Source organism: Pseudomonas sp. PS02290 (assembly GCF_029960075.1).
Lineage (GTDB): Bacteria > Pseudomonadota > Gammaproteobacteria > Pseudomonadales > Pseudomonadaceae > Aquipseudomonas.
This window is the reverse complement of the sequence record NZ_JASCOY010000031.1, coordinates 1-57,671: the sequence shown is the minus strand read 5'-3', so window position 1 is coordinate 57,671 and position 57,671 is coordinate 1. Positions and strand designations below refer to the sequence as shown.

General features: G+C 62.0%; 46 protein-coding genes and 1 pseudogene (1 of these 47 running past the window's edge). 16 read left to right on the top strand and 31 right to left on the bottom strand.

From position 1 onward, the window contains the following. The 9 genes from QMX88_RS15550 to cbiE form a co-directional block, all read right to left on the bottom strand. A protein-coding gene (locus QMX88_RS15550; RefSeq protein WP_282370811.1) for a dermonecrotic toxin domain-containing protein crosses the window boundary here: on the bottom strand, positions 1-2,496 show its 5' portion. The gene continues 981 nt to the left of window position 1, outside the view; the window shows 2,496 of its 3,477 coding nt (coding positions 1-2,496); its start codon is at positions 2,494-2,496; its stop codon lies off the left edge, out of view. Positions 2,497-2,760: 264 nt separating this feature from the next. Continuing rightward, positions 2,761-4,134: a PepSY-associated TM helix domain-containing protein gene (locus tag QMX88_RS15545; RefSeq protein ID WP_282370809.1), complete on the bottom strand. Its 1,374-nt coding sequence runs from the start codon at positions 4,132-4,134 to the stop codon at positions 2,761-2,763. An 85-nt stretch (positions 4,135-4,219) separates the two neighbouring features. Further along, the gene (locus tag QMX88_RS15540; protein ID WP_192173476.1) at positions 4,220-4,687 is read right to left on the bottom strand and encodes a DUF2946 domain-containing protein; all 468 of its coding nucleotides are present in this window, start codon (positions 4,685-4,687) and stop codon (positions 4,220-4,222) included. A gap of 35 nt (positions 4,688-4,722) precedes the next feature. Continuing rightward, the gene (locus tag QMX88_RS15535; protein WP_282370807.1) at positions 4,723-5,199 is read right to left on the bottom strand and encodes a copper chaperone PCu(A)C; all 477 of its coding nucleotides are present in this window, start codon (positions 5,197-5,199) and stop codon (positions 4,723-4,725) included. Between the two features lie 49 nt (positions 5,200-5,248). Next, positions 5,249-5,665, bottom strand: a complete 417-nt coding sequence (locus tag QMX88_RS15530; RefSeq protein WP_282370805.1) for a DUF2946 domain-containing protein — start codon at positions 5,663-5,665, stop codon at positions 5,249-5,251. 97 nt (positions 5,666-5,762) lie between these two features. Then, positions 5,763-6,053 carry an addiction module antidote protein gene (locus QMX88_RS15525; RefSeq protein ID WP_192173449.1) on the bottom strand — a complete coding sequence of 97 codons (291 nt, stop codon included), beginning with the start codon at positions 6,051-6,053 and terminating at the stop codon, positions 5,763-5,765. Positions 6,054-6,198: 145 nt separating this feature from the next. Continuing rightward, on the bottom strand, positions 6,199-6,921 hold the full coding sequence (locus QMX88_RS15520) for a cobalt-precorrin-6A reductase (protein WP_192173475.1): 723 nt from the start codon (positions 6,919-6,921) through the stop codon (positions 6,199-6,201). A gap of 11 nt (positions 6,922-6,932) precedes the next feature. Then, entirely contained in the window at positions 6,933-8,030 is a 1,098-nt protein-coding gene (locus tag QMX88_RS15515; protein ID WP_282370803.1) for a cobalt-precorrin-5B (C(1))-methyltransferase, read from the bottom strand. After that, positions 8,030-9,232 (bottom strand): precorrin-6y C5,15-methyltransferase (decarboxylating) subunit CbiE, encoded by a 1,203-nt coding sequence (cbiE, locus tag QMX88_RS15510; RefSeq protein ID WP_282370801.1) that lies wholly within the window; start codon positions 9,230-9,232, stop codon positions 8,030-8,032. The genes QMX88_RS15515 and cbiE overlap by 1 nt, the downstream gene beginning before the upstream one ends. 208 nt (positions 9,233-9,440) lie before the next feature. Here cbiE and cobG point away from each other — a divergent pair, with 208 nt between their 5' ends. The 7 genes from cobG (at position 9,441) to QMX88_RS15475 (ending at position 16,367) form a co-directional block, all read left to right on the top strand. Then, the gene (gene cobG, locus QMX88_RS15505; protein ID WP_282370799.1) at positions 9,441-10,793 is read left to right on the top strand and encodes a precorrin-3B synthase; all 1,353 of its coding nucleotides are present in this window, start codon (positions 9,441-9,443) and stop codon (positions 10,791-10,793) included. Further along, positions 10,786-11,412, top strand: a complete 627-nt coding sequence (locus tag QMX88_RS15500) for a precorrin-8X methylmutase (RefSeq protein ID WP_108119017.1) — start codon at positions 10,786-10,788, stop codon at positions 11,410-11,412. The genes cobG and QMX88_RS15500 overlap by 8 nt, the downstream gene beginning before the upstream one ends. Continuing rightward, positions 11,409-12,143, top strand: coding sequence for a precorrin-2 C(20)-methyltransferase (locus tag QMX88_RS15495; protein ID WP_282370792.1), 735 nt, complete (start codon positions 11,409-11,411; stop codon positions 12,141-12,143). The genes QMX88_RS15500 and QMX88_RS15495 overlap by 4 nt, the downstream gene beginning before the upstream one ends. Beyond that, a complete protein-coding gene (gene cobJ, locus QMX88_RS15490) occupies positions 12,143-13,852 on the top strand; it encodes a precorrin-3B C(17)-methyltransferase (protein WP_282370790.1) in 1,710 nt (569 codons plus the stop codon). Before QMX88_RS15495 ends, cobJ begins: the two co-directional genes overlap by 1 nt. Positions 13,853-14,190: 338 nt before the next feature. Beyond that, the gene (locus QMX88_RS15485; RefSeq protein ID WP_282370788.1) at positions 14,191-14,982 is read left to right on the top strand and encodes a hypothetical protein; all 792 of its coding nucleotides are present in this window, start codon (positions 14,191-14,193) and stop codon (positions 14,980-14,982) included. A gap of 45 nt (positions 14,983-15,027) precedes the next feature. Then, positions 15,028-15,732 (top strand): hypothetical protein, encoded by a 705-nt coding sequence (locus QMX88_RS15480; protein WP_282370786.1) that lies wholly within the window; start codon positions 15,028-15,030, stop codon positions 15,730-15,732. Continuing rightward, positions 15,729-16,367 carry a hypothetical protein gene (locus QMX88_RS15475; RefSeq protein WP_282370784.1) on the top strand — a complete coding sequence of 213 codons (639 nt, stop codon included), beginning with the start codon at positions 15,729-15,731 and terminating at the stop codon, positions 16,365-16,367. The genes QMX88_RS15480 and QMX88_RS15475 overlap by 4 nt, the downstream gene beginning before the upstream one ends. A 7-nt stretch (positions 16,368-16,374) precedes the next feature. Here the strand turns inward: QMX88_RS15475 and QMX88_RS15470 are convergent, their stop codons facing one another. The 13 genes from QMX88_RS15470 to QMX88_RS15410 form a co-directional block, all read right to left on the bottom strand. Continuing rightward, positions 16,375-16,971 (bottom strand): MarC family protein, encoded by a 597-nt coding sequence (locus QMX88_RS15470; RefSeq protein ID WP_192173441.1) that lies wholly within the window; start codon positions 16,969-16,971, stop codon positions 16,375-16,377. 67 nt (positions 16,972-17,038) lie between these two features. Next, the gene (locus tag QMX88_RS15465) at positions 17,039-19,834 is read right to left on the bottom strand and encodes a hybrid sensor histidine kinase/response regulator (RefSeq protein WP_282370782.1); all 2,796 of its coding nucleotides are present in this window, start codon (positions 19,832-19,834) and stop codon (positions 17,039-17,041) included. 93 nt (positions 19,835-19,927) lie between these two features. After that, positions 19,928-21,223: a phosphoribosylamine--glycine ligase gene (gene purD, locus QMX88_RS15460; RefSeq protein ID WP_282370780.1), complete on the bottom strand. Its 1,296-nt coding sequence runs from the start codon at positions 21,221-21,223 to the stop codon at positions 19,928-19,930. 183 nt (positions 21,224-21,406) lie between these two features. After that, a complete protein-coding gene (purH, locus tag QMX88_RS15455; RefSeq protein ID WP_282370778.1) occupies positions 21,407-23,014 on the bottom strand; it encodes a bifunctional phosphoribosylaminoimidazolecarboxamide formyltransferase/IMP cyclohydrolase in 1,608 nt (535 codons plus the stop codon). 78 nt (positions 23,015-23,092) lie between these two features. Then, on the bottom strand, positions 23,093-23,413 hold the full coding sequence (gene fis, locus QMX88_RS15450) for a DNA-binding transcriptional regulator Fis (RefSeq protein ID WP_007907419.1): 321 nt from the start codon (positions 23,411-23,413) through the stop codon (positions 23,093-23,095). Continuing rightward, on the bottom strand, positions 23,410-24,423 hold the full coding sequence (gene dusB / locus QMX88_RS15445) for a tRNA dihydrouridine synthase DusB (protein WP_122533752.1): 1,014 nt from the start codon (positions 24,421-24,423) through the stop codon (positions 23,410-23,412). Before dusB ends, fis begins: the two co-directional genes overlap by 4 nt. Before the next feature lie 277 nt (positions 24,424-24,700). Next, positions 24,701-26,077: a DUF3426 domain-containing protein gene (locus tag QMX88_RS15440; protein ID WP_282370761.1), complete on the bottom strand. Its 1,377-nt coding sequence runs from the start codon at positions 26,075-26,077 to the stop codon at positions 24,701-24,703. Between the two features lie 55 nt (positions 26,078-26,132). Continuing rightward, positions 26,133-27,011 carry a 50S ribosomal protein L11 methyltransferase gene (prmA, locus tag QMX88_RS15435; RefSeq protein ID WP_192173436.1) on the bottom strand — a complete coding sequence of 293 codons (879 nt, stop codon included), beginning with the start codon at positions 27,009-27,011 and terminating at the stop codon, positions 26,133-26,135. A 175-nt stretch (positions 27,012-27,186) separates the two neighbouring features. Continuing rightward, positions 27,187-28,536, bottom strand: a complete 1,350-nt coding sequence (gene accC, locus QMX88_RS15430; protein WP_192173435.1) for an acetyl-CoA carboxylase biotin carboxylase subunit — start codon at positions 28,534-28,536, stop codon at positions 27,187-27,189. Positions 28,537-28,553: 17 nt separating this feature from the next. Then, positions 28,554-29,006, bottom strand: a complete 453-nt coding sequence (gene accB / locus QMX88_RS15425) for an acetyl-CoA carboxylase biotin carboxyl carrier protein (RefSeq protein ID WP_282370757.1) — start codon at positions 29,004-29,006, stop codon at positions 28,554-28,556. A gap of 80 nt (positions 29,007-29,086) precedes the next feature. After that, positions 29,087-29,539 (bottom strand): type II 3-dehydroquinate dehydratase, encoded by a 453-nt coding sequence (gene aroQ, locus QMX88_RS15420; RefSeq protein WP_282370755.1) that lies wholly within the window; start codon positions 29,537-29,539, stop codon positions 29,087-29,089. A gap of 152 nt (positions 29,540-29,691) precedes the next feature. Further along, entirely contained in the window at positions 29,692-31,488 is a 1,797-nt protein-coding gene (locus tag QMX88_RS15415; RefSeq protein ID WP_282370754.1) for a protein-disulfide reductase DsbD, read from the bottom strand. A 113-nt stretch (positions 31,489-31,601) separates the two neighbouring features. Further along, complete coding sequence (locus tag QMX88_RS15410; protein WP_282370752.1) at positions 31,602-33,266, bottom strand: GGDEF domain-containing response regulator; 1,665 nt, start codon at positions 33,264-33,266, stop codon at positions 31,602-31,604. Positions 33,267-33,614: 348 nt separating this feature from the next. On the opposite strand from QMX88_RS15410, the gene QMX88_RS15405 reads away from it, so the two are divergent. The 5 genes from QMX88_RS15405 (at position 33,615) to QMX88_RS15385 (ending at position 38,879) form a co-directional block, all read left to right on the top strand. Beyond that, positions 33,615-34,715 (top strand): DUF2333 family protein, encoded by a 1,101-nt coding sequence (locus QMX88_RS15405; RefSeq protein WP_192173430.1) that lies wholly within the window; start codon positions 33,615-33,617, stop codon positions 34,713-34,715. Between the two features lie 3 nt (positions 34,716-34,718). After that, on the top strand, positions 34,719-35,264 hold the full coding sequence (locus QMX88_RS15400) for an NUDIX hydrolase (RefSeq protein WP_192173429.1): 546 nt from the start codon (positions 34,719-34,721) through the stop codon (positions 35,262-35,264). A 163-nt stretch (positions 35,265-35,427) separates the two neighbouring features. Then, positions 35,428-35,799 (top strand): translation initiation factor Sui1, encoded by a 372-nt coding sequence (locus tag QMX88_RS15395; RefSeq protein WP_282370749.1) that lies wholly within the window; start codon positions 35,428-35,430, stop codon positions 35,797-35,799. A 182-nt stretch (positions 35,800-35,981) separates the two neighbouring features. Continuing rightward, complete coding sequence (gene speA / locus QMX88_RS15390; protein ID WP_074890462.1) at positions 35,982-37,895, top strand: arginine decarboxylase; 1,914 nt, start codon at positions 35,982-35,984, stop codon at positions 37,893-37,895. Between the two features lie 90 nt (positions 37,896-37,985). Then, positions 37,986-38,879, top strand: a complete 894-nt coding sequence (locus QMX88_RS15385) for an alpha/beta hydrolase (protein ID WP_282370745.1) — start codon at positions 37,986-37,988, stop codon at positions 38,877-38,879. Here QMX88_RS15385 and QMX88_RS15380 read toward each other — a convergent pair. Then, positions 38,869-40,209: an MATE family efflux transporter gene (locus tag QMX88_RS15380; protein ID WP_282370743.1), complete on the bottom strand. Its 1,341-nt coding sequence runs from the start codon at positions 40,207-40,209 to the stop codon at positions 38,869-38,871. The genes QMX88_RS15385 and QMX88_RS15380 overlap by 11 nt on opposite strands. Before the next feature lie 663 nt (positions 40,210-40,872). Between QMX88_RS15380 and QMX88_RS15375 the strand changes: the two genes are divergently transcribed. Continuing rightward, entirely contained in the window at positions 40,873-45,801 is a 4,929-nt protein-coding gene (locus QMX88_RS15375; RefSeq protein WP_282370741.1) for an alpha-2-macroglobulin family protein, read from the top strand. A gap of 162 nt (positions 45,802-45,963) precedes the next feature. Here the strand turns inward: QMX88_RS15375 and QMX88_RS15370 are convergent, their stop codons facing one another. Then, positions 45,964-46,257 carry a hypothetical protein gene (locus QMX88_RS15370; RefSeq protein WP_122535324.1) on the bottom strand — a complete coding sequence of 98 codons (294 nt, stop codon included), beginning with the start codon at positions 46,255-46,257 and terminating at the stop codon, positions 45,964-45,966. A gap of 185 nt (positions 46,258-46,442) precedes the next feature. Between QMX88_RS15370 and pbpC the strand changes: the two genes are divergently transcribed. Further along, complete coding sequence (gene pbpC / locus QMX88_RS15365) at positions 46,443-48,755, top strand: peptidoglycan glycosyltransferase PbpC (RefSeq protein WP_282370736.1); 2,313 nt, start codon at positions 46,443-46,445, stop codon at positions 48,753-48,755. A 490-nt stretch (positions 48,756-49,245) separates the two neighbouring features. Here pbpC and QMX88_RS15360 read toward each other — a convergent pair whose 3' ends face one another. The 6 genes from QMX88_RS15360 to QMX88_RS15335 form a co-directional block, all read right to left on the bottom strand. Beyond that, on the bottom strand, positions 49,246-49,815 hold the full coding sequence (locus QMX88_RS15360; RefSeq protein WP_282370734.1) for a DUF4136 domain-containing protein: 570 nt from the start codon (positions 49,813-49,815) through the stop codon (positions 49,246-49,248). A 42-nt stretch (positions 49,816-49,857) separates the two neighbouring features. Beyond that, positions 49,858-50,487, bottom strand: a complete 630-nt coding sequence (locus tag QMX88_RS15355) for a DUF4136 domain-containing protein (RefSeq protein WP_282370732.1) — start codon at positions 50,485-50,487, stop codon at positions 49,858-49,860. Between the two features lie 48 nt (positions 50,488-50,535). After that, positions 50,536-51,285 carry a methyltransferase domain-containing protein gene (locus tag QMX88_RS15350; protein ID WP_282370730.1) on the bottom strand — a complete coding sequence of 250 codons (750 nt, stop codon included), beginning with the start codon at positions 51,283-51,285 and terminating at the stop codon, positions 50,536-50,538. Beyond that, the gene (locus tag QMX88_RS15345) at positions 51,282-51,587 is read right to left on the bottom strand and encodes a MazG-like family protein (protein WP_282370728.1); all 306 of its coding nucleotides are present in this window, start codon (positions 51,585-51,587) and stop codon (positions 51,282-51,284) included. Before QMX88_RS15345 ends, QMX88_RS15350 begins: the two co-directional genes overlap by 4 nt. Before the next feature lie 215 nt (positions 51,588-51,802). After that, positions 51,803-52,660, bottom strand: coding sequence for a MaoC/PaaZ C-terminal domain-containing protein (locus tag QMX88_RS15340; protein ID WP_282370726.1), 858 nt, complete (start codon positions 52,658-52,660; stop codon positions 51,803-51,805). Between the two features lie 86 nt (positions 52,661-52,746). Further along, on the bottom strand, positions 52,747-54,102 hold the full coding sequence (locus QMX88_RS15335; RefSeq protein WP_282370724.1) for a 3-oxoacyl-ACP reductase: 1,356 nt from the start codon (positions 54,100-54,102) through the stop codon (positions 52,747-52,749). Positions 54,103-54,304: 202 nt separating this feature from the next. Here QMX88_RS15335 and QMX88_RS15330 point away from each other — a divergent pair, with 202 nt between their 5' ends. Next, entirely contained in the window at positions 54,305-55,582 is a 1,278-nt protein-coding gene (locus QMX88_RS15330) for an acetyl-CoA C-acetyltransferase (protein ID WP_282370723.1), read from the top strand. A 108-nt stretch (positions 55,583-55,690) separates the two neighbouring features. Beyond that, positions 55,691-56,497 carry an AraC family transcriptional regulator gene (locus QMX88_RS15325; RefSeq protein ID WP_282370721.1) on the top strand — a complete coding sequence of 269 codons (807 nt, stop codon included), beginning with the start codon at positions 55,691-55,693 and terminating at the stop codon, positions 56,495-56,497. A 179-nt stretch (positions 56,498-56,676) separates the two neighbouring features. Here the strand turns inward: QMX88_RS15325 and QMX88_RS15320 are convergent. Next, positions 56,677-57,671, bottom strand: a pseudogene (locus QMX88_RS15320) (hypothetical protein); the annotation flags it as partial.

Below are 57,671 nucleotides of genomic sequence, written 5' to 3'. Positions count from 1 at the left end.
CAGTTGAGGCCCCTTCAGCGCCGCGGCACTTGCCTGACCGATCCCGGCAGTCAGCAAATAACCGGCCGCGTCCATAAACTCTTGGGCTGCACCCTCCCAGTCGTCTTCATCCACTTTTTGAAAACCGCTCCAGGCGTTGTAAAGGCCCAGCCCCAGTGCGAGCGGAACCATGACCGGCGGGGGCAACAGCAGCAGTGCGATGCTCACGACCATGTCGAATACCTGCTTTCGGGAATTGCCACCACCAGGCTGGACCAACAGGGATTTCGCTTCTTCTTTCAGTTGGCGGATCCTGATCCTGAAATGCTCGTCAAACAGGTCGCCGGTCTGCGTCACGAAGACCACTGGCTTTATCAAATGGGACGGGGCGGGAAATGGACCTGGCAGCGACGTCAACGCGTCTGGAAAGCGCCAGTGCTTGAGCCACTCCTCATAATCGAGCATCACCCGGGCCAGGCGCCTGTCGGCCAATGGCATCAACCTCGCCACGTAGGATTTGTACACGTCTTGTTCCAGAAACGCCTGGGTGAGATGGAACATGCTGTCAAAGGTGCGGAACACCACGTTATCCGGCGCGTTAAGCGTGCAAAGGGTCAGAGGCCCCCTGTCGAATTTGCCGACCGGGGCAATCAGCATGATGTCCGGGATTTTTACCCCGCTGATCTGCAGTAATCGCACCTCGATCCTGACCCCGCCCACCCCCTGACGCCGCTGCGAATCGGGACCGTCCAGTACCGCTTTGATCCACGCCAGCCGGTTTTCAGGAAAGCCGTTCAGCTCACTCTCGATATACGCCATGCCCAGGCGCGCCAACAGCAACTCGCGGTGCTGGTGCTTCAACTGGTCAGCGAAATCAGAGTGGTCAAAGTGTTCGGCAAGGTAGTCATCCAGTCGCTTTGGCATGTCGATTCGCGCCAGCAGCTCGCGCGTGAATTCTGCGGAGAGACCCGGTACTTCTGCACCGTGCCCGTCTGCAGCCCGCAACTCGCTGGCATCCTGAGCGGTCACCCGCAGTGCGTTGTCGTGGGCCAGGGCGTGCAGTGAGAAGGTCTGCGAGTGAGTCTCGGTTTCCATCACGGTGATAGGGTAAAAGCGCACCGGGATGGGCTGGTGGAACATCGCCGTTACCAGAATCTGTCGGGGCGACAGTTGAATGTTTTTCTCCGCCAGTGCGGCGCTGACCGTCGCATCGGCGTAAGCCCTCAGGACGTGCAGGCTGTCAGCTTGTGGTGTGTTGAAGTGATCAAGGCTGATGCGCCGGATTGCGCGGATCGCCTGCGCGTACACCTTCGCGTGTCGCGCCCATTCGACGTGCTGATCTTCATTCATCCGTTGCCACCACTCAGGCATCTGCTCGCGCACCACATCGCAATCCAGCAGGCGCTCGATGCGGTGGTTATCGAACAGCTGTTCCGAGGCCATCAGCTCGAAAATCAGCCGCTGGAATGAGGGTTGATCCAGCCTGAGGGACTGGGCGATTTTCACCGCGTGATCAAAGTCGGCCTTCTGTTTGATGATCTGCAATGTCAGCAGCAGGCTCATGAAATTGTTGCCCAGCCTCTGCAAGCTCCAGCGCAGAGCGGGCTGCGCGTTTTCAACGCCGGGAAGCGCCAGTGCCACTACGTCATCGAGCGTGAGATGGCTCAGCAGCCGACCGCGTTGAGTGTCCTCGGCAAGGCGTCGGGTGAGAGTCTCGGTGAGCTGATGCAGTGAATCGAATCGCTCCAGGCTGTCGGCGGGGGTGTACAGAATGACCTCGCCCAGTGACGCGTCGTCGGTTGCCGGAACCTGATCGCTGCGTTGTTCGGTGATCACAAACGTGCCGGTCAGAGGAAACAGCGGACCGTCGCTCCTACCCAGCGACAAGCTGAACACATCGTATTTCTGCAACGGCTCGGGCGAGGTGTCGACGCCGTAATCCAGCGTGTCGTTAAGCATGCTGTGAAGATGCGGCTGAAACTGGCCGCGCTCGACACGCATCTGGCCTTCCAGCCTGAGCAGTTGAACCCGGTCGGCGAGAAAGTCATCGCGCCGGGTTTTGCCGGAAGGCTGAATCTCTGCCCAGTGATCCGAGAGCCGTTGCTTGTACCGCTCGGCCAGCGTTTGTGCGACGGAGGCGTACAAAGTGGCCAGCGCGTCGCGGTCCAGTCCGCCAAGGGAGGGCGTGTCAGCCGAAGGAAACTCTGTGGCGTAGAGCCCGGCAGACTCGACGTCCTGCCATTCAAAGAGCCCGGTGAAATGGGCTACCAGGCTGGCAAGCAGCGCGTAACTGCTGATGGTCGCCGTTGCGGCAGGTTGCGGGTTTCGCTCTCGGCAGACGAGCCGCGCACTGGCGCAATCAACCACAAGACCGGGATGGGACAGGCGAAGGCATTCGGCAAACGTCTGTTCAAGGGCCTGGGTGAAATCGGGCAGCTCGTAGCGTGTCAGCGCGGGGCTGTCAGCGATGGGTGTGGAGGTGGACGTAGTTGAGGGAGTGACGGTTGTGGGATTCATGGTGCCTGTTCATTGCATGGGGGATGATTCGCAGAACCGTTGGGTTCGGCAACTCATTGCATGGAGTCAGGGCTTGGGGCGTGCGTCTGTAGGCACTCTCTGGCCTGAGCGCGAAGGGAAAGCGACCAGGCAAGTAGGATTTTTCGGGGAAGAAAGGCAGCGCTCAGTGAGCAGATAAAACAGGTGCGGAGCCTGAAACCCGAAATGAGGAGGAATTCATCACTAAACCACCCAAAAGAGGTTCCAGGCCCCGCGAGACGCAATCTAAGCTGTTGTCGCCATTTTGGCAAAGCGCGAACGCACTATTCGATCGAGCAGCCACACCGCCAGCATCGAAACGCCCACCAGTGGGAAGGCCACGCCCAGCACGATCATCACTGCCGTCGCAGTTTTCCAGCGCGGCAAGTCATGGCGCAAAGGCGGAACGCCAAAGCCGTTCTGCGGGCGACGCTTCCACCAGATCACGATTCCGCTCACCGAACTCAGCAGCACCATCAGGCAGATGAACAGAATCAGCAGCTGGTTCACCCAGCCGTACATCTTGCCTTCGTGCAGCATCACGCCCAGTTCAGTGGCCTTGGACACCGTGCTGTAATCGCTGTAACGCACATCCGCCAGCACCTTGCCGCTGTACTGATCGACGTGCAGCGTGGCGTCATTTCGCGGGTCGTCGGCGAATACGGAAACGGTGAATACGCCGTCAGCCGTTTTCGGTTGGGTGATGCTGTAGCCCGGCTCGATATGGTGCGCCTTGGCAATGTCCACCACTTGCTGAAGGGAGATGCCCGGCGCTGCGGGAGCGCTGGACATGTGCATGTGATTCATGTGCTCGGCGTGATCCCCGGACGACACCGGCATCGGCGTGTTTTCCATGGCCCACGGCACGGTCTGTATGCTCGCGCTGTTCAAGGCGCCCGCTTGCTTATCCGACTTGGGTACGTCATTCCACATGGCCGCCGGAAAAGTGTTCCACACGTCGGCGTAGACCTTTCCCCACATGCCGGTCCAAGTCATGCCGCTCAGCAGCATGAACAGCAGCGCCACCGAACCCCAGAATCCGGTCACCGCGTGCAGGTCGCGCCAGAGAATGCGACCACGCGCGGTGAGGCGAGGCCAGAGCACGCCGGCCGGTGATCGCCCTCGTGGCCACCACAGATACACACCTGAAACCACCAGCACGATGCCCCAGCCAGCGGCCAGTTCCACCAGCCGGTCACCGACGGTGCCAATCATCAGTTCGCCGTGCAGTTCGCGCGCGATGGCTTGCAGGTTTTGCTTTGCGTCCTGGGTACCGAGCACCGTGCCGCTGTACGGATCGATGAACACGTTCACGTCGCGGCCGTCGTTTTTGACCACGAACTGCGCGCTGCCCTCGGCGTTCAGCGGCGGCAGGTACTTGCTCACTTGCGCCTGTGGATAAGCCGTCAGCACGCGGCTTTGCAGGTCATCGGCACTGAGTGAGTGGTGCGCGGGTTTGACTGTCAGCAGGTCGCTGTACATCAGCGTGTCGAGCTGAGGCTTGAACAGGTAAATGATCCCGGTGACCGCCAGCAGGATCATGAACGGCGCGACGAACAGGCCGGCATAGAAATGCCATCGCCATGCCAGGTTGTAGAAAGACACATTCGGTTTGGACATGGTGCAACGCTCCCGTCAGGGAAAACACGGCGCAACCCGCTGGCGGCCGGGAAGCCGTCAGCGGGTACGAATCAATTTGTGGTGTTCAGGCGACTGACGAGAGGGGTGGCGCGCGACTGCGAGCGTTGGGGAAGACGTTGCGCTGGGCGTGGCCGTGTTGCGGGGCCTCGTTGTAGAAGTCCGCGGGCTTAGGCGGGATCGGCGCCAATACGGCCACGGTTTTGGTCAGCGCCGGGCAACTGAACAGCAGCGTGCAATAGCCGCACTTGGCCCAGATGACGTGATCGACGCCGGCGCTTTGCTCGGCCTTGGCGTGACTACTGTGTTCGCCTGCGCCCATGTCCATGGACATGTCCATCGACGCCGACATGTCCATCTCGCCATGCATCGACATGGAAGTCGGCGCGGGCATCGCCATGCCGCTGTGATGCTCCATCGGCATGGATTGCGAGATCAGCGGACCGATGAAGATCATCAGCATGGCGAACAGGCTCAGCCAGGCGCCCTGCGGATGACGAGGGGCGGTGGCGGATCTGGCGCGGGTCGCGGGCAGGCGGTTCAAGTGGAGTGGTGTCGGTATTCAGCGGGTCAGTGGGCGTGGGCCGGAGCGGCAGCAACCGGTGGTTGTTTCAGTACCACGACGTCAACGGTCAGGTCGCCCGCTTTTTGAAAGTGCAGGGTCAGCGGGAAGGTCTGGCCGTCGATGAGTCGGGTGCGGTCTTTCAGATCCAGCAGCATGACGTGATAGGCCATGGGGGCGAATGTCACGGTGCCACCGGCAGGGATATTCACCGTCTCGACGTGCTGCATCTTCATCAGGCCGTCCTGGCTCACGTGTTGATGCAACTGGGCGGCACCGGCGATGGGGCTGTCGACCGCTTCCAGTCTGTCGGCGTCAGGTCCCTTGTTGGTGATCACAAAATACGCAGCGACGGTGGGCGCGTTGGTCGGCAGCGCCATGGACCATGGCTGCGCGACGGTCAGTTGCCCCTTGGTGTAATCCTGGGCTTCAACGAAACCGGCTGGCAGCGCGAGGGCGATCAGCAGGAGGATTTTGTTCAGCATCTACGCAGGTCTCCGGTTCATTCAGGTACGCGACGGCACGATCGGGACATCAGACCTTGGGCGATGCGTGAGGATTACGGTCAGGCCAGTGCTGACGTGGTGCCGCGCGCAGCACCAGCACCGCGACAGGGAAACGCACCGGCTCGACCAGGGCGAACAGTCCGAAACCGATGCGGGTCGGCACTGCAACCAGTGGCGTGGCGTGTGTGCAGCAGGCGCAGTGCTGCATGAAGGCGATGTCGGGGTGATAGGGTGATTGTCTGTCGATGACTTCAACGGGCGTCATGGCCAGTCGTGACGCGGCGCCAGTGCAGGCGCTCCCCCAGACCAGCCGCTCACCCTCGGGGCGCGGCATGGTCGGTGTCATCGGCATTGCCAGTACGCCGAACAGCAACGCGAAACAGGCCACCCAGGCAAAGGCCCGGCGCCGCTTCTGCGTGATGATTTGATCTTGTTGTTTTTTCATGTCGGCCATTTAGCCTGATCGGCCGCCAGATGTAAAAAGCCCGCCCGCGACGTTATGTCGCGCGGCGGGTTTGGTTCAGTCAGGGTTCAGCAGGGGTTCAGGCGGTGGAGGCGTGGAGTTTCAGGCCAAGGGCTTTGATGACTTTCATGATGGTGGCGAATTCGGGGTTGCCGTTTGTGCTCAGCGCTTTGTACAGGCTCTCTCTACCCAGCCCAGTATCACGTGCGATCTGAGACATGCCATAAGCCCGCGCGATGTTGCCCAGAGCTTTGCGTATGAGCACACCATCGCCATGGTCTTCTTCAAGGCACGCGTCCAGATAGCCTGCCATGTCTTCGGGTGTTTCCAGATATTCCGCTGCGTCGAACGGTTTGAATTCTTCTTTCATCATTGTTCCCTCGCCGTGAAGCGTTCCGCACAAAACACAAGGGAAGGTATCCCGGAGGATACATTTCCGATGTCAGGCGAGTCAGACGGTGGAAGTCAGACCGATCCGCAAACCCGGACGATTTTCACGGCATCTTTGGCATGCGTCAGCCAACGTCCCGCAACGCATCCAGCACCTCACCCACACTCCAGAACGCCTGGTCCGCCTCCGGCAACACCGGCCGCTTCAACACCAACACCGGCATCCCGCGTTCTCTCGCCACTTCCAGCTTCGGCTCGGTCGCGGTGCTGCCGCTGTTCTTGCTGATGAGGACGTCGATGTTGCGAGTCTCGAACAGCTCGCGCTCGTCCTCCAGGCGGAAAGGCCCGCGGGCGCCGATCACTTCACAGCGTTCGTTGCCGGGGTAGATGTCCAGGGCGCGCAGCGTCCAGAACTGATGGGCTGGAATCTCGTGCAGATGCTGCAAAGGCTCGCGGCCCAGGGTGAACAGGGGGCGTTGAAAGGGGGCGAGGGCGGCAATCAGTTCTGCCCAGTCCGCGACTTCGCGCCAGTCATCGTCTGGCCCCGGCTGCCACGCGGGTCGACGCAATGCCCAGCAGGGGACACCGGTCAGCTTTGCCGCCATGACAGCGTTCTGGCTCATCTGCGCAGCGTAAGGGTGCGTCGCATCCAGGATCAGATCGATGCCAGTTTGCTGTACGAAATTTGCCAAACCGTCAACACCGCCGAACCCGCCTACACGGACTTCACAGCGCAAGTCGGTGGGCACGCGACCCACGCCCGCCAGGCTGTAAATATGTTGAGGCCCCAGCGTGCGGGCGATCGCGAGCGCGTCGGTCACGCCGCCGAGCAACAGCACGCGTTTAATGGCTACCTTTTTCAAACGAAGCCCCCCGCATGCCCGACAATCCCGCCTTGCCGGTCGATGGCAAAAACCTCGACCTGAACCTGCGCCGGCACCACGCTGCGGGCGAAATTCAGCGCGTGCTGACACACCGCATCACCCAGCGCGATGCCGAAGGCGGAGGCCATGGCCAGCGCTTGCTGACTGGTGTTGGCCTCGCGAATGTTCTGTTGCAGCTCGGCATCGGCGCCCACATCGGCCGCCCATCGCGCAAGTTGATGCAGATCGATGCTGGAGTGCCGGCTGTGAAGGTCCATGTGGCCGGCCGCCAGTTTGCTGATCTTGCCGAAGCCGCCGCAGACACTGAGCCGCTCCACCGGAGTTTTGCGCAGGTGCTTGAGGACGGCGCCAACAAAGTCGCCCATCTCGATCAGCGCGATGTCGGGGATCTGATACATCCGACGCATCGTGTCTTCGCTGGCGTTGCCGGTGCAGGCGGCGATGTGCTGGTAACCGTTGGTGCGCGCGACGTCGATGCCTTGGTGGATCGACGCGATGTACGCCGCGCAGGAGAAGGGCCGAACGATGCCGCTGGTGCCCAGAATCGACAGCCCGCCAAGAATCCCCAGTCGCGGGTTCATGGTTTTCAACGCCAGTTCGCTGCCGTTTTCGACGCAGACCGTCACTTCAAACCCGCCGCCATAGCCGACCTCATGGGCCAGTTGCGTGAGGTGTTCGGCCATCATCCTGCGCGGCACCGGATTAATCGCCGGCTCGCCGACCCCCAGCACCAGGCCCGGGCGTGTAACGGTGCCGACCCCTTCGCCCGCGACAAAACGCACGCCCGGCTCAGGGATCAGCCTGACCTGAGCAGACACCAGCGCGCCATGGGTAACGTCCGGATCGTCCCCGGCATCCTTGAGCGTGCCGGCCTCGGCGCCGCCCGCAATCAGGCGGCAGAATTCCAGGCGCATCTGCACGCACTTGCCTTTGGGCAGCGTGATTTCGATCGCATCGTTGGTTTCGCCGGCCAGCAACAGGCGCGCAGCAGCGAGGGACGTCGCCGTGGCGCAACTGCCGGTGGTCAAGCCGCAGCGCAATGGCGCGGGTTGTTCGGCGGTTTCGTCGCGCATCAGGGTTTGATCGCTTCGAGCAGGGTGATCGGCAGCGCCTGACGCCAGGTGTCGAACTCGCCCAGCGGTTTGGCGTGGGCCAGATGAATGCGGGTCAGTTCACCGCCGTATTGCTCGCGCCAGTTCACCAGCACCGCCTCGCTTTGCAGCGTGACGGCATTGGCGACCAGCCGACCGCCCGAGCGCAGGTTTTGCCAGCACGCGTGCAGCACACCTTCACGCGTCACGCCGCCGCCGATAAAGATGGCGTCCGGTTGCTCAAGGCCTTCAAGGGCATCGGGCGCACGTCCGCGAGTCAGTTGCAGGCCGGGCACGCCCAGCGCATCCCGGTTGAATTCGATCAAGTGTTGCCGTCCCTCATCAGCCTCGACAGCGATGGCGCGGCAGGTCGGGTGCGCGCGCATCCACTCGATGCCGATGGAGCCGCAGCCCGCGCCCACGTCCCACAGCAATTCACCAGGAACGGGCGCGAGACGGGCCAGAGTAATCGCGCGCACGTCTCGCTTGGTCAGCTGGCCGTCGTGTCGAAACGCTTCGTCCGGCAGACCGCCCAGCGGCGAGAGGCGCAATGTATCAGGCTGTGCGCGGCACTCGATGGCGACCAGATTCAGCGCCGCGATGTCGGTGGCGTTCCACCCACCCGCAGTGCCCTCGATCTGTCGCTCGGCGCTGCCGCCCAGGTGTTCGAGGACGATCATGGGACTTGGACCAAAACCGCGTTCCTTGAGCTGCGCCGCGATGGCCGCCGGGCTCGAACCGTCGTTGCTCAGCACCAGCAGGCGCAGCCCATGCTGCAAGTGGGCGTTCAGCGCGGCGATCGGGCGGGCGACCACCGACAGCGTCACCACGTCCTGCAACGCCCAACCCAGGCGCGCCGCTGCCAGGGAATAAGACGACGGCGCGGGAATCACCCGCATCTCATCGAAGGGGACGAGTTTGGACAGGCTTGCGCCGACGCCGAACAACATGGGATCGCCGCTGGCCAGCACGCAGACCGGGGCGCCGTGTTGTTCCAGCACCGGGCTCAGGGAAAACGGGCTCGGCCACTGGCGCTGCTCCGCCTGTATGCACGGCGGCAACAAGGCAAGCTGCCGCGCGCCGCCGAACACCTGCCGCGCCTGCAACAGCGCGTGCCGAGCGTTTCGGCCCAGGCCTTTATAGCCGTCCTCACCGATTCCCACGACTGTCAGCCACGGCGACATGAATTGCCCTCAACCCGATTGCGTGCAACAGGCCCGCCTGCTCGGCCTGTAAAAGTGGCCGGCATGATACCGCGCCGACGGGCCCGGTTCGTACGGGTTTGTGAATCCGACAGAGCGTCTTTTCATGGCAACGGCCAAAGCAGGCATAATACGGCCCCTGTAACTTTTCGTTTCTCTACGCGTCCGCCCGTTCGCACCAGGTGATCCTTTGACCGAGCCGTTGTCTGCTCGCCCATCCGCTACGCCCATTCGCCCCTCGGCCTGTCCGGGGTTGCTGCGTATCGTCCCGGCGCTGGATGGCGGCATCTGCCGGATCAAGCTGCCGGGCGGGGTGCTTTCAGCGGAACAGGCGTTGGCCGTGGCAGACGCCGCCGAGGGGTTCGCAGGTGGCGTGATCGAGGCGACCAATCGCGGCAATCTGCAGATTCGCGGCATCGGCGCCGACCACGACGGCCTGATTGCCAGCCTGCTCGATGCCGGTCTGGGGCCGAGCAATCCCGCCAGTGACGACGTGCGCAACCTGATGCTCAGCCCAACCGCAGGCATTGATCCGCAGCAGCTGCTAGACGTGCGTCCGTTGGCCGGGCAGATTCTGCATTCCCTTGAGCACCACCCGCGTTTCTATGAGCTGTCGCCCAAGTTCGCGCTGTCGCTGGACGGCGGCGAGGGGTTGGCGATGCTCGAGCATCCCCATGACCTCTGGCTGTCCCCGTTGCAGGTCGATGGCCAGACGCTGCTGGGATTTGGATTCGCGGGTTGCCCGGCCACCGATTCGCCGGTGGCCGCAGTGGCGCCGGACGCAGCGCACGCATTGGTGGTCGCGGTGCTGGAAACCTTTCTGAATCTCGCTCGCCCCGAACATGCCCGCATGCGTGATCTGCTGAAAGAAGTGCCCGTTGCGCGACTCATCGAACACGTCGCCGCGCGTTTGCCGCAGCGACTGGTGATTGATCAAAAAGTAACCGATTGGCGGCGTTCGCCTACCCGGTCTTTCGCGCACATCGGCACGTATTCCCAGGCAACAGTCGGCATCATGGCCGTGGGCGCAGGCGTGCCGTTGGGTCGTTTGCGACCGTCCATGTTGCGCGAAGCCGCCCGACTGGCGATCGCGTTCGGCGACGGTCAGTTGTGCATGACCCCTTGGCAAAGCCTCATGCTGCGCAATGTCCCGGCAGGCCATTCGGTGACCGTGATGGAAGGCTTGAGCCAAGCGGGTTTGCTCGTCGATGCCGCTCAGTCGCTGTCGAAAATCGTCGCCTGCACCGGCTCCGCTGCCTGCGCGAAAGGGCTGGCGGACACCAAGGCCGATGCCCTGCATCTCGCCGCACTGCTGCAAGAAAACGCCATCAGCCGCGCAGTGCATCTGTCCGGCTGCGCGCGTTCATGCGCCGCTGCGCACGTGATGCCGGTGACCTTGCTGGCAGCGTCGCCCGGTCGGTACGACCTTTATTTTCGTCATGCAGAAATGTCCGGATTCGGCGATCTGCATGCACGTGACCTCACTATTGAAGCAGTCGGCGCGTTGTTGACCGCCGACTCACGGAGCAACACCGATGATTGATTACATCCGCGACGGCCAGGAGATCTACCGTAACTCCTTCGCGATCATTCGTGCCGAAGCCCGGCTCGATTCCATCCCGGCCGACCTGGAAAAACTCGCCGTTCGGGTGATTCACGCCTGCGGCATGGTCGATGCGGTCGAGGGCCTGCGCTTCTCCCCCGGTGCGGGCACAGCCGGCCGCCGCGCACTGGCGGCCGGGGCGCCGATTCTGTGTGACGCGCACATGGTCGCCGAAGGGGTCACGCGCACGCGCCTGCCCGCCAACAATCAAGTGATCTGCACCCTGAAAAACGAACGCGTGCCCGAGATGGCCCGTGAGCTGGGGAACACCCGCTCGGCGGCGGCGCTGGAGCTGTGGCGGCCGCACCTGGAAGGGGCGGTCGTGGTGATCGGCAACGCGCCGACTGCGCTCTTCTATCTGCTGGAAATGCTTGATGCCGGCGCGCCCAAGCCTGCGCTGATCCTGGGTTTCCCGGTAGGTTTCGTCGGCGCCGCTGAATCCAAGGACATGCTCGCCGCCGACAGTCGCGGCGTGCCCTACGTGATCATGCAGGGTCGTCGTGGTGGCAGCGCCATGGCCGCCGCGGCAGTCAACTCACTCGCCACGGAGATCGAATGATGGCACCACGGGGTCGTCTGATTGGCCTGGGCGTGGGGCCGGGTGATCCGGAACTCATCACCGTCAAGGCGCTGCGCCTGCTGCGCGAATCGCCCGTGGTCGCGTACTTCGTCGCCAAGGGCAAGAAGGGCAATGCGTTCGGCATCATCGAAGGCCATTTGCAGCAGGCCCAGACGCTGATGCCGCTGGTGTACCCGGTGACCACCGAGGCGTTGCCCGTTCACATGTCTTACGAGCAAGTGATCAGCGATTTCTACGACCGCTGCAGCGCTGATCTGGCGGCGCATCTGGACGCTGGACGCGACGTGGCGGTGATCTGCGAAGGCGACCCGATGTTCTACGGGTCCTACATGTACCTGCACGATCGTCTGGCCGATCACTACGACGCCGAAGTCATCCCGGGCGTCTGTTCGATGCTCGGTGGCGCGTCGGTGCTGGGTGCGCCGCTGGTGTACCGCAATCAGAGCCTGTCGGTGCTGTCCGGCGTGTTGTCCGCCGAGGACCTCAAACGCAAGCTTGAGGACGCCGACGCTGCGGTGATCATGAAACTGGGGCGCAATCTGCCGAAAGTGCGCCAGGTGCTGGTTGAAACCGGGCTGGCCGAGCGCGCGCTGTACGTCGAGCGCGCGACCATGGCCAATCAGAAGATCGTGCCGCTGGCCGAGGTCGACCCGATGTCATCGCCGTATTTCTCGCTGATCATTGTCCCCGGTGAACGGTGGCAGGGCTGATGAGCACAACCCCTCTCAACGCCCCGGCCATCGTCATTCTGGGCAAAGGCGCGCTGGCCACGGCGCGACGCATTCAGCAGCTGTACCCCCAAGCGCTGATTTATGGGCTGGCCGGACGTGTCGAAGACGTCGACCGCCGCTATTCGGAATTTGGCGCGACGCTGCGCCAGCTGTATCAGCAAGACACGCCGATTATCGCGCTGTGCGCGGCGGGTATCGTCATCCGCACGCTGGCGCCGGTGTTACTGGAGAAGGGCGTCGAGCCGCCGGTGCTGGCCGGCGCCGAAGATGGCAGCGCAGTGGTGCCGCTGCTTGGCGGACTGGGCGGCGTCAATGTCATGGCCCGGGAAATCGCCGCCTCGCTGAACACCGCCGCCGCCATCACCACCAGCGGCGAACTGCGCTTCGGCACCTGTCTGCTCAACCCGCCGGCGGGTTACGCGTTGGGCGATCTTGAGCTGGGCAAGCGCTTCGTCAGCGATTTGCTGTCGGGCGAAAGCGTGCGCGTCGAGGGCGCGGCGCCGTGGCTGGCTCAGGCACAGTTGCCTGAAGATGACCAGGCGCAGTTGGCTATTCACGTCGGTTACGCCGAGCGCGAGCCCAGCGACCACGAACTGTTGATCTACCCGCGCAACGTGCTGGTGGCGGTGAGCGGTGATCTGGCAGATCCCGCCGATACCGTGAAGGCCGCGCTGCATGATTCGCGCATCGCCGTGCAGGCGCTGGGCTGTTTACTGGCCAGCAAAGCCGAGATGGCCAATCCGGCGCTGCACGCGGCTGCCGACGCACTGGGCGTACCGTTGCGTTTTACCACCGCCGGTACGCCCGCCGACATGACCCGGCAGGTCCTGCCGCAATTGTTGCCACCGTTGACCCCGGCGGCGGGCATCGCCATTGCCGTCGCGCCGCAGCCGTTGGAGGTTGAACAGATCGGCTGTGCACGAGGACGACTGGCGGTTATCGGGCTTGGCCCGGGCGCCACTGACTTCATGATTCCTGCTGTTAAAGCCGAGCTCGCACGCGCCAATGACGTGCTCGGCTACGAGACTTATGTACGCATGGCCGGGCCGTTCCGCGCCGACCAGGTGCTGCACTGCACCGACAACCGCGAAGAAATGCTGCGCGCTCGGCATGCATTCGAGCTGGCCGCTGAAGGCCGTTCGGTGGTGGTGGTTTCATCGGGTGACCCCGGCGTGTTCGCCATGGCCGCGGCGGTGCTGGAAGCGCTGCACGAATCGGATAATCCCGACTGGCACCGGGTTGATCTGCACATCCTTCCGGGGGTGTCTGCCTCGCTGGCGACGGCGGCGCTGGCGGGTGCGCCGTTAGGTCACGACTTCTGCGTCATGTCCCTGTCGGACAACCTCAAGCCATGGGAGATCATCGAGAAGCGCCTGGATCTGGCCTGTCAGGCCGATCTGGCGCTGGCGTTCTACAACCCGATCTCGCGCTCTCGCCCTTGGCAGCTGGGGCGGGCGCTTGAAATCGTGCGCCAGCATCGCAGCCCTGAGACGCCGGTGACGCTGGGGCGTGATGTGGGTCGGCCGGCGCAGACGTTGCGGGTCATTACGCTTGGCGAGCTGAGGCCGGAGCACGTCGACATGCGCACGATGGTGCTGGTGGGGTCGTCGTTGACCTGCGTGTTCCCGCGCACCAATGGTGAGTCGTGGGTCTACACGCCGCGCTGGTACGGTGCCAAGCCGACGTGAGCGACGGTTCGGTTTGCTCTGTGGGATTGGTCCGATAACTCGCGCAGGCCTGACGGCAACGCCATGACGAAACCGCTGCAGACGCCTGCGGAAATCCCGTTGGGCCGGCTCCGGGTTACGTCGTCTGGTTCCGCGCTGACTGAGCCCCAACCTCGAGAGCATCCGTATTTCTTGAGGTTCAGGGGCTTCATGTTTCCCTGAATTCAACGCTTTGCTGTAGGACATGCAGCGCACACACAGCGCGAGAGCTCTTTGCCACTGCGTTGCGACCCCAGAAAATTCCGTTAACCTCGGTTGTGTCCACGACGGACATTCCCACCAGTTAAAGGAATAACGAAATGACACATGAAGCAAGCCTGACCGACTCTGAACGCCGCGCCTATATCGCCGGTTGCCAACTGGCCGACTGTTCTCACTCGCTGATTGACCACGTTTCAAAGATGGATGTGCCGGCCCTGGACAATCCACCTCAGGGCGCTGTTGTCGGCAGCAATCTCCTCGCCTTTGCAGAAGGTGTTTCGCGACAGAACAAGCAAGACGTTATGGATTCCTTCTTGTTCGCGACGATGGTGGCTAACAAAGCGTTCAATCCAGAAACTCAGAGTCAGGAGTGGTACGGACGTTTTAACCGAGTGTTGTCAACCCAGGGCTGGTTTTCAACCAACTGGAATTACGCCCGTTATCGCTCCACCCACCAGCGTTTCAGCATGGAACAAGCGGGGCTTGAAATCCTGGGCTCCGCCATTGCTGCTGCGGCTCTGCCCGGACCCGCCAGTGCCGCAATGCTTAAAGTGGCTGGCGATGCCATCGCGGCACTTAGGGCTCAGGAAAAACCGCTGCGTTTGTTCGAACGTCAGACCAAGACTCATCGGGGTGCAAACTTCCGGGTCGGCGCATGTGCGGAGTCTGCTGAAGGAACCGTCACGATGGCGCTGGGCGCGGTCAACTTCTCCGCCAACTCGACCGTCACCGACGTGCTCTTCTGGACATGGAACAGCGCAGACGTTTCGACTTTCCGCGGCGAGGATATGCTGGTGTTCAACACCCGCGCCTATGCGCGGGTCCGCAACCAGGTTCAGGACCAATTGAGCAAGAGCGCTTCTTTGGCCATCTCGGAATTCGAGATCTGAACAAAAGGGAGGCGCCATGCGCCTCCTTTTCTCTGGAGATGTGCCATGCATCAGGGAATGATTGAAACCCGGATCAGCGCAGGGTGCTTATTGTTCATGCACCGTGACTGCACTGAAACCCAAAAGAGCGATATCGCTGACTGCGTGTTGTACACGCAACTGGCGGCCACAAAAAAACACGAACGGTTTGCCGCAACGCCTGCGTGGAACGAGACCTGGCTCGCGGCCTTCACGCGCTTTGGCGGGGTGCTGAAAGCCCATGAGGCAATCAGCTGCCCAGCTCTGGAGCTTGGTCCCGGCTCTGTGTGGGCATGGATGAAAATCAGACTACCGCTCTTCATGCCCAGCGATATGGTATTCGAGGGTGAATCCGCCGCCTGGCGCGCTCTATCCAGCCATCCCGCTCAGCCAGCCTTCGACCTGCTGGCCGCGCAGGTGCTTGAACCGATGACGACGGCGATTCCGGGGGAGATCCGCATCGAGCAGAAAGTGGCGATGCAAATCGCTTTCCTGGATGAAAACGCAGCGCTCTCGGTTGTCCTTGTCACCTTTACTCACCGCTTGCCGCTGAAAAATGACTTTCTTTTCGAGCCTCTGCTGCCCGCCGATATCATCGGCAATGTTGAGTTACGGTTCTACTCTCTTCGCCTGATGGATTTGGTCTACTCGCCGTTTCGGCAAAAGATCAGCCAGGCGCTGGAGGATCGTCGACCCCATCTGGTGTCTGCGCTGGAAGGAGCTGAAGCATGAGCGCCACAGGTGCGGTGGTCGGTAACGGTCTGGTGTCGCTGTCCACCGGCATCAATAAGCAGGACCGCGAGGATCTGTTTGACTGCTTGCTGCGAGCCGAGCGCGTGGCCGGTCAGGTCAGTCGGGATGAGCATTTCACCTACTGGGCGTACCGGTATGGCAAGGCACTGGAGCAACGAAGTTTCGTCAAGTTGAGTCCGATCATGCATGAACCCATGGTGATCCGGAGCGCGTCGGAGCTAGAGGAAATCAGCTTCCGTGTTATCGAATCACGCGGGTCCGCTCGGTTGGCGCGACAGGCGCAGGCGTCGCTTCAGGCCATGCAGATTCACCACTACGCGGAGCACTTTTTTGAAAGCATCAACGGGAACAGCGTCATCGCGGGTTTTCAGGTCATTCCGTGCGCAGTGGATACGACAGGCGCTGTGATGGTGCTGCTGTGCGGCATCCAGATGACAGGTCACGTCGAGACGCGGGATTTCGACTTCTGGTCTGACTCACGCAGTGAGCTGATGTTGCGCATCACGGGAGGGGCCTACCGTTTTGATCGTCGAGATTATGCGACGCATCGCGATGCCGTCGCCAGGGAGCTGGACGCCCATGGGTCGAGGGCCATTCAGACATTTGCGCTCTGAGCGCGCCTCAGGTCAGCAGGTAGCCCTTGATGCCCGTGAAGATGATCTGGGCCGCGAGTGCGCACACAAACAAGCCCATGAGGCGGCTGACAATCTGTAGCCCCTGATCCCCCAGAATTCGCTCGATGCTGTTGGACAGATAAAGGATCACGCCCACCGTCAGGCTGGCCAGCGCGATGCTGACGATGGCAGTGAGTTTGTCATCCCAATGGGGCTGGCTGATCCCCATGACCAGCAGTGCGCCAATGGTGCCGGGGCCGACGGTGATGGGGATGGTCAGCGGCACGATGGCGACGTCCTGCTGAACGTTGTCGGTCTGCACGCCGGATTTACCCTGGGCCATGGCCAGGGCTGAGATGAACAGCACGCTGCCGGCGCCGATTCTGAAGGCGTCGGCGGTGATGCCGAAGACCCCGAAAATCACCCGCCCGAACAGGTACAGCAAGACGCTGGACACCAGGGTCGCCAAGGCGATCTTCCAGGCCAGCTGCCGGCGTTCCTTGCGCGAATAACCGCGGCTCAGGGAAATGAAACAGGACAGGACGAAGAACGGGCTATAGAGCACCAGCATCTTCAGGTAAACGCTGAACAGCACGTGAAGCATGGTTTGAGCTCATGGCAGCAGACTGGGACGGCGCCAAGTCTATCAGCCCGTCACGGACACTTGGCGGTCAGTTTTGCTCGTAGCGGTCTTCGCCACGGGTGGCGCGCGTCGCCTCATCCCGGGCACGCTGTTCCACCCAGTATTCGACCAGCTCGCGTAACTGCGACAGCTCCACCGGTTTGGACATGTGGCCGTCCATCCCGGACTGGCGCGCGCGATCCTTGTGCTCCGCAAGGATGTGCGCGGTCAACGCCACCACAGGGGTGCGAATGCGCTGGTTGCCGGTTTCCCAGGCGCGGAACTGCTGTGTGGCCGAGAACCCGTCAAGGATCGGCATTTCGCAATCCATCAGCACCAGGTCATAGCGCTGGGTCTTCATCGCCAGCAGCGCCTCTTCGCCATTGCTGGCGGTGTCCGGCTGCAGGTTGAGCTTGCCGAGCATGCCGCGAATGACCTTGGTGGAAATGCTGTTGTCTTCGGCGACCAGAATGCGGAAATCGCTGGGCACATCGATGTCGCTGATCAGCCCCGGCACCGCAGGGAAGGGCGCGTTACCTTTGTTGCGCTGATTGAGCTCGTCCGCCAGCGTGGTCTTCAGCGTGTACCCGGCGACCGGTTTGGCGAGGATGCGTTTGACCCCGGCATTGCGCGCGATGACCTTGCTCGGCGCGTTGCTGATACCCGTGAGCATGATCAACAGAATGTCGTGGTTCAGGCTCGGGTCTTCCTTGATCTTGGCGGCCAGTTGCATGCCGGTCATGCCGGGCATGTTCTGATCGAGCAAGACGATATCGAAGTAGTCGCGCAGGTGAGCCTTGGTGCGCAGCAGCGCCAGTGCTTCCTTGCCCGATGGCACGGCGCTGACGTTCAGCCCCCACGCGCTGCACTGCTGGACCAGTACCTTGCGGCAGGTGTCGTTGTCATCGACCACCAGAACCCGCGCACCTTTGAGCGGGCTGTCCAGATCAGCGGGCGGCTGCTCCAGTCGTTCTGCATCAAGGGGCAGACTCATCCACAGCGTGCTGCCCTGATTGGTGCCGCTCTGGATGCCGAACTCACCGTTCATCAACAGGATCAGCTGTCGGGCAATGACCAGCCCCAAGTGACCGCCGACCTTGCTGGCAGCCAGGAAGTTCTTGCTATGCAGCTCGGCGTGCAGCAGTGCGTCGCGTTCCTTGGCCGTCAGCGGCGTGCCGCTGTCCTGCACCGCGATGCGCAGCCGTGGCTTGCCGCCGCGGGAGTCGAGGGCGACGACCAACAGGATCTCGCCCTCGTCGGTCTTCTTTAAGGCGTTCTCCAGCAGACTGAGCAGCGTCTGCCGCAGGCGTGTCGGGTCACCGCTGATGACGCGCGGCACCTGGGGCTGAATGAAGCTGATCAGCTCGACACTTTGCTGCTCGGCCTTGGCGCGGAAGATACTCAGGCAGTCCTCGATCATCGCGTTGAGGTCAAACTGAACGTCATCCAGCTCGATCTGCCCTGACTCCAGTTTGGTGATGTCGAGGATTTCGTTGATCAGGGTGAGCAGTTCGTTGCCGGCGCTGTGAATGGTCTGCACGTAATCGCGCTGTTTGACCGACAGCGGCGTGCCCAGCAGCAACTCGGTCATCCCCAGCACGCCGTTCATGGGGGTGCGAATCTCGTGACTGATCTTCGCCAGAAACTCGGCCTTGGCGTTGATTTCTGCCGTGCTGGCCGCCAGTTCGCGGCTGATGCTGAAATTGTCTTCGGTGATGCTGCGATGACGTTCGCTGAGGGCAATGCTCATCAGCAGGCCGCACAGGCAGAACACCGCCAACACCCCGATGATCAGCGTCTGCGCGGGAAAGCTTGTCAGCCAGAGCATGGCCGGCAGCACCACGAGGTTGCCGAGATTGAACGCGATCATGGCGATCACAAACGGTCGGGCAGGGGAGTAACCCTTCTGCAGGTGGTAGATCGACACCAGGGTGATGCTGACCGTGGTCAATGCCACCAGCAGGAACGTCATGATGTTCAGTGGCAGCGTTTCAACGAACAGCACCAGCAGAGCGCCAAAGCCGACCACCAGCAGCACGCCCATCAGCAGCCGGTTGAGCATCTCGACCCCGCGCTGAATGAAGAAACAGTACGTGTACATCAGGCCTGTCGCGGCGGCGAGCAGCAGAGCCAGGTGAGCGCTCGGCGTCTGCGCCAGATGCCAGCGCGGCAGCCATGGCGCCTGAAGGTTGAGCAGCAGTAAGGCGCTCAGCCCCAGAAACGCCTCGCAGGCTGCCAGCCACAAGCTACTGACCGAGCGGGACTGGGCGAAGCGCGTGAGGTTCTGCACGATCAGCATGGCCAGCGAACCGAAGAACAGGCCGAGCAGCAGAGGGCGGCGCTCGTCTGCGGCACTGGTGACGGCGGACTGCAGAGTGATGTTCGGGCGCAGTTCCTGTTCGGATTTGAGGCGCAAATACAGGTCGAGGGGCTTGTCGCTCTGGGGCACCGGCAGCAGGAAGTCCAGTGACGGCAGGGGTTGGGCTGCGCGCGGCACCCGGTTACCGGAGCGCGAATGATCGATCAGGCTGTCGCCGTCGAGCACGTACATGTCGACCGTCGCCAGGTCGGGCGCGAAGATCCGCACCAGTTGCTCATGGGTGGTCGGGGGCAGGCGGTAGTGCAGCCACAATGCGGCGTCGCGGCTGGTCGCGCGCACTTGATCGAGTTCGACCGGGCTGAACTGGGATTCGTAGTGGGGGGAGCGGACGTCGCTAAGGTTCAGGTTCGCCTGGTCGTCGACAAGGGTTGACCAGCCTGCACTGACCTCGGCGGCGGCGGAGGATATACAGAGCAGGGTCAGCAATGTGACGGTCAAACGAGTGGCAATCCTGAGCCAGCGCACGGCGAAATCCCTTCGTGAATGAAGCCTGTTTAACTCTGGGGCACCGGATGAACGATCAGCGACTCAACGAGGAGTCGCTGATCGGGCCGAGGCTCACGCCAGATCTTCGCCGCGTTCCCGGGCAATGGCGCGGTAGCCAATGTCCTTGCGGTAGAAACAACCGTTCCAGTCAATCTTTGCCGCCAGTTCGTACGCTTGTTTCTGCGCATCGCCAACGGTGTCGCCCAGGGCCGTCGCGCACAGCACGCGACCGCCGGAGGTCACGATACGGCCATCCTGCAACGCGGTGCCAGCGTGGAACACTTTGCCCGGCAATGCGGCCGCAGCGTCCAGCCCGTGAATCTCGTCGCCCTTGGCGTAATCGGCCGGGTAACCGCCGGCTGCCAGTACGATTCCCAGACTCGGACGCGGATCCCACTGAGCATCCACTGTATCCAGCGTTTGCGCCAGAGCGGCTTCGACCAGCGATACCAGGCTCGACTGCAGACGCAGCATGACCGGCTGGGTTTCCGGATCACCAAAGCGGCAGTTGAACTCGATGACTTTCGGATTGCCGACCTTGTCGATCATCAGACCAGCATAGAGGAAACCGGTGTAAATGTTGCCCTCGGCAGCCATGCCCCTGACGGTCGGCCATATGACCTGATCCATCACGCGCTGGTGAACCTCGGCGGTGACCACAGGGGCCGGGGAATATGCGCCCATGCCACCCGTGTTCGGGCCGCTGTCGCCGTCGCCGACGCGTTTGTGGTCCTGGCTGGTGGCCATGGGCAGCACGTTCTTGCCGTCGACCATGACGATGAAGCTGGCCTCTTCGCCATCGAGGAATTCCTCGATCACCACGCGTGAACCTGCGTCGCCGAAGGCATTACCGGCCAGCATGTCGCGCACGGCGTCTTCTGCTTCCGCAAGGGTCATCGCGACGATCACGCCTTTGCCCGCTGCCAGGCCGTCGGCCTTGATGACGATCGGTGCGCCTTTCTCTTGCAGGTACGCCAGTGCCGGTTCGATCTCGGTGAAGTTCTGGTAATCGGCGGAGGGAATAGCGTGGCGCGCCAGGAAATCCTTGGTGAAGGCCTTGGAGCCTTCCAGCTGCGCGGCGCCCTTGGTCGGGCCGAAGCAGTTCAGGCCACGGGCGCGGAACAGGTCGACAACACCGGCCACCAGCGGCACTTCCGGGCCGACGATGGTCAGCGCGACGTTCTTCTCGGCGAAGTCGGCGAGTTGCTCGAGCGCCAATACGTCGATGGCAACGTTTTCGCACTTGGCTTCAGTGGCAGTACCCGCATTGCCCGGTGCGACGAAGACTTTCTCGACACGAGCGTCCTGCGCGACCTTCCAGGCCAGAGCGTGTTCACGGCCACCGCTGCCAATGATCAAAACATTCATTTCCAAAACCTCAATAACGACAACGCGTAAAAATCCGAAGGCAAACAGTGTGGAACGCCGAACGCAGACTGTGGGACCGGCTTTAGCCGGGAAGAGGACAGTACATCCGACACATCTGTCGGGTCAGTCATACCGCCTTCCCGGCTAAAGCCGGTCCTACAAAGGCCAACAGCGTAAACCGTATCAGTGACGGAAATGGCGCATGCCGGTGAATACCATCGCGATGCCTGCTTCGTCCGCTGCCGCAATCACCTCGGCGTCGCGCATCGAGCCGCCGGGCTGGATCACTGCGGTGATGCCAACCTTGGCCGCATTGTCGATGCCGTCGCGGAACGGGAAGAACGCATCGGAAGCCATGACAGCGCCCTGCACCTGCAAACCGGCGTGTTCGGCCTTTATCGCTGCGATGCGCGCGGAATTCACGCGGCTCATCTGGCCTGCGCCGACGCCGATGGTCTGGCGGTTCTTGGCGTAAACGATGGCGTTGGACTTCACGTACTTGGCGACTTTCCAGGCGAAGATCAGGTCGTGGACTTCCTGCTCGGTCGGCGCGCGCTGGGTGACCACTTTCAGGTCGTCGGCGCCGATCATGCCGATGTCGCGGCTCTGCACCAGCAGCCCACCGTTGACGCGCTTGTAATCCCAGGCCGGCGCGCGCTCGGCGTCCCACTGGCCGCTGGTCAACAGGCGCACGTTGGCTTTGCTGGCGATGATGGCCTGGGCTTCGGCGCTGACGCTCGGGGCGATGATCACTTCGACGAACTGACGCTCGACGATGGCCTTGGCCGTCTCGGCATCCAGTTCACGGTTGAAGGCGATGATGCCGCCGAACGCCGATTCGCTGTCGGTGGCGTAGGCCAGCTCGTAGGCCTGACGAATCCCGCCTTCGGCATCCGGGCTTACTGCAACGCCGCACGGGTTGGCGTGCTTGACGATCACGCACGCGGGTTTGACGAAGCTCTTCACGCACTCAAGCGCCGCGTCGGTATCGGCGACGTTGTTGTAGGAAAGCTCTTTGCCTTGCAGCTGGGTCGCGGTGGCGATGCCCACTTCGACGGGCTTGGCTTCAACGTAGAACGCCGCGCTCTGGTGCGGGTTCTCGCCGTAGCGCATTTCCTGCGCCTTGACGAACTGAGTGTTGAAGGTGCGCGGGAATTCGCTGCGGCCTTCGGTGCTCAGGGTTTCAGCGGACTGGTCAACGCTGCCCAGATAGTTGGCGATCATGCCGTCGTAGGCCGCGGTGTGCTCGAAAGCCTTGAGCATCAGATCGAAGCGCTGCGCGTAAGTCAGGCCACCGGACTTGAGGCTTTCCAGCACGTTCGCGTAATCGCTGGCGTTGACGACGATGGCGACGTCTTTGTGGTTTTTAGCGGCAGAGCGAACCATGGTCGGGCCGCCGATATCGATGTTCTCGATGGCCGTAGGCAGGTCGCAGCCCGGCTTGGAAACCGTGGCTTCGAACGGATAGAGATTCACGGCGACCAGGTCGATCGGCTTGATGCCGTGTTCGCTCATGATGGCGTCGTCGATGCCGCGACGGCCGAGGATGCCGCCGTGGATTTTCGGGTGCAGCGTCTTGACCCGGCCGTCCATCATTTCAGCGAAGCCGGTGTAATCGGCGACTTCTACTGCGGCAACGCCGTTGTCCTTGAGCAGCTTGAACGTACCGCCAGTGGAGAGGATCTCGACACCGAGGGCTTCGAGTTCACGCGCGAATTCAAGGATGCCGGTCTTGGCGGATACGCTGATCAAGGCGCGGCGGATCGGCAGGCGGGTCGTCTGGTCGGTCATCTCAACTTCCATCAAAAGCAAAAGAATTTTGCAAAAAAAACGACCGCATTGAAGTGAGGTCGCTTGTTTTTCGGATGCTTACAGCAGGTCGTACTGCTTGAGTTTCTTGCGCAGGGTGCCGCGGTTCAGCCCCAGCAGCTCGGAGGCCTTGGTCTGGTTGCCCTTCACGTAGTTCATCACGCACTCGAGCAACGGCGCCTCGACTTCCGAGAGCACCAGGTTGTAGACATCAGTGACGGCCGCACCTTCCAGATGAGCGAAGTAGTTGTGCAACGCCTTCTCGACGCTTCCGCGCAGGGTCTGACCCTCTTCGCTCGGCGTATTGAGGTGTTGTTTCAAATTGACGTTGTCGCTCACGGGTGTTGTTCCACTCACTAAAGTCTCAGTCATCATCGTCATGCGGCCACCTCTTCTTCGTTCCCTGCCGGGCGGGATTTATCGCGCTGGGAAAAGAACTCCCGAACGTTGGCGCACTGTGCTTCTGTATCGTCCAAACGGTTGAAAAGGGCGCGAAATTCCCTGGCGCCCGGCAACGTTGCGAGGTACCAGCCGACGTGTTTGCGGGCGATTCGCACGCCCATCACGTCGCCATAGAACGTGTGAAGCGCAGCCAGATGCTCTAGCAGAATGCGTTCCACTTCACCGACGGGCAGGCCCGGAAGTTTTTCCCCGGTCTGCAGGTAGTGTTCTATCTCGCGAAAAATCCATGGGCGCCCCTGGGCGGCCCGGCCAATCAACAGCCCGTCAGCGCCGGTAGCGTCGAGGACGTAGCGGGCCTTTTCCGGTGAATCGATGTCGCCGTTGGCAAACACCGGGATGGACACCGCCTGCTTGATGGCGGCGATGGTGTCGTACTCGGCTTCACCGGTGTAGAGATCGGCACGGGTTCGCCCGTGCACCGCCAGTGCCTGAATGCCGGCTTGCTCGGCGATTCTGGCGACGGTCAGACCGTTCTTGTTCGCCCGGTCCCAGCCGGTACGAATCTTCAGCGTAACCGGTACCTCGACTGCCGCGACCACCGCGTGCAGGATTTCGGTCACTAACTGTTCATCTTTCAACAGCGCCGAGCCAGCGGCCTTGTTGCAGACCTTTTTTGCCGGGCAACCCATGTTGATGTCGATGATCTGCGCGCCGAGTTCGACGTTGGCGCGTGCTGCATCCGCAAGCATCTGCGGGTCCCCGCCAGCGATCTGTACCGAGCGTGGCTCGGGATCGCCTTCGTGAATCATGCGCAACCGCGACTTGCGGCTGTTCCAGAGGCTCATGTCGCTGGTGACCATTTCCGAGACCACCAGGCCTGCGCCGAGCTGGCGACAGAGTTGTCGGAAGGGCTGGTCGGTGACACCCGCCATCGGGGCGAGAATCAAGCCGTTTTGCAATGTGTAAGGGCCGATGCGTACCGCCGACATAGGGTGACCTGTTGTGGGGCCGAATCACGAGGTCTGGTCCGAAAAGTGCTTCAGCGCCAATTCAGACGGGACCCAGAGTATGAAAAAGGGTGGGCATGATACCCGCTCTCGATGACTGGATAAAGGCTGAATTGGATAAAATCTGAACAGCTCCGTTCTTATCGCGAACGGTTAGGTTTAGGCCGGTATTGTCATAAAAGTGTCGTCGGATTTCGGGCATCCCGTCCCGCGCAGGGTGCTGCATTTCGGTGCGGACAAACCCGCAACGGGCGATGTTTTACTCCGGCGAACGGAAGCTCAGGCTGTAGTTCGCCGCCTTGGGGCCCGGATCGAGAATGTCCAGTGCGATATGAATCGGCGTTTGCGGCGGCATCTCGTCCTTGCCCGCCAGCTCGCCGCTCAGGTACTCGCCCGGTTTGAATCGACGACTGGCGATCAACTGACCGGTCGCATCGGCAAAGCGTAGTTCGAGCAGCGGGAACGGCTGAGAAAAGGACGCGCGGTTGTAGATGATCGCGTCAACCACCAGCGCTCCCTGGAATTCGGGGTGGCTGCGCACGACAAGGTTGCTGCTCTTGAGCAGTTTGATATCGACCTTGGACGGGACCTTGCAGCCGAGTGTCGGGCACAGATCCTGGAAGAGGGGGCGGTACTGATCCTGCCGCGCGAGTTCTTCGAAGTGGTAGGCAACGTATTGCCCGGCCAGCGCGCCCAACGCAATCAGGATCAACAGCATCCACAGCAGACGCCGACCCCAGCGCGGTTTGGGTTTTTGCCAGGACAACTGCAGCGGATCATCCGTCAGATCGAGCAGCGCCCTGTCCCGCAGACCCGGTTCATTGCGCCCGCCGCGCTTGCCGCCGGCAGCAGCGAGCGGGGCCTCGTCGTCTTCATCATCGTGACGGGCGCTGAGGCGATCCTGATCGTCATGGGTGTCGAGGGCGGAGAAGCGTTCCGACGGCTGATCATCGGGTTCGCCTTGAGGCTGGAGCGAGTGGGGGCGAGCCGATTCGTCGTCCAGGTCGTCCGGGGTCAGCGAGAATGACGGCTCGGTGCGATGACGGTCCTGCGGGTTGATCGGCTCGTCCAGCGGGCCTTCGTCTATCGTGTGGTCGGTATGCTCTTCGCGTTCCTCAAGCACTTCGGCGCGCAGTTCGGGGAGCCGGTCGACATCGTCGTGACTCATGCCGTGGGCCCACGACTCCTGCGCGACGTCAGGCTCGTCACGCCTTGCGCTGAAGGACTCGACTTCGTCGTGATCGAGCGCCTTGCTGACACGACCGAAGGACTCGGGCAGCTGAATCTCGCGCTGTTCGAGACGGGCCAGTTCCACGTCGAGATCGTCCAGGTCCAGGCTGTCCAGATCGACTTCACGCTCTTCACGCTTGACCGGCAGTGGCGCTGGCTGGGCGACAACGAGTGACTGCGACGCGAGAATTTCCGGTTTTTTCTCAACGGATTCGGTATTTGGCACTGAAGTCAGCGGCGCTTCCGGGGGTGTCCCGCCGCGTTGTTCCAGCAGCTGCTTTGCGGCGTTGAACACCTGCAGGCATGAGCCACAGCGCACCATGCCTCGGGCCACGCTCAACTGAGCGTGACTGACGCGGAAACTGGTCTGGCAATGCGGGCACTGAGTGACGAAGCTGTCGGTCATGCGGGTATCCGGGGTTAAAGAGCGCCTGATGGTTGGATCTTAGGGCAACTGGCTGTCAGCGGCGACGACCGGTGATCCGTACCCAACCTTCGCGGTTGGCAATCGGGTCCAGCTCGAAGGTGTCGGCGTAGGCGGCAGCGACTTCATCGCCTTGCTCGGCAAGGATGCCGGACAGCGCCAGACGGCCGCCGGGCTTGACCAGGCTCGCTAACTGCGGCGCCAGAGAAACCAGCGGGCCGGCGAGGATATTGGCGACCAACACGTCGGCCTGCACCTGGGGCAGGTCTTCAGGCAAGTACAACGGAAATTTCTCGGCCGGGACGTTGTTACGGCCGGCATTGTCGCGCGAGGCTTCGAGGGCCTGGACGTCGATGTCGGTGCCGACCGCCTGTTCGGCGCCCAACAGCAACGCGGCGATGGCCAGAATGCCGGAACCGCAGCCGAAATCCAGCACGTTGCAGCCGGCGAGGTCCTGACCGTCGAGCCACTCAAGGCACAGCGCAGTGGTCGGGTGGGTGCCCGTGCCGAACGCCAGGCCCGGGTCGAGCAACAGATTGACTGCGTCGGGTTCCGGCGCGGCGTGCCAGCTCGGCACGATCCACAACCGCTGGCCGAAGCGCATCGGGTTGAAGTTGTCCATCCAGCTGCGTTCCCAATCCTGATCTTCGATCACTTCGTGGGTGTGTTCCGGCAGCTCGGCGTCGGTGAGCAATCTCAGGTGAGCGAGCACGTGATCGGCATCGGTGTCGGCTTCGAACAGCGCCAGCAGGTGCGTGTGCGACCACAGCGGCGTGGTGTTCAGCTCTGGCTCGAAGATCGGCTGGTCTTCAGCGTCCATGAACGTCACCGATACGGCGCCGACTTCGAGCAGCGCGTCTTCGTAGGTTTCGGCTTGTTCTGGGCTAATGGCGAGACGGACTTGCAGCCAAGGCATGGCGGGTGACCTTCGAGTTGGAAAATTGAAAGGGGGCCGACGGCCACGAAAGACCGGCAAGTTTACGGGGTTCGCGGGGAAACAACAAAGCGGGTGTCGCAGCGATGCCGGTCCTGCTAAAAACAACAAAGCCGCTCGAAAGCGGCTTTGTTGTTCTGTCGCACTTACTGGCGGATCAATGCTTGTCAGCGGCCAGCTTGTGTTCCAGGTAGTGAATGTTGACGCCGCCTTCGCAGAAGCCTTCATCGCGGGTCAGATCACGGTGCAGCGGGATGTTGGTCTTGATGCCGTCGACCACGATTTCATCCAGGGCGTTACGCATGCGCGCCATGGCTTCATCGCGAGTGGCGCCCCAGGTGATCAGCTTGCCGATCAGCGAGTCGTAGTTGGACGGAACCTTGTAGCCGCTGTACAGGTGCGAATCCACACGCACGCCGTTGCCGCCCGGCGCGTGGAAATGCTTGACCAGGCCCGGACTCGGAACGAAGGTTTTCGGGTCTTCAGCGTTGATCCGGCATTCCAGCGCATGCCCGGTGATGACCACGTCATCCTGGGTGTACGACAGCTTGTTGCCGGCGGCGATGCTGAGCATCTCCTTGACGATGTCGATACCTGTGACCATTTCCGATACCGGGTGCTCCACCTGAACACGGGTGTTCATTTCGATGAAGTAGAAGCGGCCGTTCTCGTAAAGGAACTCGAACGTGCCAGCGCCACGGTAGCCGATGTCTATGCACGCTTTGACACATGCCGCGAACACGTCCTTGCGGGCTTGTTCGTCGATGAAGGGCGCCGGCGCTTCTTCCAGGACCTTCTGGTGACGGCGCTGCAGGGAGCAGTCGCGATCGCCCAGGTGGATCGCGTGGCCTTGACCGTCGGAAATCACCTGCACTTCCACGTGACGTGGGTTGGTCAGGTATTTCTCCAGGTAGACCATCGGGTTGCTGAACCAGGCAGCCGCTTCAGCACGGGTCTGCTTGGCCGCTTCGATCAGGTCTTCTTCCTTGTGCACCACGCGCATGCCGCGACCACCGCCGCCGCCAGCGGCTTTGATGATCACCGGATAGCCGACTTCACGGCCGATGCGCAGCGCGGTTTCTTCGTCTTCCGGCAACGGGCCGTCGGAACCGGGAACGGTTGGCACCTTGGCAAGCTTCATGGCGTCTTTGGCGGAAACCTTGTCACCCATCAGGCGAATGGTTTCGGCTTTCGGGCCGATGAACGCGAAGCCGGATTTCTCGACCTGTTCGGCAAAGTCTGCGTTTTCCGCGAGGAAACCGTAGCCCGGGTGAATCGCCGTGGCGCCGGTCAGCTCAGCTGCCGAAATAATGGCCGGAATGTTCAGGTACGACAGGTTGGCTGGCGCCGGGCCGATACAGACGGTTTCGTCTGCCAGGCCAAGGTGCATCAGCTCACGGTCTGCCGTGGAATGGACCGCGACGGTCTTGATGCCCAGTTCTTTACAGGCACGCAAGATGCGCAAGGCGATTTCGCCGCGGTTGGCGATCAGGACTTTTTCCAACATCGCAGGCTCTCCCCGGTTCAAACGATGGTGAACAGCGGCTGGTCATACTCAACCGGCTGACCGTTTTCTACCAGGATGGATTCGATCGTGCCGCTGACTTCAGCTTCGATGTGGTTCATCATTTTCATCGCTTCAACGATGCAGATGGTGTCGCCTTTCTTGACGGTCTTGCCGACTTCAACGAACGCTGGCGAGCCAGGCGCCGGGGTGCGGTAGAAGGTGCCGACCATTGGAGATTTGACGACGGTGCCGTTGAGCTTCGGAGCAGAAGGTGCTTCCGCGGCGGCCACTGGCGCTGCAACCGGGGCAGGTGACGGAGCGGCAACCGGAGCAGGCGCGTAGTACTGCTGTGCTGGAGTCTTGCTGTGACGGCTGATCCGTACGGATTCTTCGCCTTCACGGATTTCCAATTCGTCGATGCCGGACTCTTCCAGCAATTCGATCAGTTTCTTGACTTTACGGATATCCATTAATCATCAACTCCCAAGGGACGGTCAGGGGGATTTGGTAGCCGGTTCCGGCGGTCTGGCTCAGTACGGGACTGTGCCGTTCACGCTTTCGAACTCTTGGCCAATTGTTCCAGGGCGGCCTCCAGGGCCAGTCGGTAACCGCTGGCGCCAAGGCCGCAGATCACGCCTACAGCAACATCTGAAAAGTAGGAGTGATGGCGGAAAGGTTCGCGCTTGTGCACGTTCGACAGGTGCACTTCGATGAATGGGATGCTCACTCCCAGCAACGCGTCACGTATCGCAACGCTTGTGTGCGTAAAAGCAGCCGGATTGATCAGGATGAAGTCCACGCCTTCATCGCGTGCAGCGTGGATGCGATCGATCAGCTCGTATTCAGCGTTGCTCTGCAGGTACATCAGGTGGTGACCGGCTTCGCTCGCACGCTGTTCCAGATCCTGGTTGATATCGGCCAACGTGACCGAGCCATAGATCCCCGGTTCACGGGTCCCCAGCAGGTTCAGGTTAGGTCCGTGAAGAACCAGAAAAGTCGCCATCGAGTGTTCCTTGTTGTTCGCGTTTTCGACGCTCACGCACAGAGTGAGCCGCTGATGGGCAGCGACTATGCCGGAAAGTACGATGGACTGTCCAGTTACCCACAATATTCAGCACGATGCCCGATGTTCGCGCGAAGTTTGTGACCATGACGCTAAATTTGGTCATTTGCTCTAGAAAGGCGCTCTGCGAAGGCTTCCACGTCGATTTCGCCGACGACACGGACGTTTTCCAGCTCGTTGCCGTTTTTTCCGAAAAACAGCAGCGCTGGAGGGCCGAACAGTTTGTAGCGATCCAGCAAGGCGCGTTGCTCGGCGTTACTGTCGGTCATGTCGAAACGGACCAGCCTGAAAGCGCCCAGCTCACTGGCAATTTTCGGGTCCGGCAGAACTTCGTGCTCGATGACCTTGCAGCTGATGCACCAGTCCGCGTACCAGTCGACCAGGACCGGCTGACCTGCGCTTTTGGACTCCGCAAGAATTCGGTCCAGTTCACTCGCCTGGGTCACCGTCTGCCAGCGGCTGTCGGACTTTTGCTTGGCGCCGCTCGCAATGACTTGAGCCTGACCCAGCGGGCGCATCGGGTCAGTCTGACCACTCAGCGCGCCGTACCAGCACGCGAGGGCGTACACCAGCAGGAACAGACCCAGCAATTGAGCGAGGCGGCCACGGGTGGTCTTTTCGCCCAGCTCCAGCGCACCCATAAAGATCGCAACGCCGGCTCCTAGCAGCCCGATCAACAGCAACGTGGCTTGCCCCGGAATCACCCGGCTCAGCAAACCGATGGCCAGGGCCAGCAACAGCACGCCGATGGCGTTCTTGACCGCAACCAGCCATGGCCCGCTTTTCGGCAGCCACGCCGCGCCACCCGTTGCCACCAGCACCAGTGGAGCGCCCATGCCCAGGCCCAAAGCGAACAGCTTCAAAGCTCCGCCCAGCGCATCGCCGCTCGCGCTTATATAAAGCAGTGCGCCGGCCAATGGTGCTGAGACACAAGGCGAGACCAGCAGGCTTGAAACCACGCCCAGAACCGCTGCTCCCCACAAGGATCCGCCCTGGGTATTGCCTGCGATGCGGTCCAGCCGGTCATTGAGCGCGCGGGGCAGGCGCAGCTCGAACGCGCCGAACATGGCGATAGCGAAGAGCGCAAAGAACCCGGCGAACGGCACGAGGACCCATGCCGACTGCAGGCGTGCTTGCAGGTTGAGACTGGCGCCAAACATGCCCATCAGTGCGCCGAGGATGGCGAAGCAGATCGCCATCGGCAGCACGTAGGCCAGGGACAAGGAGAAACCGCGCAGCCCGCCGATCTGCCCGCGCAGGACCACGCCGGAGAGGATCGGCAGCATGGGCAATACGCACGGCGTAAAGGTCAGCCCGACTCCGGCGAGGAAAAACAGCGCCAGTTGTTTCCAGCTGAAGGAGGGTAACGGTTGCTCATTGCCTGATGGCGCCGCAGCAGATGCGTCGGCAGAAGAGGTTGCGCTGCCGCCGATGCTCAGGCGCTCGGTTTCCGGCGGGTAGCAGAGCCCTTTGTCCGCGCATCCCTGATAGGTGACGACTAGCGTAAAAGGGCGGTCGTCCCCGGCGTTGCGCGGCAAGTTGACGTCGAGAATGCCGTGATAGACCTCGACGTCGCCAAAGTACTCGTCGTGTTTCTTTTCGCCGTCTGGCAGTTGCGCGGCGCCGAGGCCGATGTCGGCGGGCTCGGTGCGAAATTGAAAGCGATGGCGATACAGGTAGTAGCCTTCGGTGGCGACAAACTGCAACTTGATGGAGTCAGCGGTGGTGTCGCTCAGGTTCAGCTGGAACGCCTGGCGAACCGGCAGGAAGTCCTTGCTGTTGTCGACTGCTGCGCTGCCCAGTGTGGGGCTCGATCTGTTCTCCAGAAAGCTCGCGCCGACAGCGGGGAGGGCACAGATCAGCAGTAGCAGACAAAGCAGGCGGCGCATGGCGGTCTCGCATCACAGAAGTCCGCGCATGATAGCGGAGTGGCTGCGGGCGTGCAGGGAGGGCTTGAGTTCTTCGGTCTGCTTCGGTCTGAAAATGATGTAGGAAACAGCGGTCAAACAGTGTCCGGCTGGGTGTGTTTGCTCAAGGGCGACACTGCAACGCGCTCCTGGAGCCCATGCACCTGATTGCGGCCAGCCTTTTTTGCGCGGTACAGCGCTTCGTCTGCTTGCGAGGCCATCATCAGCGCATCGTCGTCCTCGGCGATTTCCACCACCCCGGCGCTGAACGTGCAGAACAGATCAACGGGCTGCGCGGGGTAGTGGATTTCGGCGAAGCGCTGGCGGATTTCGTCGAGCACGCCGTGGGCGGCTGCCAGATCTGTGTCCGGCATGACCACCGCGAACTCTTCACCCCCATAGCGACCGATGTAATCGGTCTTGCGCAGGCGTTGCTTGAGGAACAGCGCCAGGCTCTTGATCACACGGTCGCCCATGGGGTGACCGTGGCTGTCGTTGACCTTCTTGAAGTGGTCGATGTCCAGCATGGCGAAGCTCAGCGGCTTGTTCTCCCGCCGCGAGCGGAAGCTGCAATCTTCAAGTAATTGCAGGATGTGCGTGTGGTTGTAAAGGCCGGTCAGGCTGTCGCGGACCATTCGCGCTTTTAGGTTGCGCGCCCGTGCCGCGCGATTGCGCACGGTGGTGATCAGGTGGCGGGGCTTGATGGGTTTGGTAAGAAAATCGTCGCCGCCTTCGCTCATCGCATCCAGCTGTTTATCCAGATCGTCCTCAGCCGAGAGGTAGATGATCGGCACGCTGACGTAGCGGTCATTGTGGCGGATCACCTTGGCCAGCTCGGTGCCAGTGCAGCCGGGCATGTACATGTCGAGAATGATCAGGTCAGGCTGAAATTCGGCCAGTTCAGCCATGGTCTTGATCGGGTCGAACAGGGTCCGGGTGACAATTCCGGCGCCGTTGAGCAAGCGCTCGGTGTGTGTGGCCTGGGCGCGCGAATCATCGATGATCAGGACCTTGTACGGTTCGTACTGCGCGACCCGGGTCAGGATTTCGATCTTCTCCAGCAGGCTGGAGGCCTCAAGCGTGCCGGTCAGAAACTCTTCCCCTCCGGCGCGCACGGCCGCAAGGCGTGTGGGGGTGTCCGTCTCGTGATGGCTGAAAAACAGCAGCGGCAGTTTTTGCTCCAGTCCTTCCTGCATTTGAGTGGCGAGCTTCAGGCCCTGGCCCGGGGCGCCGAAGTCGACATCCATGACGACGGCGGCGGGCAAGCGCTCGGCCATGGTCATGTGGAAGGAGTCGACGTTTGCGAGTGACTGCGCGCTCAGGCCGAAGAATTCCAGTTGTTTGGCCAGGCGCTCACCGCGTTCGTGATCCTGAAGCACGATATAGATCGGCTTGCGCAGGGGCGGCAGCGCGGTTTGCTCAAGACGGTCGCCGTGCCGGAGGCCAGTTCGGGACAGGCGCTGCATCAGACGATTGAGGTCGGTAATCAGGGCGCTGCTCAAACGGCCTCGGTTGGCCTCGACGTCAAGCAACGCCAGGTTGATCGCGGTCGCCAGTTGCACGTGCTCGGCCTGCTCGAAGCGTTCGGCGAAACGCAGCAGGCGCTGGTTGGCCTCGCTGAGTTCAGCCATGTCCGTTGCCGACCATTCACTTTGCTGCAGGCGTTGCCACACCTCAAGAATCTGACGGGCCTGATGGATAACGCGTTGGGCAAAGTGGTGTTTGAGCCGGTCGCGGCTCGGATCTTCTGCTTCGGTCATGTGCTGACTTCTTTACAGGGGAAACCCCGATATAAATGCTGGCGCTATGCTAGCACTACTTCTCCGGATCAGGATTGCCGCAAGTCATTTTCTCGTCATTTTTGACGGTTTTATCCGTCAAATTTCTATCTTTAAACCCGTTTGAGTGTTCGAACCAGTTGGTTCAGTTCAAGGCAGGAAGCGTAGCTGCGGATAGCGGGATAGGAGAATGGATAAGGTGCCTTTGGCCGGGGACGCGCTCGACTCAGCTGCTAAACAATTGCACCTGCCACTACATTCCTGCCAAACGCACCTTGCTGTAAGGTTGCGGTCAGAAGCACTGAATTCCGTGATTGAAAGGACAAGGCCATGCTGGATTGGAAGAAGCGCTCGGGCAGCGCGGGAACTGAACGCGTTGACGAAAAGCCGATGGGCAAGGCGCCTCGGGGTTCTCGGGGGTATTGGGGCGGCCTGTTGTTCAGTCGTGCCGTCGGGGCCGTGGTGGGTATTTATCTGGTGGTCACCGTGGTGCTCGGCATCTGGTGGAGCAGCGAACCGCCACTGTTTCCGGTCCAGCAGCAAGCCCAGGCTGCCGCACAAAGTGAAGGCAAGCAGATGGTGTTGGGCTACACCACCGTCGAAACCCTGAAGACCGTCGCGTCCACTTTGCTGGATAAACCGGGCGGTTACATTTCCAACGATCGTTCGCCGCCCGGCTTGTGGATGGACAACATGCCGAGCTGGGAGTACGGCGTGCTGGTCCAGGTGCGCGACCTGAGCCGCGCGCTGCGTAAAGACTTCGCTCGGTCGCAATCCCAGTCTGCCGAAGACGGCGATCTGGCGCGCGCCGAGCCACTGTTCAACTTCGACAATAAAAGCTGGGTGCTTCCTTCGAGCGAGTCTCAATACCGCGACGGCATCGCTGCATTGAGCCGCTACCAGGCGCGCCTGTCTGACCCCAATCAAAAGGGCGCGCTGTTTTACACCCGCGCCGACAACCTGAATAACTGGTTGGGCGACGTGGGTACGCGACTGGGCTCTCTGTCCCAGCGACTGTCCGCCAGCGTCGGTCGGGTCAAGCTGAACAGCACCCTGAAAACCGAGGCGCAGTCCACGGTCACGGTCAAACCGGGCGAAGTGCCGCAGGTTGACGAAGAAATCGTTGAAACCCCATGGATGCAGATCGACAACGTCTTCTATGAAGCACGCGGTCAGGCCTGGGCGCTGTCGCACCTGCTGCGTGCGATCGAAGTCGACTTCGCCGATGTGCTGGCGAAGAAGAATGCAACCGTCAGCGTGCGTCAGATCATTCGTGAACTGGAAGCCTCGCAAGAGCCGATCTGGAGCCCGATGATCCTCAACGGCAGCCCTTTCGGCATCTTCGCCAACCACTCGCTGGTCATGGCCAACTACCTGTCCCGTGCCAACGCGGCGGTGATTGACCTGCGCCAGTTGCTGTCCCAAGGCTGATCGATGAGCGTTTCCGATCAAGAGGCCGCCCACCGTGCGGCCTCCGACGCCGAGCTGATTGCCTGGGTTGATCGTCACGATCAATCCCTCGGCGCGCTGCCCCGGGCCGAGCTGCGTGAGCGCGGTCTCATCGGACGCGGCACCTATATCCTTCTGTTCAACTCGGCCGGTGAGCTGTGTGTGCATCGACGCACGCTGAGCAAGGCGATCTATCCCGGGTATTGGGATGTGGCGGCGGGCGGCATGGTACAGGCCGATGAAAGCTACGAGCTTTCGGCAGCGCGCGAGCTGGAGGAAGAGTTGGGCGTCTCTGGCGTGCCGCTTACCCCTCACGAACGTTTCTTCTTCGATCAGCCGGATAACCGACTGTGGTGCGCGGTGTTCTCTGCAGTCTGGGACGGACCGCTGAAACTGCAGCCGGAAGAAGTGCTGGAAGCGCGCTTTCTCAGCATCGATCAGGTGCTGCGCGAAACCACCGAAAAGCCTTACTGCCCGGACTCGCTGGCCGCCTTCAGGCGCTATTTGGAAGGCGTCGCAAAAGTCCCGTAAATTGGCGCATATTTGCTCTTAGCATCGGCGCCTTTTGCCGTTACACTGCGCGACTTTTCACGCCGGACCGTTCTTTCGATCCGGTAGCGCTGCCCCTGCCTGAGTGGGGCTTCGCGGTCGGTTCCCGCCGGCCAGACTTCGCTCCTCAACAAGAGGATTGCCGGTGGCCAAAAAAGCCGCATCCTTCGCCGCCCTCGGTGGCCTGGTATTTTCAACCGACGCCGGTCGGCATTGTCCCGACTGCCGTCAGCCCGTCCACGCCTGTACCTGCAAAAGCACGCTCATCCCGGAAGGTGATGGTATTGCCCGCGTGCGCCGCGAAAGCAAAGGCCGGGGCGGCAAGACTGTCACGACCGTCACCGGCGTTCCGCTGGCCGAAGACGCGCTCAAGGACCTGGCAAAGACCCTCAAGCAACGGTGTGGAACCGGCGGCGCGCTGAAGGATGGCGTGATCGAGATCCAGGGTGACCACGTCGAAACGCTGTTGGCCGAGTTGGTCAAGCAGGGTTTCAAGGCGAAGAAGTCGGGCGGTTGAGCCGTCTGTTTCGAGCCCGTTGATTTAGTCGTCGGTCTGGCCGCATTCATCCATGCAAACTCTGCTGCGCAATGCGGGTCTATTGCCCCACAGCGAGCAGGCGCCAAACCGTCATTTCCACGCTCTACACTGCGCCCAGCCGGTCAGGCCGGGGCTTTATGACTTTTCTATAGGGGACTTTGATGTCCGTACGACGCACACGCAAAGACGATGGCAGCCAATGGACCGTGGCAGACAGCCGCAGTGTCTACGGGATCCGTCATTGGGGGGCCGGTTATTTCGCAATCAACGAAGCCGGCCGCGTTGAAGTTCGCCCCAACGGGCCGACCAGTTCGCCCATCGATCTTTACGAGCAGGTCGATCAGCTGCGCAAGAGCGGCTTGTCCCTGCCACTGCTGGTGCGTTTCCCTGACATTTTGCAGGATCGCGTGCGTCAGTTGACTGGTGCGTTCGACGAGAACATCGCCCGCCTGGAATACCAGAGCAAGTACACCGCGCTGTACCCGATCAAGGTCAACCAGCAGGAAGCGGTGGTGGAAAACATCATCGCCACGCAAAACGTGTCCATCGGCCTCGAAGCCGGCTCCAAGCCTGAGCTGATGGCCGTGCTGGCCCTGGCGCCGAAAGGCGGCACCATCGTCTGCAACGGCTACAAGGACCGCGAGTTCATTCGTCTGGCCTTGATGGGTCAGAAGCTGGGCCACAACGTCTTTATCGTCATCGAGAAAGAGTCCGAAGTCGAACTGGTCATCGAAGAAGCCGCCGAGCTGAAGGTCGCGCCGCAAGTGGGTCTGCGTGTGCGCCTGTCGTCCCTGGCGTCGAGCAAGTGGGCCGACACCGGTGGCGAAAAGTCCAAGTTCGGGCTGTCCGCCGCGCAGTTGCTGTCGGTCGTCGACCGCTTCACCAAGGCAGGCCTCGATCAGGGCATTCGTCTGCTGCACTTCCACATGGGCTCGCAGATCGCCAACCTGGCGGACTACCAGCACGGTTTCAAGGAAGCGATTCGTTACTACGGCGAGCTGCGCAACCTCGGCCTGCCGGTGGACCACATCGACGTGGGCGGCGGTCTGGGTGTCGACTACGACGGCACCCACTCGCGCAACGCCAGCTCGATCAACTACGACATGGATGATTACGCCGGCGTCGTGGTCGGGATGCTCAAGGAGTTCTGTGACGCGCAGGGACTGCCGCATCCGCACATTTTCTCGGAAAGCGGCCGCTCGCTGACCGCGCACCACGCCATGCTGGTGATCCAGGTGACGGACGTCGAGCGTCACAACGACGAAGTGCCGGAAATCACTGACAAGGAAAGCCTGCCGGAGACCCTGCAGTGGTTGATCGATCTGCTCGGCCCGACCGACATCGAAATGGTCACCGAGACCTACTGGCGCGCCACGCACTACATGAGTGACATCGCGTCGCAGTACTCCGACGGCAAGATCACCCTGGCGCAGAAGGCTTTGGGCGAGCAGTGCTATTTCGCGGTGTGCCGTCGTTTGCACAACTCGCTGAAAGCCCGTCAGCGTTCCCATCGCCAAGTGCTCGACGAGCTCAACGACAAGCTGGCCGATAAATACATCTGCAACTTCTCGGTGTTCCAGAGCCTGCCGGACACCTGGGCGATTGATCAGGTGCTGCCGATCATTCCGCTGCATCGTCTGGATGAAGAGCCGCTGCGTCGCGCCGTGCTGCAAGACCTGACCTGCGACTCCGACGGCAAGATCAATCAGTACGTCGACGAGCAAAGCATCGAGACTAGCCTGCCGGTGCACTCATTGAACGAGGGTGAGGATTACTTGCTGGGCGTGTTCCTGGTCGGTGCGTATCAGGAAATTCTCGGCGACATGCACAACCTGTTTGGTGACACCGATTCGGTGAACATCTACCAGAACCAGGATGGCAGCGCGTATTCGGCCGGGATCGAAACCCACGACACCATCGAAGACATGCTGCGTTACGTGCACTTGTCGCCGGAAGAACTGATGACCCATTACCGGGACAAAGTCGCCAGCGCCAAGATCACCCCGCGCGAGCGCACCCAGTTTCTGGATGCCTTGCGTCTGGGCCTGACGCGGTCGTCCTACCTGTCGTCGTGATGAGGTAGCGACTCCCAAAAACGGGCCCTTGTGGCCCGTTTTCGTTGTCTGCACAGTCAGGCATCCTTCACTGTTTCGGGAGCATGAACGATGATCAAGCTGGCGCTCAAAGCGGTGTTCGCCGTCTGGTTGATGACCTTGCTGATGGCTTGCACGCCGCTGAAGGTGCTCAACGCGTTTACCCCGAGCAGCACGTTCAGCAAAACGTCTGACTTGGCGTACGGCCCGGAACCGCGCAACAAACTCGACATCTACACGCCCAAAGATGCAGCGCCGGACGCGCCCGTCGTTGTGTTTTTCTATGGCGGCAGCTGGATCAGCGGATCGCGGGGTGACTACGCTTTCGTCGGTGAAGCGCTTGCGTCCCGGGGCATCGTTGCGGTGCTTGCCGATTACCGGTTGTACCCGCAAGTGCATTACCGGGAACTGCTGCAGGACAGCGCCCAAGCGGTGGGCTGGACCCACGCGCACATTCGTCAGTACGGCGGTGATCCGGGGAAGTTGTATGTGATGGGCCACAGTGCCGGGGCCTACAACGCCGCGATGCTTGCTCTGGACCCAAAATGGCTGGCGGCAGCGGGTACGACGCCTTCCATCATCAAGGGCTGGATCGGTCTGGCCGGGCCCTATGATTTTCTGCCCATCGAAGACCCGGAAGTGAAGCCGGTGTTTTACTTCCCGGATTCGCCGCCCGACTCGCAGCCGATCAACCATGTCAGCGCAGCGTCACCGCCGGCGTTGCTGATCGCTTCCGCCGATGACACGGAGGTGAACCCGCAACGCAATACGGGGGGCATGGCCAGTCGTTTGCGCGCTCAAGGCGTGTCAGTGCGAGAGGTGTATTTCTCTCGCACCAGTCACCGCACGCTGGTGGGTGCACTTGCCCGCCCGTTACGCAGCCTGGCGCCGGTGCTGGAGGAGGTCGCAGCCTTTATCCACGCACAGGATCAGGCGCCGGTGTCGAGCGTCTCGGTCAGCCGTTGAACCAAGCGCCGCTGCGGTTGAGCTTCAATGCCAGATACCCCAGCGTCAGCGCCCTTAATGCCATGAACAGCAAAAACGCCAGCCACAGACCGTGGTTGCCGAATCCGCTTGCCTGCCAGGCAAACGGTGCGGTGATCAAGGCCGTGACGACCATGGCGTTGCGCATCTCGCGAGCGCGGGTGGCGCCGATGAACAGGCCGTCGAGCAGGTAACTCCAGACCGCGACAAAGGGCAGTACGGCCAGATAGGGCAGATAAACGAAGGCGATGTCGCGCACTGCGGTGATGTCGGTCTGCATCTCGATGAACAGGTGCCCGCCCAGCAGAAACAGCGCCACAAACGCGACGCTGCAAATCAGCGACCAGCCTCCCGAGACATTCAACGAGCGGCGTAACGCGTCGCGGTCCCGCGCGCCGATGGCGTGTCCGCAGAGGGCTTCGACGGCGTGGGCCAGTCCGTCCAGCGCGTGGGCCATCAGCAGCAGCCCATTAAGCAGCAGCGCATTGGCCGCCACGGTGGCGTCGCCCAGTCGAGCGCCTTGCACCGTGATCAGGAAGAACACCGATTGCAGGATCAGGCTGCGAATGAAGATGTCGCGGTTGACCGTGAGCAGTGGTCGCCAGCTCTGCCAGCGCTTGAGTACGGATACTGCCAGCTGTCCCGGGTATGCGCGCAAACCTCTGTGGGTGAGGGCGAGGCCAAGCAGGGCGCCGGTCCATTCGGCGATGACCGACGCACGCGCGCTGCCGACCACGCCCCAGTCCAGGCCCATGACGAACCACAGGTTCAGCGCGATGTTGACCAGGTTGGTGGTCAGCAGAATCGCCAGCGGCGCTCGGGCGTTTTGCAGCCCGAGGAACCAGCCAACCAGCGCGTAACTGGCCAGCGCGGCGGGTAAGCCGAACAGGCGGGTATGGAAGAAGTCGCGGGTCAGCTCGTTGAGATCGTCCGAGGGCTGCATCATCTCCAGCGCCAGGTGCTGGAACGGTAAGCCGATCAGCCCCAGCAGCACGGAAAATCCCATCGCCAGCAGTAAGCCCTGCAACAGCACCTGGCGCAGCGCCGCTCCGTCGTTGCGGCCGGCGGCCTGGGCAGCGAAACCGGTCGTGCCCATGCGCAGAAAACCCATCGCCCAGGCGAGAAAGCTGTACAGCGTGCCGCCGACCGCTACAGCGCCGAGCTGGTGAGCGTGGGGCAGGTGACCGATCACCGTGCTGTCGACCAGCGAAACCAGCGGCACGGAGATATTCGACAGGATCATCGGCGCAGCCAGCGCCCACACCTGCCGATGCGTCGCGCGCTGACGCCAGTCGTTGAAGAAGTTGGACATGAAGGCTCCCGGGCAAGCGCGCGAGTGTAGCGATGACGACGCGGGAATGCAGGACTTCTGCATTCCCGTGCACCCGTCTCGGGGCGCGCCATGGATTCCGAGTCGACCAAGCTACTCACACCTTTCAGCGGCACTGCCTGAATTCCGAGTTGCCCCCGATCATGTGGGAGCGAGCTTGCTCACGAAGAGGTTGGTACATCCGCCGCATCTTCATCTGTAATGAAAATGCCTTCGCGAGCAAGCTCGCTCCCACCGGTTGAGCGGAGTGGGCTGGATTCTGGGTCCAGCAAGCTCACTCACATCTTTTAGCGGCACTGCCTGGATTCCGAGTTGCCCTCGATCATGTGGGAGTGAGCTTGCTCACGAAAGCGTCGGCACATCCGCCGCACCTTCATCGGGAGTGAAAATGCCTTCGCGAGCAAGCTCGCTCCCACCGGTTCAGCGGAGTGGGCTGGATTCCGAGTCGACCAAGCTCACTCCCACCAGTCCCCGAGCATGGCCGAGAAATCAAGTCGACTTCCGCAAGGGTAGGAACCATGGCTGCGTTTCCCCCTCGAGAACAAACGCACAAACCCACGGTCTATCTGCGCGCCGCGCTTTACGATTGCCAAAGCGGTGCTATAACTTCTGCTCCCTCATCGCTGCCGTCCAAATGAGTGCCTCATGCTAAACAAAGGATTGTTCCTGGCCTGCGCGCTGGTACTGCTCAGTGCCTGCGATTCCTCCACCTCCGATAAGCCCGCTTCAGCGGCGGCCACCCCTCCGGTTGCTGCGGCTTCATCAAGCGCCGCCGAGTCCGCGAAGCCCAAGCCTGCAGTAGACATTCCTGCGCTGAGCAAGCGCTACGCCGGGCGCGAGTTGACGGTGGTGGACGTCTCCGAAGTTCAGCTCGATGGCGCCAGCACGCTGTCGTTGAGCTTCTCGGTGCCGTTGAACCCCGATCAGAAATTCGCTGAAAAAGTGCACCTGGTCGACAGCAAGGACGGCAAAGTCGATGGCGCCTGGGAGCTGTCGGACAACCTCATGGAGCTGCGCCTGCGTCACCTCGAGCCCAAGCGCAAACTGGTGCTGACCATCGACCCGGGTTTGGTGGCGGTGAACAACAACACCTTGGCGGCAGAGTATTCCGCACGGCTGGAAACCTCCGATCTCCAGGCGACCGTGGGCTTCGCCAGTCGCGGCAGCCTGCTGCCCACCCGGCTCGCTGAAGGCCTGCCGGTAATCGCCCTCAACGTCGATAAAGTCGACGTCGAATTCTTCCGCATCAAGCCTGAGTCACTGCCTGCGTTTCTTGGCTCATGGGAAGGCTCGTCCAGTCTTGAGAGCTACCAATCCAAAGAACTGCTGCCCCTGGCCGATCTGGTCTACAGCGGCCGTTTCGACCTGAACCCTGCGCGCAACACCCGCGAGACCGTGCTGCTGCCGATCTCGGGCCTCAAACCGCTGCAACAGCCGGGCGTTTATCTGGCCGTGATGCGCGCCTCCGGGACCTACAACTACACCCAGCCTGCCACGCTGTTCACCCTCAGCGACATTGGTCTGTCGGCGCACCGTTACGCCAATCGCCTGGACGTCTTCACCCAGGCGCTGGAAGGCGGCAAAGCCCTGAGCGGCGTCGACGTCGAGCTGTATGACGAGAAAGGCCGTGTGATCGGCCAGGGCAAGACCGACAACGCCGGCCACGCCGAGCTGCCACTGCCGGCCAAGGCTGAAGTGCTGCTGGCCCATCAAGGCGAGCAGACCAGCATGCTGCGCCTGAACAGCGCCGCGCTGGATCTGGCCGAATTCGACATCACCGGCCCTAAGGCCCACCCGCTGCAATTCTTTATTTTCGGCCCTCGCGATCTCTATCGCCCGGGCGAAGTGGTGCTGCTCAACGGTTTGCTGCGTGACAGCGACGGCAAGAGCGTGAAGCCTCAGCCGATCACCGTGGAAGTGCGCCGACCGGATGAGCAGGTCAGTCGCAAGTTCGTGTGGGACGCTGACGCCACCGGGCTGTATCAATATCAATTGCAGCTGTCGGAAGAAGCGCCGACGGGTCGCTGGCAACTGGTGTTTGATCTGGGTGACGGCAAGCCGCAGCTGTATGAATTCCAGGTCGAAGATTTCCTGCCAGAACGCATGGCCCTGGAACTCAAGGGCAGCGACATCCCGCTGGCACCCGACGCGCCGTTCGATGTGGCGATTACCGGTCGTTACCTCTACGGCGCACCCGCGTCGGGCAATCGCCTGAACGGTCAGCTCTATGTGCGTCCGCTGCGGGAAGCCGTGCCCGGCCTGCCGGGTTATCAGTTTGGTTCGGTGACCGAGGAGGACCTCAAGCAGGACCTGGAAATCGAAGACAGCACGCTCGATGCCAACGGCAAGCTGGACCTGAGCATCGACAGCCAATGGGCCAAGGCCCGTTCACCGCTTGAGCTGGTGCTGCAAGCCAGTTTGCAGGAGTCAGGTGGGCGTCCGATCACGCGGCGTCTGACCCAGCCGGTCTGGCCCGCTGACGCAATGCCGGGCCTGCGCGGTTTGTTCGACGGCGAAGCCACCGACGGCGACGGCCCGGTTGAGTTCGAAGTGCTGATGGCCGACGCCCAGGGCCACAAACTGGCCGCCGACAACCTCAAGGTGCGGCTGGTGCGCGAGCGGCGCGATTACTACTGGAACTACTCCGACAGCGATGGCTGGAGCTATCACTTCAACGAGAAATTTCTCAACCTCTCCGAAGAAACCCTCAGCGTGAAGAAGGATTCGACGGCGAAAATCAGCTTCCCGGTGGAGTGGGGCCCTTATCGCGTCGAAGTCGAGGATCCGGCCACCGGCCTGATCAGCAGCGTGCGTTTCTGGGCTGGTTATCGCTGGCAGGACAATGCCGAAGGCGGCGCCGTGCGTCCCGATCAGGTCAAGCTGGCGCTGGACAAACCGGCCTATGCCGACGGCGACACCGCAAAAGTCACCGTCACGCCGCCGTCGGCGGGCAAGGGCTATCTGTTGGTGGAGTCGAGCGAAGGGCCGCTGTGGTGGCAAGAGATCGACGTGCCGGCCGAAGGCAAAACCTACGACATCCCGATGGACAAGAAATGGGCGCGGCATGACCTCTACGTCAGCGCGCTGGTGATTCGTCCGGGTGAACGCAAAGCCAATGTCACGCCGAAACGCGCCGTGGGCGTCCTGCACCTTCCGCTGGACCGCTCGCAGCGCAAGCTGGCGCTGACCGTCACGGCGCCCGAGAAGATGCGGCCCAAGCAGCCGCTCAAACTGAAGGTCAATGCGAAGAACGCCGACGGCACGATTCCGAAGAGCGTGCGTGTGCTGGTCGCTGCGGTGGACGTCGGCATTCTCAACATCACCGAATACGCCACGCCGGATCCGTTCGCGGCGATGTTCGGGCGCAAGGAATACGGCGCCGATCAGCTGGATATCTATGGCCAGTTGATCGAGGCCGGGCGTAATCGCCTCGCCAGCCTGGCCTTCGGCGGTGACGCGGCGCTGGCCAAAGGCGGCAAGCGGCCGGAAACCAGCGTCACCATCGTCGCTCTGCAAAGCGCGCCGGTGACCCTGAACGAGCAGGGCGATGCGGAAGTCAGCGTCGACATCCCGGATTTCAACGGTGAGCTGCGGATCATGGCCCAGGCCTGGACCGACGAGCGCTATGGCATGGCCGAAGCCAAAACCGTTGTGGCGGCGCCGCTGATCGCCGAGCTGTCGGCACCTCGATTCCTGGCGGGCGGCGACCAGACCAAGGTGGCGCTGGACCTGTCGAACCTGTCCGGTAAAGCGCAGAAGCTCAACGTGCAAGTCGTGGCTGAAGGGCAGTTGAGTCTGGCCGACGTCGATGGCACAAAAGCCGTCAGCCTGAATCAGGGGCAACGCACCACGCTGCAGATTCCGGTCAAGGCGTTGGGCGGTTTCGGTCAGGGCGTCATTCGGGTCACGGTCAACGGCCTGGACCTGCCGGGCGAGAACCTGCCGGCCTTCAGCCGCGAGTGGACCATCGGCGTGCGTCCAGCATACCCGGCGATGCTCAAGCAATACCGCGCGGTGCTGAAGGATCAGGCATGGAGCCTGCCGGATGGCGCCCTTGAGGCGTTCGAGCCAGCGGGGCGCGAGGCGCTGCTGTCGGTGTCGAGCCGTCCGCCGCTGAACCTTGGCGAACAGATTCGTGCGTTGAAAGCCTATCCCTACGGCTGCCTGGAGCAGACCACCAGCGGCTTGTACCCGTCGCTGTATGCCGACGCTGCGACGCTCAAGCGGCTGGGCCTGGAAGGCGAGTCCGACGCCGAGCGCAAGCGCAAGATCGAACTGGGCATCGAGCGACTGATCGGCATGCAGCGCTACAACGGCAGCTTCGGCCTGTGGGCGGCGGACGGCGAGGAGGAATACTGGCTGACCGCGTACGTCACCGACTTCCTGCTGCGCGCCCGCGACCAAGGCTTTGCGGTGCCGCCGGATGCGTTGAAAAAGGCCAATGAGCGGCTGTTGCGTTACTTGCAGGAGCGCAATCAGATCGAGGTCAATTACAGCGAAAACGCCGACCACACCCGCTTCGCCGTGCAGGCCTACGCCGGTCTGGTGCTGTCGCGCAGTCAGCAGGCGCCGCTGGGTGCGTTGCGCAGCCTCTTCGAGCGCCGCAGCGATGCGCGATCGGGCCTGCCGCTGGTGCAGCTGTCCATCGCTCTGGAGAAAATGGGCGACAAACCCCGCGCCGATCAGGCCTTGCTCGCAGGGCTGGCAGTTGGTCGCAAGGCCAACGACTGGCTCGCCGATTACGGCAGCCCTTTGCGTGATCAGGCGTTGATTCTGTCACTGCTGGAAGAAAACAAACTGGCACAGGAGAAGGTCGAGGAGCGGCTGTTTGCGCTGTCCGATCAGGTCGCGGCGAACCGTTATCTGTCGACCCAGGAGCGCAACTCGCTGTTCCTCGCCGGTCGCGATCTGCTCGGCAAGCCGGAAGGCAAATGGGCGGCGACCTTGACCAGCGGCAGCAACAATCGCGAACTGAGCAACGACCAACCGGGCGTCAAACTCGACAGTTCAGTGCTGGCCGCGCCGTTGACGGTGCAGAACACCGGTGGCGACACGCTGTACCAGCAGATGACGATTTCCGGTTATCCGTCGCAGCCGCCAGCGGCCGGGGGTGAGAACCTGTCTATCAGTCGCGACTACTTGGGCATGGACGGCGAGGCGCTGAATCTCAATGCCTTGAAGAGCGGTGAACTGGTCCTGGTGCACCTTGAGATCAAGGCCAAGGAGCGCGTGCCGGATGCGCTGGTAGTGGATTTGCTGCCCGCAGGTCTTGAGATCGAAAACCAGAATCTGGCGCAGAGTTCGGCCAGTCTGGAAGACGCCAGCGAGTCGGTGAAGCAGTGGCGCGAATCGATGGAAAACGCTGGCGTGAAGCATCAGGAATTCCGTGGCGATCGCTATGTGGCTGCCGTGGACCTGGAGGGCTTCAACACCGTGCACCTGCTGTATCTGGCGCGGGCTGTGACGCCGGGCGTGTACCGCGTGCCGCCGCCGCAGGTGGAGTCGATGTATCGGCCGAACTGGCAGGCACTGGGCGAAGCGCCGGCGCAGTTGGTGGTGAAGGGCAAGAAGTAGAAGAGGGGTGACGCTGGTTGCTCCCACGCTCTGCGCGGTAGCACCTCGGTCGACGCTCTGCGTCAGGGGACGCGGAGCGTCTTGGGCTGCATTTCCGCGCGGAACGTGGGAACGATCAGCGCCGAGCGGACGATCAGCGCCGCGAGGGAACGATCAAAGCAATCAATGAATAATCCAGCTCAACAGCCACAACCCCAGAAACAGCCAGATGATCCCCATGATGATCGAGGCGCGCATGAAGGCGCGGATCGCTGAATACAGCAGCATCAGTCCGACGACCAGGGCGACGATGCTGACGATTGAAGTGTCCATGCCCAGCGTGCGCGACAGGCCGTCAACGAAATTGCCGCCCGCGTGAGTGAACATGTTGAACAACCAGCTTAAGCCGTCGACGACGAAGCGGATCACGGCGCCAATTACTTGGCCGAGCCATTCGAAAACGCTTTCTACCTGCATATCTGCTTCCTGATGAGGGACGTGGACCAAAAACGGCACTGCCCGCTTTGGCTGCTGATTGTCCGGGCGAGTTCCCTGTCGGGTAAAGGCTTTCTGTGAAGATCACGCGATTATTGCTACGGCCGACCTGCTCGGGGTTGTGGGAGCGAGCGTGCTCGCGAATGGGACGACGGTGTACTCGCGTTTTGGCCTGGCTCATTGGCAGCCTGCTCATCGTGTGCCTGCTGCTCTGGCTCGCCGACCGGATCTGGCCGCTGCCCTTGCCCAAGGATGATCTGGCCCGCGTGGTGCTCGCCGAAGACGGCACGCCGCTGTGGCGATTCGCCGATGCCAATGGCGTCTGGCGCTACCCGGTGACGGTCGATCAGGTGTCGCCCTATTACCTCGAAGCGCTGCTGACCTACGAGGACCGTTGGTTCTATCAACATCCCGGCGTGAACCCCATGGCGCTGGCGCGCGCCGCCTGGCAAAACCTCAGCGGCGGCCATGTGGTGTCCGGCGGCAGCACGCTGTCGATGCAGGTGGCGCGTTTGCTCGACCCCCATTCGCGCACCCTGGCGGGCAAGCTTCGTCAACTGTGGCGCACCGCGCAGCTGGAATGGCACCTGTCCAAACAGGACATTCTGTTGCTGTACCTGAATCGCGCGCCGTTTGGCGGCACGTTGCAGGGCGTCGCCGCTGCCAGTTGGGCGTATCTCGGCAAGTCCCCGCAACAACTGACCCGTGCCGACGCGGCGCTGTTGGCGGTATTGCCCCAGGCGCCGAGTCGTCTGCGCCCGGATCGCCACGCGCAGCGCGCCCAGGCCGCGCGGGACAAAGTGCTACGGCGCCTGGCCGAGTTCGGCACTTGGCCTCAGGGCGCGGTCGACGAAGCGCTGGAAGAACCGCTGCTGCTCGCGCCCCGTCAGGAACCGAGCCTGGCGCCTTTGCTGGCCCGGCGCCTGAACCGCCCGAACAGCCCGCCCCTGATCCGCACCACCCTGGACGCCGGCCTGCAGCGTCGTCTCGAAGACCTGCTGATGGGCTGGCGCGCACGTTTGCCCGAGCGCACGTCCGCCGCGATTCTGGTGGTGGAAGCGCAGAACATGGCCGTCCGCGCGTACGTTGGCTCGGTGGACATCGGCGACGCCAAACGTTTTGGTCATGTGGACATGGTCAGCGCGCTGCGTTCCCCCGGTTCGACGCTCAAACCCTTTCTCTACGGCAAGGCCATCGACGCCGGGCTCATCCATTCCGAATCGTTGCTGCAGGACGTGCCCCGGCGCTACGGCGACTATCGTCCCGGCAATTTCTCGTCGGGGTTTAACGGCGCGGTGGCGGCGAGTTCGGCGCTGTCGATGTCCCTTAACCTGCCGGCGGTGCAGTTGCTGGAAGCCTACGGGCCCAAGCGCTTCGCTGCGGAATTGCGCAACGGCGGCGTGCCGCTGACCCTGCCGCCTCTGGCCGAACCCAATCTGGCATTGATCCTGGGCGGTGCAGGCAGTCGCCTGGAAGATCTGGTCGGCGGCTACAGCGCGTTTGCGCGGGGCGGGCGCAGCGCGGACATTCGCTTGCAGCCCGATGATCGTCTGCGTGACCGACCGATGATGTCGCCGGGGGCGGCGTGGATCGTTCGGCGCATTCTCAGCGGCCAGTCACGGCCGGACCTCGACCCCCATGCCGAGCTTGTGCAGCGGCCGCAACTGGCCTGGAAAACCGGCACCAGCTACGGCTTTCGGGATGCGTGGTCGATTGGCGTGGGGCCAAGGTTTCTGATTGGCGTGTGGATTGGCAGGCCCGACGGGACGCCGGTGCCGGGGCAGTTCGGTCTGGCGTCGGCGGCGCCGCTGATGCTGCAGGTTCACGACCTGTTGGTGAACCGCGACGCCCAGCGCAACATCCTGCCGCCCGTGTTGCCGGTGCCGCTCAACGTTGGCGTCGCGGCGATCTGCTGGCCGCTGGGGCAGCCGATGAGCAAGAGTGATCCGAACTGCCGCCGTCAGCGTTTCGCCTGGACCCTCGACGGCACGACGCCGCCGACCTTGCAGGCGACCGATCAGCCGCTGGGGTTGGGGCTCACGGAAAAAGTCTGGCTGAATGACAAGGGCCTGCGTGTCGCGGCAAGTTGTCCACAGGCTCAACCAAAAGACATTGCCCTCTGGCCGGCGCCGCTTGAGCCTTGGCTGCCGAAAACCGAGCGGCGCGAGGCACGTTTGCCGGACATCGACCCGTCATGCCCGCCCCAGGGATTGAGCCTGGCGCCGCCGTTGTCCGTGGTGGGGGTGCGAGAGGGCGATCAATTGCGGTTGCCGGCTGGCAGTCAGCAGCTGTTACGCCTCACGCTGTCGGCGCTGGGCGGAAGTGGCCGGCGCTGGTGGTTCATCGACGGGACGCCGGTGGGCGACACCGCCAGTCAGGACAGTTACACTCACACCTTCACGCGCCTGGGGCGGTACCAACTGAGCGTGCTGGATGAAAGCGGGCAGACCGCCCGGGTGGAATTCAGTGTGGTGGAGTGAGGCAGGGTATTGGACTCTGTCTGCGGGCGCTCAACTGGGCGCAATCCACTGTGGAGCGAGCTTGCTCGCGAATGGGCGGTACATGCGCTAAAGATTCAGCGGCTGGAATACCGTCTTCGCGAGCAAGCTCACTCCTACGTGCGATGTGTCGGCTGGGAGATAGTGCGGTGTCAGAGCACGTCGCAGATGTATCTGTTGAAGCACGGAGTGTGGGAGTGAGCTTGCTCGCGAATTGGTCGGCACATCCGTTAAAGATTCAGCGGCTGAAATACCTTCTCGCGACCAAGCTCACTTCTACATGCAATGTTTCGGCTGGGAGATAGCACGGTGTCAGAGCACGCCGCAGACATATCTGTTGCAGCACGGAGTGTGGGAGCGAGCTTGCTCGCGAATGGTCGGCACATCCGTTAAAGATTCAGCGGCTGAAATACCTTCTTCGCGAGCAAGCTCACTCCTACATGGACCTCACAGGCTGAGCACTGATCAACCTTCAATGCGGTGGATATTGCTGCAGAATTTGCTGCACGGTCTGGCGCAGGGCCTGCTCGCGTGCAGCAGGGTTGGTATTGCTGTCGTTGACCATCTGCTCGGTGCTGCCACGCCAGACCAGCTTGCCGTCCTTGCCGTCGAGCATGTCGATCTGCAGCGTCGAGACTTTGTAATCGATGTTGCGCGTCTCGGTGCCGATCGGGCCGCCCCAGTAGCCGCCCCACGGATTACCCCAATAACCGCCAGCGCCGCCATAGTTGGTAGTCACCGTCTGTTGGCGGTTCTCGACGATCAGCCATGCCTGCAGTTGAACATCCGCTTTCACGCCGGGCGCCGCCATGCGCAGGCCGCGTTGTTCCAGTTGCTCGCCGACCGCCTGGCGAATGCGCTGCTCGGTCAGATCACTTTTGATGCGCGGATCGTTAGGCTGATATTGCAAGCCGGGCTCTTTCCACGCCCAGGAGCGATAGGCGCCGAAATCGCGCTGGGCGTCGAAGTCGCGGCTGACCCGATCGGTCTGGCAGGCGCCGAGCAGCAGGGCGACACAGAGGACAGCAATGCGGCGATACATGGGTTTCTCCAGCGTGAAAACAAAACGCCACGGGGCGCGAAATCAGGACGGCGGGTAAGCCGTCAGGGCTTGTTGTACGGCCTGGCGCAGGGCTTTGGCGCGTTCTGACTGATCGCCGCCGCTGGCGGTTTCGGCACTCGCGCTCCAGACCGGCTGGCCGCTGCGGGCATCGAACAGACTGATGCGCACTACAACCACTTGCTCTTGATAAGTGCGCACGATCGGGACGCTGGCATAACCGCCGTAACCGTTGCGGTAGCCATTGCCACCGTAATAGCCCACACCTGAACCGCCGTAGTATGGATCGTAATAGTCGTCGCGCACCTGACGAATCCGGGTCTCGGCGTGGGCATCAGCCGCGACGCGTAAGTCCGCCGCCTGCGGGTTCTGCGAAGGCCGCAAACCCCGTTGATCCAGCCCGTTGCTGACGGCTTCAGCCAGCTGAGCCGAGTCAGCCCACAGGGTGCCCGGCGGCAACTGACCGTTGAGCCAGGACCAATTGCGATAGCGGCCATAGTCGCGCGGCGCCGCAGGATAAGCGCTCATGTCGATGGCGTTGGCAGCCTGAGGCGGCGCCGGTGGAATGGCCGCAGACACGGCACGATAAGGGTTGGGACTCTGGCAGGCGGTGAGGCCCAGGCAGAGGGAAAGCAAAGCGAGACGGCGTTTCATTAGGGTCTCCGCAGCGTGTGTTAAGCAGCGTGTATCAACCAGCGTGGGTCAGACAGCCCGGCACATCCAGTGCAGATAGCGTCCCAGTCCGGCGAAGGCCGGATGGCGACGATGGGCGAGCTCCATTTCCAGGAGGTCCGCAAGATCGGCCTTGGCCTGAAACTCGACCGGCATGTAGTCGTGGAAAACCCGAATGCCACTTTGCGTTTCGACTCGCCACAGGGAGCCAAGTTGCGCTGCCAATTCGCGGGGATCAACAGGCTCCTGCGGGGTCAGGCTCTGTTTTTCGCCGGCCAGGGTGTTCTTGCGCATTTTGCGGAAGTGACCCTTGAGCAGATTGCGATAAATCAGCGCGTCGCGGTTGTAGAAGGCCAATGACAGCCAGCCGTCGGCCTCGGTCAACTGATGCAGCACCGGCAGAATCGTGAACGGCTCTTCCAGCCATTCCAGCACGGCATGGCAGATCACCAAGTCGTAACGCTCGGTCAGAATATCTGGCAGTGCTTGCCACGGCGCCTGAATGAAATTCGCCGTCTGCCCCGCGTCGGCAAAGCGCTGGCGGGCGCCTTCGAGCATGGGCGCGGCGGGTTCGGCCAGCGTCACGTCATGCCCGCGCTCGGCCAGCCACAGCGACATGTGCCCAAGCCCGGCGCCGATGTCCAGCACGCGCAACGGACGATCGGGGAGGCTTTCGATCAGGTCAGCTTGTAGCACCGCCAACCGGATCGCACCCTTGGCACCGCCGTAGATTTTTTCAGCGAAACGCGTCGCCAGTTGATCGAAATGACGGTCACTCATTTGCTGAACCGCCGTTCGCCGTCCGCCAGTTTCGCGCGCACCACTTCATTCATGTCCAGCCCGAGTTCGCTGCACAACAGCAGCAGGTAAAGCACGATATCCCCGACTTCCTGCCCGGCGTGGGCCAGCTCGTCAGCGGGCAGCTGACGCGACTGATCCTCGGTCTTCCACTGAAAGATTTCCACCAGCTCGGCCATCTCCACGCTGGCAGCCATGGCCAGGTTTTTCGGGCTGTGAAATTGCCGCCAGTCGTTGTTATCGCGGATGCGATGCAGGCGTTGGGTGAGTTCGTCGAGGTTCATGGGGGTCTCCTGAAGGTGCGTAGCTTCAGGGGGATAGGCGATTGACGCAAGGGGGGCGCGATGCTCCGGGACGCAGGTTTACACCCGCTACGGCGGTGCGCCGATTCCCGGCTGAAGCCGGTCCTACAGTCTGCGTACTTAGTGGGACCGGCTTTAGCCGGGAAGGCGTCAGATGTCACACCGCAAAAACCACTGGCGCACGATAGGCGCAGCCATCATTCCGACGCCGGTTGCCAGCTCCCCAGCATATGCACGATCCCTTCCGCCCCTTCCAGCTTGAACTGCCCATGGGACCCGGCCGCGCTGGCCGACAACGTCACCCCGCTGGGCAGCCGCACCGGTTTGTGAAACTCCACCGAAATCTCCACGTTCGACGCCGGCAGGTGATCTTCAAGCGCTGCCAACGCACGGCTTTTCATCCACAGCCCGTGGGCGATCGCCTTGGGAAAGCTGAACAGTTTGGCGCTGCTGTCACTCAAGTGAATCGGGTTGTAATCACCACTGACCTTCGCGTACTGACGACCAATGTCCGACGGCGCCGACCATGTCGCCAATTCCGTCATCGGTAGTGGCGCGGGTTCATAAGCACCTTCGATCTCACCGTTCACCTGAACACCTCGGCACAGCATCGTGCTCTCTTCCTCCCACAGCAGGCCCAGCGCGTCCTCGATCTGGGTGATCAGGCTGAACGTCGCGCCTTTGGCGTGGGGCCTGAGGTGGCCGACACGCACGCTGACCTGAACCTTGATCACGCTCCCGAGGGGCCGACGAATGCTGATCCGGTTATGCAGGTGGACCAATCCGAGGAGCGGGAAGGGGAAGTCCTTGTCGGTGAGCAGCTTCATCTGCAGCGGGAAGGCCAGCACATGGGGATAGGTCGGCGGCAGCAGACTGCCGGGTACGAAGCCGCACACATGGGCAAAGGCTTTCACCTTGTCCGGGTCCACCGACATCCAGCACCGCAGGCCCTGATCCGGCAGTTGTGTGCCGCTGACCTTGCGCCGCAGCGCCGCTTGCATGAACAGGCCGGGTAGGGCCGGGGGCGTGTCCAGATACCGCCAGTGCACACTCATCGAGCTACTCCTGTGGTCATGCTACAGATCAGGCAGGCCTCGGATCGACGGGGCGCCTATTCAGACACTTTTCTCTTAATGCCAGCTCAGGCGCCGAGCACGCTTTGGCCGCACACCCGCAGCACCTGGCCGCTCATTGCGCCAGAACCCGGTTGACCCAGCCACGCCACCGCTTCCGCCACATCCTGCGGCTGACCGCCTTGGCCCAGCGAACTCATGCGTCTGCCCGCTTCTCGCAGGGCAAAAGGCATGTGCGCCGTCATGCTCGTTTCGATAAAACCCGGGGCCACGGCGTTGATGCTGATGCCGCGCGCTTTGAGTGTCGGCGCCATCGCTCTGGCATAGCCAATCAGGCCGGCCTTGCTGGTGGTGTAGTTGGTCTGGCCGCGGTTGCCCGCCAGCCCGCTGATGGACGCCAGCAGAATCACACGGCCGTTTTCATGCAGCGCGCCGCTGTCGATCAGCGCCTGAGTCAGCACCTGCGGCGCATTGAGGTTGACGTCGAGCACCGAGTCCCAGAAGTCCGCCGGCATATTGGCCAGCGTTTTGTCCCGGGTGATGCCGGCGTTGTGCACGACGATATCGAGCCCGCCGGGCAGGTGTTCGATCAACTGAGCGGCAGCGTCCGGGGCGCAGATGTCCAGGACGAGTGCCTGCCCGCCGAGACGCGCCGCCAGCGCATCCAGATCCGATTTGGCCTGGGGCACGTCCAACAGAATTACTTCGGCGCCATCACGGGCGAGGGTTTCCGCGATGGCCGCGCCGATGCCTCGGGCAGCGCCGGTCACCAGCGCTTTGCGTCCGGCCAGTGGGCGGGTCCAGTCCTGAACCTGCTGATCGCAGGCACTCAGGCGAATGACTTGACCGGAAATAAACGCGCTCTTCGGCGACAGGAAAAACCGCAGCGCGCCTTCCAGTTGATCTTCGGCGCCGTCCTCTACTTGCAGCAGCTGAACCGTGCCGCCGTTGCGCATTTCCTTGGCCAGTGAGCGGCTGAAACCTTCGATGGCTTGCTGCGTGCTGGCGGCCAGTGGATCGGATTGAGCCCCCGGCGCGCGCGCAAGCATCACGACGTGAGCGCTGTTATCCAGATGGCGCAGGATCGGCTGGAAGAACTCACGCAACTGACTCAGTTGGGAGGTGTGCAGCAGCGTGCTGGCGTCGAACACCACGGCCTTGATCTTCGCGCTCTGCTCGGCAGTCCAAGGGTGGGCGCCTGTGACTTCGCCGTTATGACTGAACAGCACATCAGTCAGACGCGGCGCAAAGGTGCTCACCCGCTCGGCCAGTGGACCTGTGCTCAGCAACAGCGCGCCCTCGACCGGACGCAGACGCCCCGCCTGCCAGCGCTCCAGACGTGCGGGGGCTGGCAAACCGACGGCGCCGACCAGCTTGCGGCCGAGGTCGGAGTTGACGAAGTCAATGTAGCGATCGGATGCCATGGAACACTCTCCTTGAGTCGGGGTTCAAATCAGTGGACCGCGTGGGTGGGTAATAGGTCCTACGCTATCAGCTGCCAAATCCTGTAGGAGTGAGCGTGCTCGCGATTGCTTTTCGTCAGGCGGCACACAAACGCTTGGCCCGCTGCGGTCGTGCTTTCGCAACCGATGCCCGCAAGATCCAAAAAAGAGAAAGGAGATTTCGATGACTCAGACACGACGCGTGGCCATTGTCGGCGGCAATCGCATTCCGTTCGCACGCTCCAACGGCGCGTATGCCACCGCCAGCAATCAGGAAATGCTGACCGCTGCGCTGGAGGGTCTGATCGAGCGCTTCAATCTCCATGGCCTGCGCATGGGCGAAGTCGCTGCCGGCGCGGTCCTCAAGCATTCCCGTGATTTCAACCTCACCCGCGAATGCGTGCTCGGCTCAAGGCTTTCGCCACAAACGCCGGCTTACAACATTCAACAGGCGTGCGGCACCGGGCTCGAAGCGGCGCTGCTGGTGGCGAACAAAATCGCCCTCGGCCAGATCGAGTGCGGCATTGCCGGCGGCGTGGACACCACCTCAGACGCGCCCATCGGCGTCAACGAAGACCTGCGGCAGATCCTGTTGCAGGTCAATCGCAGCAAAACCACGGCCGACAAACTCAAGGTACTGACGCAATTACGCCTGCATAACCTCAAGCCGGAACTGCCGCGCAATGGCGAACCGCGCACCGGGTTGTCGATGGGCCAGCACTGCGAACTGATGGCGCAGACCTGGAGCATTCCTCGCGAGGCGCAGGACCAACTGGCGCTGGAGAGCCACCAGAAAATGGCCGCCGCGTATGCGGAAGGCTGGCAGGAAGATCTGCTCACGCCGTTTCTCGGCCTGACGCGGGACAACAACCTGCGCACCGACGCCAGCCTGGAAAAACTCGCCTCGCTCAAGCCCGCCTACGAGCGCAGCGCCAAAGGCACGCTGACGGCGGGCAACTCGACACCGCTGACCGATGGCGCCTCGCTGGTGCTGCTCGCCAGCGAAGAGTGGGCGCGTGAGCGGGGCTTGCCGATTCTGGCCTACTGGCGAGATGGCGAGGCCGCCGCCGTGGATTTCGTGCGCGGCAACGAAGGCCTGCTGATGGCCCCGGTCTACGCCGTCCCCCGCCTGCTGGCGCGCAACGGTCTGACGCTGCAAGACTTCGATTACTACGAGATTCACGAAGCCTTTGCGGCGCAGGTGCTGTGTACGTTGAAGGCGTGGGAAGACCCCGAATACTGCAAGACTCGCCTCGGGTTGGAGGCGCCGTTGGGGGCGATTGATCGCAGCAAGCTCAACGTGAAAGGCAGCTCGTTGGCGGCGGGGCATCCGTTTGCTGCGACGGGTGGGCGGATTGTGGCGAACCTGGCGAAACTGCTGAGCAAGAGAGGGGGAGGGCGTGGATTGATCTCTATATGCGCAGCAGGTGGCCAAGGCGTGACGGCCATTATCAAGGGCTGATGCTGATAATGTTTAAAGGGGACCGATTCATTTACAACGCTTCACCGTAAATCAATCTGTCCCCGTCTCAAGAACATCAAACAAATCAGATCCCTTTAGTCCGCAGCGATGACAACCGACAAACATCCCTTACGCAACCCCGACACCCAGCGCCAAATCCCGACGCTTGAGGTCCTCCCGCGCGCGCTTTACGCCCGGGCCGAAAGCCTGAGCCAAGGCTCATGGACCCCCACGCACCGCCACGACTGGGTGCAGTTTTCCTACGCGATCAGCGGCGTGCTTGGCGTGCACACCTCACACGGCAGTTTTTTCGCGCCGCCGCAATGGGGCGTGTGGATTCCGGCCGGGTTGGAGCATGAAGTCGTCACGTCGACGCGCGCCGAGATGCGCAGCCTGTATGTGCGCAAAGAAGACTGCGAGTGGGCGCCGGACCGCTGCCGTGTCTTGGAAGTCACGCCGCTGGCCAGGGAATTGATCAAGGCGTTCTGTCAGTTGCCGGTGGAATACCTACAGGTCGACAGCCCCGAAATGCGCCTGGTGCAAGTGCTCCTCGACCAGTTGGCGGGCTTGCCGGAGGTGGGCTTCTCACTGCCGCTGCCCAGGCACACGCGCTTGCTCGGTCTGTGTAACGAACTGATCGAACAACCCGACCAGCTCATCACCCTGACCGAGTGGGCGGCGCGGCTGAGCATGTCCGAGAAAACCCTCATGCGCCTGTTCCAGCGGGAGACCGGCCTGAGCTTTCGAGGCTGGCGGCAACGCGCCCGATTGCTTTCCTCACTCAACGCGCTGGAGGAGGGCACGAGCGTGACCAGTACCGCGCTGGCGTCCGGCTACGACTCGACATCAGCATTTATCGCCGCATTCAAAAGCCTGTTCGGACTCACCCCCGGCGAGCTCTTCCACAGCCGATAGCAGTGAGCACCAGGAAGGGAGCACCATGAAGGGGACTGAATTATTCACAAAACCAGAAAGGGGGCCGATTTATTAACAACGCTTCCCCGTACATTAATCTGTCCGCGGTTTTAATAAATCAGACCCCTTAATTTATTTGTCCGACCTGTCTAATACGGGTTAATACAACATATCGTCACTCAAGAGCGCACCACAATTGCCCACCCCTTTGCTAAGCGATAGCTCGCCTGCGTGCTTTCAGCACCGTTGTTGGGGATGATCGTGTAATAGCTGTTTCCCCCGGCAGAAGTGCTGGACCAAGCATGCTCGTTGGCACCAGGTGGAAATTGCGGATCGCCGCCGTAGGCTGCACGGAAGTCACGCCACTCATATTGCGAGGGAATACGGCCGCCGTAGTTCGCCGCATTGGAAGCCGCGTTGCTGTAGTTTTGCTGTCCATTCCAGCCGTCAATTTCGAGCACATTTGAAACGCTGACGGTGTAATGGGCTGTCTGGCCTTTGCTGTCGGTGACAGTCACTTCGCCTTGCCGGTTTCGATATGAAATGACTGTTCCCGTCGTCTCATTGATGTCCACGGCATTTGAGCTTACGGAATACCGGTAGGGCGGGGTGCCTCCGGTGGCAACTCGCGTTGCCGTGGTACCTACTGGCGGGTGGGTTGGTATGCGGCCGGAGCGTACAAGGTGTCCATTAAGCACCAGGGGACTGGTATCAATGGACAGAGGAATCTCGGTGATCTCCACGACCCATTCCGCTGATGCCACGTCTTCCGCTCCCACTACCCTGGCGGTGAAAGGGTGGCTTGAAACGGCCAGCCCTGTGGTCTGTTCCGTCCAGCGTCCCTGGGCGTTCACGTCGATCGGATTCAACGGAGCAGGGCCGTCATATAGCCTGACCTGGGTTGCTGGGCCCGCCGTACCCTCGAGGGTCAACGTGGTCGAGGAGGTAAACCCGCCGTTGGCGACGGCAGTGCCCTCCGGCGTCGTTACGCCGGTAATTACAGGGACCACCGCATCAGGCACGGCGACCACTGTGTAACTCTGCACAGGAAACGCCCGGCGCGTTAGCCCGCCATCAAACGACACTTCGAGTATCAGTCTTAACGTCGAACCATCGGTTAGGTTAATGAGGTAATCATCCTTTGAAACCGTCGTAGCTTGGGCGCCCGGACTGC

Bases quoted from the DNA above. Each gene is read 5' to 3' on its own strand.
- QMX88_RS15545 (WP_282370809.1), bottom strand. From the start codon at position 4,134: ATGTCCAAACCGAATGTGTCTTTCTACAACCTGGCATGGCGATGGCAT.
- QMX88_RS15535 (WP_282370807.1), bottom strand. From the start codon at position 5,199: ATGCTGAACAAAATCCTCCTGCTGATCGCCCTCGCGCTGCCAGCCGGT.
- QMX88_RS15530 (WP_282370805.1), bottom strand. From the start codon at position 5,665: ATGAAAAAACAACAAGATCAAATCATCACGCAGAAGCGGCGCCGGGCC.
- QMX88_RS15525 (WP_192173449.1), bottom strand. From the start codon at position 6,053: ATGAAAGAAGAATTCAAACCGTTCGACGCAGCGGAATATCTGGAAACA.
- QMX88_RS15515 (WP_282370803.1), bottom strand. From the start codon at position 8,030: ATGCGCGACGAAACCGCCGAACAACCCGCGCCATTGCGCTGCGGCTTG.
- cbiE (WP_282370801.1), bottom strand. From the start codon at position 9,232: ATGTCGCCGTGGCTGACAGTCGTGGGAATCGGTGAGGACGGCTATAAA.
- QMX88_RS15500 (WP_108119017.1), top strand. From the start codon at position 10,786: ATGATTGATTACATCCGCGACGGCCAGGAGATCTACCGTAACTCCTTC.
- QMX88_RS15495 (WP_282370792.1), top strand. From the start codon at position 11,409: ATGATGGCACCACGGGGTCGTCTGATTGGCCTGGGCGTGGGGCCGGGT.
- cobJ (WP_282370790.1), top strand. From the start codon at position 12,143: ATGAGCACAACCCCTCTCAACGCCCCGGCCATCGTCATTCTGGGCAAA.
- QMX88_RS15485 (WP_282370788.1), top strand. From the start codon at position 14,191: ATGACACATGAAGCAAGCCTGACCGACTCTGAACGCCGCGCCTATATC.
- QMX88_RS15480 (WP_282370786.1), top strand. From the start codon at position 15,028: ATGCATCAGGGAATGATTGAAACCCGGATCAGCGCAGGGTGCTTATTG.
- QMX88_RS15475 (WP_282370784.1), top strand. From the start codon at position 15,729: ATGAGCGCCACAGGTGCGGTGGTCGGTAACGGTCTGGTGTCGCTGTCC.
- QMX88_RS15470 (WP_192173441.1), bottom strand. From the start codon at position 16,971: ATGCTTCACGTGCTGTTCAGCGTTTACCTGAAGATGCTGGTGCTCTAT.
- purD (WP_282370780.1), bottom strand. From the start codon at position 21,223: ATGAATGTTTTGATCATTGGCAGCGGTGGCCGTGAACACGCTCTGGCC.
- purH (WP_282370778.1), bottom strand. From the start codon at position 23,014: ATGACCGACCAGACGACCCGCCTGCCGATCCGCCGCGCCTTGATCAGC.
- fis (WP_007907419.1), bottom strand. From the start codon at position 23,413: ATGACGATGATGACTGAGACTTTAGTGAGTGGAACAACACCCGTGAGC.
- dusB (WP_122533752.1), bottom strand. From the start codon at position 24,423: ATGTCGGCGGTACGCATCGGCCCTTACACATTGCAAAACGGCTTGATT.
- QMX88_RS15440 (WP_282370761.1), bottom strand. From the start codon at position 26,077: ATGACCGACAGCTTCGTCACTCAGTGCCCGCATTGCCAGACCAGTTTC.
- prmA (WP_192173436.1), bottom strand. From the start codon at position 27,011: ATGCCTTGGCTGCAAGTCCGTCTCGCCATTAGCCCAGAACAAGCCGAA.
- accC (WP_192173435.1), bottom strand. From the start codon at position 28,536: ATGTTGGAAAAAGTCCTGATCGCCAACCGCGGCGAAATCGCCTTGCGC.
- accB (WP_282370757.1), bottom strand. From the start codon at position 29,006: ATGGATATCCGTAAAGTCAAGAAACTGATCGAATTGCTGGAAGAGTCC.
- aroQ (WP_282370755.1), bottom strand. From the start codon at position 29,539: ATGGCGACTTTTCTGGTTCTTCACGGACCTAACCTGAACCTGCTGGGG.
- QMX88_RS15415 (WP_282370754.1), bottom strand. From the start codon at position 31,488: ATGCGCCGCCTGCTTTGTCTGCTACTGCTGATCTGTGCCCTCCCCGCT.
- QMX88_RS15410 (WP_282370752.1), bottom strand. From the start codon at position 33,266: ATGACCGAAGCAGAAGATCCGAGCCGCGACCGGCTCAAACACCACTTT.
- QMX88_RS15405 (WP_192173430.1), top strand. From the start codon at position 33,615: ATGCTGGATTGGAAGAAGCGCTCGGGCAGCGCGGGAACTGAACGCGTT.
- QMX88_RS15400 (WP_192173429.1), top strand. From the start codon at position 34,719: ATGAGCGTTTCCGATCAAGAGGCCGCCCACCGTGCGGCCTCCGACGCC.
- speA (WP_074890462.1), top strand. From the start codon at position 35,982: ATGTCCGTACGACGCACACGCAAAGACGATGGCAGCCAATGGACCGTG.
- QMX88_RS15385 (WP_282370745.1), top strand. From the start codon at position 37,986: ATGATCAAGCTGGCGCTCAAAGCGGTGTTCGCCGTCTGGTTGATGACC.
- QMX88_RS15380 (WP_282370743.1), bottom strand. From the start codon at position 40,209: ATGTCCAACTTCTTCAACGACTGGCGTCAGCGCGCGACGCATCGGCAG.
- QMX88_RS15375 (WP_282370741.1), top strand. From the start codon at position 40,873: ATGCTAAACAAAGGATTGTTCCTGGCCTGCGCGCTGGTACTGCTCAGT.
- QMX88_RS15370 (WP_122535324.1), bottom strand. From the start codon at position 46,257: ATGCAGGTAGAAAGCGTTTTCGAATGGCTCGGCCAAGTAATTGGCGCC.
- QMX88_RS15360 (WP_282370734.1), bottom strand. From the start codon at position 49,815: ATGTATCGCCGCATTGCTGTCCTCTGTGTCGCCCTGCTGCTCGGCGCC.
- QMX88_RS15355 (WP_282370732.1), bottom strand. From the start codon at position 50,487: ATGAAACGCCGTCTCGCTTTGCTTTCCCTCTGCCTGGGCCTCACCGCC.
- QMX88_RS15350 (WP_282370730.1), bottom strand. From the start codon at position 51,285: ATGAGTGACCGTCATTTCGATCAACTGGCGACGCGTTTCGCTGAAAAA.
- QMX88_RS15345 (WP_282370728.1), bottom strand. From the start codon at position 51,587: ATGAACCTCGACGAACTCACCCAACGCCTGCATCGCATCCGCGATAAC.
- QMX88_RS15340 (WP_282370726.1), bottom strand. From the start codon at position 52,660: ATGAGTGTGCACTGGCGGTATCTGGACACGCCCCCGGCCCTACCCGGC.
- QMX88_RS15335 (WP_282370724.1), bottom strand. From the start codon at position 54,102: ATGGCATCCGATCGCTACATTGACTTCGTCAACTCCGACCTCGGCCGC.
- QMX88_RS15330 (WP_282370723.1), top strand. From the start codon at position 54,305: ATGACTCAGACACGACGCGTGGCCATTGTCGGCGGCAATCGCATTCCG.
- QMX88_RS15325 (WP_282370721.1), top strand. From the start codon at position 55,691: ATGACAACCGACAAACATCCCTTACGCAACCCCGACACCCAGCGCCAA.